The following is a 57,671-nucleotide window of genomic DNA, read 5'->3' on the forward strand; positions in this document are numbered from 1 at the left end:
GGTGCTTTTCCCAGTGGCAGCGCTCGCGCAGGTCAGCACCACCTCGACCACGGCGCCGAATGTTCAGGAAGATGAGGCGGACACCACATCCGATGCCGCGACTCCGGGCAATCGCGCGGGCGCCGATGATGTTGTCGTCACCGGATCGCGCATTCGCCTGACCAACAAGTTCGACGCGGCCATCCCTGTAGAATCGGTCAACGCCGCCGAATTGCTTGGCACGCGCGGCGACGTTTCGCTGGGCGATGCCATCAGTCAGCTGCCGCAGCTCCGGAGCACGTTCAGCCAGGCGAACTCGACTGGATCGATCGGAACGGCCGGTCTGAACCTGCTCGATCTGCGCGGCCTGGGCACGGCGCGGACGCTGACGCTGGTCAACGGCCGTCGCGTGGTTACCGCAGTTCCGGGGTCCTACACGCCGGACATCAATACCATTCCGTTCGACCTTGTCGAATCGATCGACATCGTCACGGGGGGGCAGTCGGCCGTCTATGGTTCGGATGCGATCTCGGGTGTGGTCAACTTCAAGCTGAGGCGGGACTTTGAAGGCACGCGCCTGCGCGCGCAGGGCGGCGCGACCAGCTATGGCGATCGCGGCACTTATCTGGTCAGCGGCATCACCGGCACGAACTTTGCCGATGATCGCTTCAACCTGACCGTCTCTGCGGAATATTCCAAGAGCAATCCCGTCTTTTTTGCCCAGCGTCCTTATCTTGGCGCCTATGGCGGCACGCCTGCTTTCATCAATTCACAGATCACGAACGCGCCAAACCGCAACTTCGACGGCATTCCCAACACGACCTTCGTGCCGCGTGGCAGCGTGTTCGGCAATCGTTCGATCGGCGGCACCGTCGTGACCCAGTGCCCCACCACCTCCACGGCGGCCAATGCGGCACAACGGGCCGCGATCTGCACCGGCCAGACCTCGCCTACCGGCAGCCCGATCGCCTATAATTATCTGTTCCAGCCCGACGGCTCGCTGCTCCGCGATTCGCCGTCCACCACCGGTCTCGTCGACAACCGCGCGATCGGCGGCGGCGTCCTGTTCGGCGGCACCGCATCGGGCCTGGAAGGCGCGATGCTGATGCCGGGCCTGGATCGTTTCCTGGCCAACATCCTCCTCAACGGCGAGATTTCCCCCGCCTTCAAACCGTTCGTCGAGTTCAGCTTCGCCAACATCAAGGCGACGCAGCAATCGACGCAGCCGAGCTTCACCGGCGGTACGCTGACCAGCACGTTCAGCGTCAACAATCCGTTCCTGACGCCCGCTGCCCGTGCGACCCTGGGCACGATTCTGGCACCAGGCGCGACGTCGTTCACGCTCAATCGCTTCAACAACGATCTGGGTACCCGCGCCGAGTTCCACACTCGCCGCACCTATCGCGGCGTCATCGGCGTGCGCGGCGATCTGACGCCATCGGGCGACCTGTACTACGAAGTCGCAGGCAATTACGGCCGGACGGAAAACTTCTATCGCACGGGCGGCAACGTCCTGCTGGCCAATTACCGTAACGCGGTTAACGCGGTGGTGGCCCCTGCCAATTATGCAGGGTCCGACTTTGTACTCAATTCGCAAGGGCAGCGGGTCATCTGCGCGGCCAATGCCGCCGGAACAAACGCCGCGCCGGGTTGCGTGCCGCTGAACCTGTTCGGCCAGAATGCGGCCGATCCCCGTGCCATCAACTACATTCTGCACACCTCCACCCGCAATCAGTGGGCGGAACAGATCAACGCCACCGCGTTCATCTCGGGCAACACCGGGTCATTCTTCAGGCTGCCCGGCGGTCCGGTGTATTTCTCGTTCGGCGGTGAATATCGTCGCGAGGACGCCTTCTCGGGACAGGACGCGATCACCGCATCGGGTGCGACCTTCCTGAATCCCGCGGCGACATTCAACCCGCCCGCCGTCAACATCAAGGAGGCATATGGCGAACTTCGCCTGCCACTGCTCGCCAATATTCCGTTCATTCAGGAACTGACGGTCGAGGGTGCCGGACGAATCTCCGACTATGGCGGCAGCACCGGTTCGGTCTGGGCGTGGAATGCCGGGCTGATCTGGGCGCCCGTTCGCGACCTGCGTGTGCGGGGCAGCTTCTCCCGTTCGGTACGGGCACCCAACCTGAGCAACCTCTACGCCTCGCAGTCGACGACCTTCGTCTCGGTCGCCGATCCTTGCGATCAGCCGGGTGGGACGAACGCCAGCAACAACATTACCTCCAACCCCAACCGCGTTCGCAACTGCGCGGCGGCCGGTATTCCAACGACGATCACCTTCACCGATCCGACGACCGGTGCTCAGCTGATCCGTCCTTGGACCAACCAGTCACCGTCGACCATTCCAGGCGTCAACCAGGGCAATATCGGCCTGACCCCGGAAGTCGGCAACAGCTTCACGCTGGGCCTGGTCTATCAGCCACAGCAGGTTCCCGGGCTGACCTTCAAGGTCGACTATTACAATATCCGGGTGAAGAACGTGATCTCCGGCCTGAGCGGCCAGCAGATCATCAACCGCTGCTATGACGACACCAACGGGATCGACAATCAGTTCTGCGCGGCAGTCTTCCGGCGTCAGTCGTCCGATCCTGTTCAGAACGGCACCTTCCTGGGTCAGACCGGTCGTACCATCGATCAGTCGCAGTTCACCTTCTCCCAGGCGGGCAATGGGATCAGCTTCATCAATCAGCCGTATAATTTCGCGGCGCTGAAGACCAACGGCATCGACTTCGACGTGCAATATGCCAAGCGTTTTTCGGAGAACGCCTCGCTGAACGCCAACCTGACGGTCGCCTATATCTTCAACCGGCTGAACTACACCTACATCGCCGAGCCGGGGCGCTATGATCGTCAGGACAGCATGTTGGGCGATCCGAAGTGGCAGGCTCGTTTCAACCTGAACGGCAAGGTCGGCGTGGTCGATTTCGGCTATACCGCACGCTATGTCGGTCGGCAGATCGTGTCGGGATTAGTCTACGAGACCTTCTTTGCCTCGCAGGGGCGCCCGGCGCTCAACCCGGATGCCCGCCCGTTCGTCTATTACAGCCCGATCGTCTATCACGACGCGCGGATTGGGGTGAACGCGACGGAGAAGTTCCGCCTCTATCTCGGCGTGGACAACATCACCAACCAGCTGCCACCTTATGAATTGACCGGCATCGGAAACACCACCACCGGCAACGACTCGATTTATCCAAACATCGGTCGCTTCCTGTATGCAGGTGTGGAGGCCCGCTTCTAAGCCACGCAGCAATTGGTCACCAACTCGGGGCCGCCTCATGAAGAGGCGGCCCTTTTTTATGCCCGCGCGAAGCGCTGGGCGAGGCCGGTCAGCAATTCATATTGCGACACGCCCGAAAGCTCGGACGCCACGGCCAGATCATAATCCATTGCCAGCCAGTCGCCCTCGGCCAGATCGGGGCGGGCGGACACGTCGATCGCGATCAGGTCCATCGACACGCGGCCCAGCACGGGCAGTCTGACGCCGTCCGCAACCGCCGCGCCCAGCCCCGACAATGCGCGGCGATAGCCATCGGCATAGCCCAGGTTCAGGATCGCGACGTCGGTATCGGCGGGGGCGGTCCAGGTCGCGTTATAGCCGACCGTCTGTCCGGCCGGGACACAGCGGCGCTGGAGGATTTGCGCTTCGGGCCAGGCGACCTGGCGCAGCATGGCCGCCATGCCGGGGCGCGGCGTCCCGCCATAGAGCGCGAGGCCCGGCCGGGTCAGGTCGAAATGATAATCCGGCCCCAGCCCGATTCCGGCGGAATTGGCAAGACTCATCCGCCGCGCGCCGGTCCGGCCCTTCAGCCCCGCAAAAGCGGCCTGTTGACGCCCGTTCATGGCCACGTCCTCATCGGCGCAGGCCAGGTGGCTGAGCAGCGTCTCGATCTGCAACCCGTCGAGCAGGCCCTGCGCCACCGCCTCGACCGACACGCCCAGCCGGTTGATGCCGGTATCGACCATGACGTCGCACGGCCCGCCGCCGCTCTCGCGCCAGCGGGCGATCTGCTCGGGTGAGTTGAGGACGGGGCGTGCCAGCCCCGCCCTCGCCGCCGCGACATCCTCGGCGCGCAGCCCGTGCAGGACCGAAACGGTCAGCCCGAGCGGGGCCAGCGCCGCCGCCTCCGCCCAGTTGGCGACGAAGAAATCGCGGCACCCCGTCTCGGCCAGCGCGCGCGCCACCAGGGTCGCGCCCAGGCCATAGCCATTGGCCTTCACCGCCGCGCCGCATGCCGCCGCCCCGCTCATCCGGTCGAGCGCCTGCCAGTTGGATTGAAGCGCATCGCGGTCGACGCGCAGGCGAAGGGGGGCGGGAATGTCGATCACCCACCGGGCTTTAGGCCGCATTGCCGGGTGGGAAAAGGCGGGCGGGGACTTTTTGCCATCCCCGCCGCCGCACAGAGTTCTGTCTGCCGCTCGGCTCAGCGCAGCGTGCGGATGATGCCGGAGAAGTCCACCGGCGGCTGTCCCTCGCCGACGAACGCGGCATAGAGTTGCGCCGCGCGCTCGCCCATCGGGGTCGTCGCCCCCGCATCGCGCGCGGCCTCCATCGCCAGCTTGAGGTCCTTGAGCATCAGCGCCGCCGCAAAGCCGCCTTGATAGTCATGATCGGCGGGCGTCTCCGGTCCGACGCCGGGGACGGGGCAATATTTGGTCATCGACCAGCTCTGCCCCGACGAGACCGAGGCGATGTCGTAGAAGGTCTGCGCCTCCAGCCCCAGCTTCTCAGCCAGCACGAACGCCTCGCAGGTCGCGATCATCGTCGCGCCGAGCAGCATGTTGTTGCAGATCTTGGCCGCCTGGCCCGCGCCATGGCCGCCGGCATGGATTACCGCCTGGCCCATGGCGGCCAGGAACGGCTCGGCGCGGTCGAAAGCCTCCTGCGTGCCGCCGACCATGAAGGTCAGCGTTCCCGCCTTGGCCGCCGCGATGCCGCCCGAGACGGGGGCGTCGACCGCCATCATGCCCTTTCCTCCCGCGGCCTCCGCCACGCGGCGCGCGGTGGCGACGTCGATGGTCGAGCAGTCGATCAGGATGGCCGATGGAGGCGCTGCGGCGAACACGGCATCAGCATAGACGCGCTCGACATGGGTTCCGGCGGGCAGCATGGTGACGACCGCTTCGACTCCGTCCATCGCCGCGATGGCGCTGTCGACCGGCAGGCACCCGGCCATCTTCGCCGCCGCCAGCGCGTCCGCCGACAGGTCGAAGGCGCGGACGTCATGCCCCGCCTTCGCCAGATTGGCGGCCATGCCGCCGCCCATATTGCCCAGGCCGATAAAGGCGATTCGCGCCATGATGTTCTCTCCTATGTTCTTTTTCTTAAGCCCCTCCCGCAGGCGGGAGGGGTTTGGGGAGGGCATGGGGTCTCACCGAGCGTGTAGCTTGCGGCCTGCCCTCCCCCATCCCCTCCCGCCTGCAGGAGGGGCGTGAGACTCAGTTGCCGGTCCAGTTGGGGCTCCGCTTCTCGACGAACGCGGCCATGCCTTCCTTCTGGTCGGCCGAGCCGAACAGGCCATGGAACAGCCGCCGCTCGAACTGCACGCCCTGCGCCAGCCCCATGTCGAAGGCCGCGTTGACCATTTCCTTGTTTGCGCGCGCCGCGATCGGCGCCATGCCCGCGATGGTCGCGGCGGTCTTCAACGCCTCTTCGACCAGATCGGCGGCGGGGACGATGCGGGCGACGAGGCCCGAACGCTCGGCTTCCTCGGCGTCCATCATCCGGCCGGTCAGGCACATCTCCATCGCCTTGGCCTTGCCGACCGCGTGCGCCAGCCGCTGCGATCCGCCCATGCCTGGCGTCACGCCCAGCTTGATCTCGGGCTGGCCGAATTTGGCGGTGTCGGCGGCCAGGATGAAGTCGCACATCATCGCCAGCTCGCATCCGCCGCCCAGCGCATAGCCCGCCACCGCCGCGATGATCGGCTTGCGGGTGCGAGTGAAGTCGTCCCAGCCGGCGAAATGGTTTCGCCCGTACATGGCGGCGAAGTCCATCTCCTGCATCTCCTTGATGTCGGCTCCGGCCGCGAACGCCTTGGGGCTGCCGGTGATGACGGCGCAGCGCTGTTCGGGATCGGCGTCATAGGCGCGCATCACGTCGAGCAGTTCGGCCAGCAGCTCGGCATTGAGCGCGTTCAGCGCCTGCGGCCGGTTGAGCGTCACCAGGGTCACCGCCTCGCGGCGCTCGACGATCAGGGTGTTGTAGTCGGTCATGCGGGCGTCCTTTTCAGCGATCTTCGGGCGTCCACGCCTGCTCGTCCGGCAGGGGCGCGAAGATATGGTCGATCATCGTGTCGGTGACGCCCTCGGGCGTGGCGGGGTTCCAGCGCGGCGCATTGTCCTTGTCGACGATCAGCGCGCGGACGCCCTCGGCAAAGTCGGGACGCTGCACGACATGCGCGGCGATCCCATATTCGCGGCGCATCTCATCGGCGAAATCGGTGGTCAGCTTGCCCTCGCGGAGCAGGCGGAGCGAGACCTTGCAGGCCTGTGGCGATTTGGTGCGGAGCACCGCCAGTTGCTGTGCCGCCCATTCGCCGTCATCGGCTTCCAGCGCGGCGATGATCTCTTCCAGCGTATCGGCGGCGAAGAGCCGGTCGATATCGGTCGCGTGGGCGATGATCTTCGCTTCGGGCGCGGGGACCGAGAGCCGATCCAGCGTCGCGGCGATCTCCTGCGGCGCGGCGATGATCGCGGCCTTGGCCTCGTCCAGCGCCGACGAGGGCAGATAATGGGTGGCGAGGCCCAGCGCATGCGCCTCCGCCCCGTCGAGCCGGTGGCCGGTCAGCGCGAGGAACGCGCCCATCCGCCCCGGTAGCCGCGACAGATACCAGCCGCCGCCGACATCGGGGAACAGGCCGATCCCCGTCTCGGGCATGGCGAAACGGGTATTCTCGGTCGCGACGCGGAAGCGGGCAGGCGCGGAGATACCGACGCCGCCGCCCATGGTGATACCGTCCATGAATGCGACGATCGGCTTGGCATAGGTGAACAACCGGTGGTTCATCCGGTATTCGGCATGGAAGAAGCGGCGTGCCGCCTCGCCATCGCCCGCACCACTTTCGGCGAGCAACCGGATATCACCGCCCGCGCAGAAGCCGCGCCCTTCGGCATGGTCGATGATGACCGCCTCGACCCCCAGATCGCCGCGCCAGTCCTCCAGCGCGGTCAGCACGCCGCCGCACATGGCCTGGGTCAAAGCGTGGATCGCCTTGGGCCGGTTGAGCCGCAGCCGCCCGACCGGGCCTTCGCGGGTGACGATCAGATCCTGGGTCATGCCAGTCCTTCTATCTTCTTCGACCCCGGCGAAGGCCGGGGCCCAGATGCCGCGCATTACGTGGCGCGCTACCGGCCGATTGGCAACTGGACCCCGGCCTTCGCCGGGGTGGTTGCGTCTGGAGGGAACGTCAGTCCTTCAATAAGTCCCGCCCGACGATCATCCGCATCACCTGGTTCGTGCCCTCCAGGATCGAATGCACGCGCAGGTCACGCCAGAAACGCTCGATCGGATAGTCCATCAGATAACCGTAACCGCCATGCAGTTGAAGCGCGCGGTCGACCACCGACGATCCGGTATCGGTCGCGAGCCGCTTGGCCATGGCGGCGAAGCGAGTCCTGTCCGGCGCACCCGCCGTCACCTTGGCGGCGGCGAGGTAGAGCAGCGCGCGCGCCGCCTCCAGCTCGGTCGCCATGTCGGCCAGGGTGAACTGGGTATTCTGGAACTCGGCGATCGCCTTGCCGAACTGGCGGCGGTCCTTCACATAGGCGACCGCCTCGTCCAGGCAGCGTTGCGCCCCGCCCAGCGAGCAGGCGCCGATGTTCAGCCGCCCGCCGTCCAGCCCCATCATCGCGATGCGGAACCCCTCGCCCTCGGCACCCAGTCGGTTGGCCACCGGCACGCGGACATTGTCGAACATCACCTGCCGCGTCGGCTGCGAATGCCAGCCCAGCTTGCGCTCGTTCGCACCGAAGGAGACGCCGGGGGTGTCCTTGTCGATCACCAGACAGGAAATGCCTTTGGGGCCGTCCTCCCCGGTGCGGACCATGGTGACATAGACCTCATTCTCGCCGCCGCCCGAGATGAACTGCTTCGATCCCGAGACGACATAATGGTCGCCGTCGCGCACCGCGCGGGTCTTGAGCGCCGCGGCGTCGGAGCCCGATCCCGGCTCGGTCAGGCAATAGCTCGCCATGCGCGCCATGGTAACGAGGTCGGGCAGATAACGACCCTTCACGTCCGCGTCCCCGAAGCGGTCGATCATCCACGACGCCATGTTGTGGATCGAGATGAACGCCGAGGTCGAGGGACAGCCATAGGCCATCGCCTCCATGATGAGCGCCGCCTCCAGCCGCCCCAGCGCGATGCCGCCCGATTCCTCCGAGACGTAGATCGCGGCGAAGCCGAGTTCGGCGGCTTCCTTGATCGTGTCGCGCGGGAAGATGTGCTTCTCGTCCCACTCGGCCGCGAAGGGCGTGATGCGGTCGGCGGTGAAGCGGCGCGCCAGTTCCTGGATTTCGCGCTGCTCGTCGGTCAGGTCGAATTGGGTCATCGGGTCTTCCATCTCTTAAGCCCCTCCCGCAGGCGGGAGGGGTTTGGGGAGGGCAAGGAGTCTCACCGAGACCATCGTCTGGGGCCTGCCCTCCCCCATCCCCTCCCGCTTGCGGGAGGGGCGTGCCAAGGTTCAGCCCATGGTCGGGATGACGAAGGCATTGCCGCCATCGGGCGCGCCATCGGGCCAGCGTTGCGTCACCGTCTTCACCTTGGTCCAGAAGCGGACGCCCTCCATGCCGTGCTGGTTCACGTCACCAAAGGCCGAGCGCTTCCAGCCGCCGAAGCTGTGATACGCGACCGGCACCGGGATCGGCACGTTGATGCCGACCATGCCCACCTCGACCCGTGCGGCGAATTCCCGCGCGGCGTGGCCGTTGCGGGTGAAGATCGCGACGCCATTGCCATACTGGTGCTCACTTGGCAGACGCACCGCCGTCTCGAAATCGGGCGCACGGACGATCTGGAGGACGGGGCCGAAAATCTCTTCCTTGTAGCTCTGCATGTTCGGGGTGACCCGGTCGAACAGCGACGGGCCGATGAAAAAGCCTTCCTCATAGCCTTGCAGTTTGAAGCCGCGTCCGTCGACGACCAGCTCGGCGCCTTCGTCCACGCCGGTTTGAATCCAATCCTCCACGCGGCTTTTGTGCGCGGCGTTGACGACCGGGCCGTAATGCGCCTGCGCGTCGGTCGACACGCCGACCCGCAACGCGTCGATCGCCGGGATCAGCTTTTCGCGCAAAGCATCCGCCGTCTTGTCGCCGACCGGCACGACGACGGGCAACGCCATGCACCGCTCGCCCGCCGAGCCGAAGGCCGCGCCCGACAGGTCGGCGACCACCTGGTCGAGGTCGGCGTCGGGCATGACGATACCGTGGTTCTTCGCCCCGCCCATCGCCTGGACGCGCTTGCCCGCCTCGACCCCGCGCCGGTACACATAATGCGCGATGTCGGACGAGCCGACGAAGCTGACCGCGCTGATCGCCGGATGGTCGAGAATCGCGTCGACCATCGCCTTGTCGCCGTGCACGACCTGAAGGATGCCCTCGGGCGCGCCCGCTTCGCGCATCAGCTCGGCCAGGCGGACCGGGACCGAGGGGTCACGCTCGGAGGGCTTCAGGATGAAGGCGTTGCCGCAGGCGATGGCGACGCCGAACATCCACATCGGGATCATCGCGGGGAAGTTGAACGGGGTGATCCCCGCGCCGATGCCCAGCGGCATGCGCATCGAATAAACGTCGATGCCCGGCCCGGCGCCTTGGGTATATTCGCCCTTCAGCGCATGAGGGATGCCGCAGGCGAACTCGATCACCTCCAGCCCGCGCTGGATATCGCCCTTGGCATCGGCGATCACCTTGCCATGTTCGGAGGAGAGCAGATGCGCGAGCGCGTCCATATTCTGCTCGACCAGTTCCTTGAAGCGGAACATCACCCGCGCGCGACGCTGCGGATTGGTCGCGGCCCAGCCGGGTTGCGCGGCCCTGGCAGCGGCGACGGCGTGCTCCAGCAGGGCGGCATCGCCCAACGGCACCCGCGCCTGGACCTGGCCGCTATTGGGGTCGAAGACATCGCCATGCCGGGCGGTTTGGGCGTCGGTCGCGGTCTGTCCGCCAGCGACCAGATGGTCGATCACACGCATAAGCTCTCCTGATCCGGGTCTGATGCCCGACTCCTATGCTTGTAATTATATTGCTCGGGCGTGAAATCCAAGATGGGTCGCCCAAAAAGGCGTCAGGCCGCCGGACAGAGCCGCCAGGCCGCCACCGCCGCGATCAGCGCCGCCGCCACCGCCGCGACCAGCGAGGCCAGCCCCCAGATCGGAAAGGCCAGCGCCCCCAGCCCCGCCCCGACCAGAAATCCGGACCACAGCATCAGATAGGGCAGCCAGGCCCAGCGCTGTCGCCCGGCAATGGCCTGCGCCAGATGCTGGCCGATCTTGACCAGCGTGCCGGTCATATAGGTGACGCCGATGCTGACCTCGCCATCACGCTCGAAGGTGGCGTTGGCCGCGCCCATCGCCAGCACCATCGCCGGGGCGACGCGCACGCCCCAGATGGCGACCGTCCCCAACAGCAGCGCGACCAGCACCAGCACCGCGACCTGCCCCACCCGCGGCAGCGCCAGCCGGATCAGCGTGCCCCCGGCGACCCCGGTCACGAACAGCGCCAGCAGCATTGCCAGCACCTCGACCGCGCCCGAGACATGCACATCCGGCGCGGCCAGCCGCACCGCCAGCATCGTGCCGTTGCCGCTCATGAACGAGACGAAATAGCCGCCCAGCTGAAGAAAGCCGATCGCATCGACATAGCCGGACAACAGAGCCAGCCAGACGGCCAGCGGCCAGGAACGGCGATCGGATCGGATCATGACGCCGGGCTATATCCCGCGACGCGGCGCGCGGCCAAATGATATTCTCGGCCCCACGGATCGGATCGCCGGGGCGCGCGTTGGCGCGGTTCGGAATAGGGGAGACGGCATGGCGGGCGCGCTGGTGGAAATCTGGTTGACCGTCTCGGCGCTGTCCTCGCTCGTCATCATCATGATCGCGATCGGCCATAGCGACATGCGGCGCGAAAAGCGGCTGCGCGTCAGGCCCGCGCCCCGGCGTCGCACGCGTCCCTGACCGCGCGACCCGGGCCTATAATCAGAAGAGGTGGAGCAGCCGGTCGATCAGGCCCGGCTTGCGCGCACGCATCGCCATATAGCGGGCACGATCCTCGGCCGCACGGCGATACAGGGCGTCCAGTCGCTCCTCCCGCGGCATGTCCGAAATCCGTGGCGGTGGCATATGACTGGCCATGATTACCCCTCCTGTGTCGAGCCGTTGGATTCCAACGACGAACCGTGATTTTTGTTCCTCGACAGTGACAACATGGTCATGACCTGACGCTCCGCCTCAAGGTCTTGAAATGTGGTGCGTTATGGATTGCCGCTCGATCGTCAGGCCTCGTCGATGCGCCGGATTATGAACGCCTCGTAAGGAACCCGTAAGGGGTGCGTCAGGGATTTGCCCCTATCGGCCGGGTAATATCCGCCTTCTTGCGCCGAAAGACACCGATGCACGTCAATCCCGCCGACGCAACGCTACCTGAAACCCGCCGCCTCTCCTCCGCACAGCAATGGCGCTGGGTCGGGATCGCCGCCGCCGTGCTGATCGGGGCACTGGTCCTGTTCACGGTCATCGGCAAGCTGACGCACAAGGAGGAAACGCCGCCCCCGCCGCCGCCGCCCGGCACGCTGCGCCTGTCCAAGGAGCAGTTGGACGCGATGCCTACGATGCGCGTCGGCCTGGGCGCTTCGGGTGCACAGACCATGGCGACCGGCGCGATCACCGCCGACGGCACGCGTTCGACCCCGGTGCTGATGCCCTATGCGGGGCAGGTGGTGCGGGTGCTGGCCGATGCGGGTCAGGTGGTGCGCCAGGGCCAGCCGCTGCTGCTCATCAAGACCAGCGATTTCGTCGATGCCCGCTCCGGCCTCTTCTCGGCCCGCGCCGCCTATCAGAACGCGCAGGCGCAGCTGGTCGCGGCGCAGCGCAACGCCGCCCGCCAGCAGCAAATCTATGAGACCGCAGGCGGCGCGCTGAAGGATTATCAGCAGGCCAAGGCCGACCTCGCCGCCGCACAGGCGACCGCGCGCACCGCCGCCGCCGCGCTGGGCGCGGCGCGCGACAAGCTGGCGATCCTCGGCAAGTCGCAGGGTGAGATCAACCGGCTGGAGAATTCCGGCCAGGGCACCGGCATCCATGACATCACCACGCTGGTCGCGCCGATCAGCGGCGTCGTCGCCTCGCGCGATGTCGCGCCGGGGCAATATGTCTCGCAGGGCGGCGACAAGCCGGTGATGACCATCACCGACCCCTCGCGCGTCTGGCTGGTCGCGCAGGTGGCCGAGAGCGATGCCGAGAATGTCCGCGTCGGCGATCCGGTCGAGGTGACGACGCCCGCCGTGCCGGGCCGCATCTTCCACGCCACCATCGACCTGGTCGGCGCTGCGCTCGATCCGGAGACGCACCGCCTGCCGGTTCGCGCCTCGATCCCCAACCCCGACAAGGCGCTGAAGCCGCAGATGTTCGCCAGCTTCGCGATCAAGCATCTGAACGCGGGCGAAGCGATCCGCGTCCCCGCCGCCGCCGTCATCCATGAGGGCGACACCGCGCGCGTCTGGATCGAGCGGCCCGACGGCCTGCTGGTCGCGCGCGACGTGACGACCGGCGATTCCGCCAATGGTCTCGTCACCATCACCTCGGGTCTGAAGCCGGGCGAGCGGATCGTCACCTCGGGCGCGCTGTTCGTCAACGAAGCGGGGCTCGGCGAGTAATGAACCGCATCGTCGACTTCGCGCTGCGTCAGCGATTGCTGATCGTCGGCCTGTTCTTTTCGATGATCGTCGCGGGCGTCATCGGCTTCATCAACCTCAATATCGAAGCCTATCCCGATCCCGTCCCCCCGATGGTCGAGGTCATCACCCAGACCCAAGGCCTGTCGGCCGAGGAGATGGAGCGCAACGTCACCATCCCGATCGAGGTCCAGATGGCGGGTATCCCGCATATGACCGCGATCCGCGCGATCAGCCTGTTCGGCCTGTCCGACATCAAGATCCAGTTCACCTACGATTACACCAACGAACAGGCCAAGCAGCAGGTCATCAACCGCCTGTCGCAGCTGCCGCCGCTGGCCGGTGGCGCCCAGCCGACGCTGTCGCCGACCTCGCCGGTGGGTGAAATCTATCGCTACCGCATCGTCGCGCCCAAGGGCTATTCGGTGATGGACCTGAAGACGCTGCAGGACTGGGTGCTCCAGCGCCGGTTCAAGCGGATTCCGGGCGTGATCGACGTGACCGGCTGGGGCGGCAAGCTGCGCGCCTATGACGTGGTGATCGACCAGAACCGGCTGAACGCGCATGGCGTGACGGTCGCGCAGGTGCTCGCGGCGCTGTCGAAGAGCGACGGCAATGTCGGCGGCCAGACGATCAACTTCGGCGAACAGGCCGCGATCGTGCGCGGCGTCGGCCTGATCCAGTCGCCGAACGCCATCGAGAATGTGCTGGTCGGCCAGGCGGGCGGTGCGCCCGTGCTCATCAAGGACGTGGCGACCGTCAAGATCGGCAACGCCCCGCGCATGGGCATCGCCGGGTATAATAACGACGACGACATCGTGCAGGGCATCGTCCTGATGCAGCGCGGCGCCCAGTCGATGCCGACGATCAAGGCCGTCCAGGCCGAGGTCGCCAACATCAACGACAGCGGCGTCCTGCCCCCCGGCGTCCATCTGGAACGCATCTACGACCGCTCCGACCTCATCAACCTGACCATCCACACCGTCATGGAAAACATGGTGGTGGGCATCCTGCTGATCTTCGCGTTGCAGTGGCTGTTCCTCGGCAATCTGCGCTCGGCGATCATCGTGGCGGCGACCATCCCCTTCGCGCTCGCCTTCGCGATCCTGATCCTGGTGTTGCAGGGGGAGAGTGCGAACCTGCTGTCGGTCGGTGCGCTCGACTTCGGCCTAGTGGTCGATGCCTGCGTCATCATGGTGGAGAATATCTTCCGACACATGGTCGAACGATCGGCGACGGTCGAAAGCGGCAAGGGTCATTACACCATGGCCAGCCGCTTCGGCGCGGTGCTGGGCGCGTCCAGCGAGGTCAGCCGCGGCATCTTCTTCGCTGCCGCGATCATCATCGCCAGCTTCCTGCCGCTGTTCACCCTGACCGGCGTGGAGGGGCATATCTTCGGCCCGATGGCCAAGACCTATGCCTATGCGATCAGTGGCGGCCTGCTCGCGACCTTCACGGTCGCACCGGTGCTGTCGACGCTGCTGCTGCCGGACAAGCTGGCCGAGACCGAGACGTTCATCGTCGGCAAGCTGCGCCGCGTCTACGAACCCGCCGCGTCCTTCGCGCTGCGCAACAAGGTGGTGACGATCGGCGGCGCAGCCCTGATGATGGTGCTGGCCGTGGTCGGCGTGCGCTCGCTGGGTATCGAGTTCCTGCCGCACCTCGAAGAAGGCAATATGTACATCCGCGCCACCCTCCCCTCCTCGATCAGCCTGGAGGCGGGCGAGAAGGTGACGAACGAGGTGCGCAAGATCATCGCGTCCTACCCGGAAACCACGGCGGTCCTGTCCGCGCATGGCCGCCCGGACGACGGCACCGATGCGACCGGCTTCTTCAACGTTGAATTCTTCGTGCCGTTGAAGCCGTTCGACACCTGGCCGCACGGCATGACCAAGGAGAAGCTGATCGACGAATTGTCGAAGCGGCTGGCGGCGAAATATCCCGGCGTCGACTTCTCCTTCTCTCAGATCATCGAGGACAATGTCGAGGAAGCCGCCTCGGGCGTGAAGGGCGCCAATTCGATCAAGCTGTTCGGCCCCGATCTGGTCACGCTGGAAAAGCTGGCCAACCAGATCAAGGCGCAGATGGCGAAGGTGAAGGGCATCGAGGATCTCGGCGTGTTCGAGATTCTGGGCCAGCCGACCGTGCGCATCGACGTCGATCGTGCCAAGGCCGCCCGCTATGGCCTGACCCCCGACGACATCAACCAGACCGTCGCCGCCGCCATCGGTGGCCAGTCGCCCGCCGACCTCTACGAGCCCGGCACCGACCGCCACTTCCCGATCATCGTGCGGTTGCAGCCCAAGCAGCGCGACTCACTGGAATCGGTGCGCAACATCACGATCGGCGCACCCGCGCCCGACGGCAACGGCACGATCCAGGTGCCGCTGTCCGAGGTGGCGAACGTCAAGCTGACCACCGGCGCCTCGTTCATCTATCGCGAGCATCAGGAACGCTACATCCCGATCAAATTCTCGGTGCGCGGCCGCGATCTGGGCGGCGCGGTCGAGGAGGCACGCGCGCGGATCAACCAGAATGTCCATTTGCCGCCGGGCTATCACCTGGAATGGGCGGGCGAGCTGGACAATCTGAAGAACGCGATCTCGCGGCTGGAGATCGTGGTGCCGATCAGCCTCGTGCTCATCCTGCTGCTGCTCTATGCGAATTTCGGCTCGATGCGCGACAGCCTGCTCGCCTTCTCCGCGATCCCGATGGCGATCGTGGGTGGCGTGCTGGCCTTGGCGCTGACCGGCACGGCGTTCAGCATCTCGGCGGCGATCGGCTTCGTGGCCTTGTTCGGCATCGCGGTGATGGACGGCATCCTGGTCGTCACCACCTTCAACAACGCGATCGACGAAGGGGCCCCGCGTGAGAATGCGCTGGCCACCACCGTCAGGAACAGCCTGCGCCCCGTCGTCATGACCTGTCTGGTCGCCGCGATCGGCCTGCTGCCCGCCGCCCTCTCGCACGGCATCGGCAGCCAGGTGCAGAAGCCCCTCGCGCTGGTCGTGGTGGGCGGCATGACGCTCGCGCCCGTGCTGATCCTGCTAGTCCTGCCGGTGCTCATCAGTCGCTATTCGACCCGCCTGCCGCTGGCGCTGCGCAAGAAGAAGCATGACCCGATGGTCGACGACCAGGGCGATACCACCTCCGACAAACCGTCCGACTCTGGGGTTCCGGCATGAAGCGTTTCCTGACCCTGCCGCTGCTCGCCTGCGTGTCCGCCTGCGCGGTCGGCCCGCATGATTTGGACGCGCATGCCAGCCTGCCGCCGCTTGCCCCCGCCCCGGTGATCGCGCCGGCCAGCGGCCCGGCGCAGACGGTATCCGCCAATGTCGCGCCCGAATGGTGGCACGCCTTCGGCAACGCCCAGCTCGATGCGCTGGTCGCCGAGGCGCTGGCCCACAATAATGACGTGGCGGTGGCGGAAGCCTCGCTGCGCCAGGCGCAGGAACAGGCGCGGGCGACGCGCGGCACGCTGCTGTTTCCGCAGGGCGGGCTGAACTATCAGGCGCAACGGACCCGCGTGTCCAACGCGCTGTCTCCGGCGGTCGCCAACCAGAACCAGCAGCTCTATACGCTGCACACCGCGCAGGTCAGCGTCTCCTATGACGTCGATGCGTTCGGCGGCAACCGGGCGCAGGTCCGCTCCGCCGTCGCGCGGGCCGAGGTCGAGCGGCATCAGCTCGACGCGGCGCGAATGACGGTGGCGGCGAACCTCGTCACCGCGCTGATCGAGCGGGCGAGTCTCGCCGAACAGGTCGCCGCCGCGCAGACCGCGATCCAGGTCAACCGCGACATCTTGGGTGCGCTGCAACAGCGCCAGCGGCTGGGCGCGGTGGGGGCGTCCGACGTGGCAACGCAGCAGGCCGCGCTCGCCACGGCCGAGGGTGCCCTGCCCCCGCTGGTCCGCGCCGAAGCCGCCCAGCGCACCATCATCGCCACGCTGATCGGCCGCCCGGCAGGCTCGGCCTTGCCGCCGCTGCCCGAACTGTCGCAGCTGACCCTGCCCACCGAACTGCCCGCGATCGTCCCGTCCGAGCTGGTCCATCGCCGCCCCGACGTGCTGGCGGCGGCCGCACAGTTGCAGGGGGCAGGCGCGGATGTCGGCGCGGCCATCGCCGCGCGGCTGCCCAGCATCCAGCTATCGGCCAATGCCGGTGGCTCGGCGCAGAATTTCGGCGACATGTTCAAGAGCGGCAATCCCTTCTGGGCATTGCTCGGCGGGATCACCCAGCCACTGTTCCACGCGAACGCGCTGCGCCACCAGCAAAAGGCGGCCGAAGCGGCGCTGGAGGGGGCAAAGGCGCAGTATCGCGCGGCGGTGCTCCAGGCGTTCGGCAATGTCGCGGACTCGCTGACCGGCCTGTCGACCGACGCCCAGGCGCTCGACGCGGCGCAGCGGGCGAGCAACGCGGCGGGCCAGGCGCTGACCTTTGCGCGGCGGCAGCTGGCGCTGGGTGACGTGGGCACTCTACAACTGCTCAACGCCACCGCGACGGACGCGCAGGCGCGGTCGCAGCTGATCCAGGCCAAGGCGGCGCGGATGACCGATACGGTCGCGCTGTTCCAGGCCGCCGGGGGGCCGGTTACGGGGTCGTGATGTGAAGGGGGTGGGGCACAACCCATCCTCATCCTCCATTCAATCGACCGCACCCAATTCCTCCCCTGCAAGGGGAGGGGGACCAGCGAAGCTGGTGGAGGGGTGTCGCCGGTGGTGAGTATCGGCTGCCCTCGCAAAGCGGGACACCCCTCCGTCAGGCCTGCGGCCTGCCACCTCCCCTTGCAGGGGAGGAATACGGCTTGGCCTTCGACGTCGCCTAGGCTGAACGGAGGTGGCACGCGCCACAAAAAAAGGGGAGGACGCGTCGCCCTCCCCCCAGATCAGAACAACCGGGTCAGCAGGTAGAACCCCGCCCCCATCGCGGCGGAGGCGGGGATGGTGATGATCCAGGCGATCACCACATTGCCCGCCACGCCCCAGCGCACCGCGGACTCGCGCCGCGCCACGCCCGCGCCGATGATCGAGCCGGTGATGGTATGCGTCGTCGACACCGGAATCCCCAGCGCCGAGGCACAGAAGATCACGATCGAGCCCGCCGTCGAGGCGCTGAACCCCTGGTGCTGCGACAGCTTGGTGATGCGGCTGCCCATCGTCTCGATGATCTTCCAGCCGCCGGTCATCGTGCCCAGCGCCATCGCGACATAGCAGGAGATGGCGACCCAGTGCGGCACCTCGAACGGGCCGGTCAGACGGCCGGTCGAATAGAGGAGGACGGTGATGATCCCCATCGTCTTCTGCGCATCGTTCAGACCGTGGCTGAGCGAATAGGCGGCCGAGGAGACGAGGTGCATCGCACGGAAGCTGCGCTCCGCCTGCCCCGCCGTCGACCGGCGCAAGGCCCAGCTGCTCAGCAGCATGACCAGCATCGCCAGCATCATGCCCAGCATCGGCGACAGGACGATGGCGATCAGCGTCTTGTTCAGGCCCGCCCACTGGACCGCGCCCATGCCCGCATGGGCGATCCCGGCCCCGACCAACCCGCCGACCAGCGCATGGCTGGACGACGAGGGGATACCGCGCAGCCAGGTGATGACGTTCCACGCCATCGCACCGCCCAGCGCGCCGAAGATGACGGCGGGCGTCACCACGTCCTGCGCGATCAGGCCCTTGCCGACGGTTTCCGCCACCTTGTGCAGGCTGGGGAAGGCGACCGTCAGGAAATAGGCGGCGAAGTTGAAGAAGGCCGCGAAGCCGACCGCCGCGACCGGCGACAACAGTCGGGTCGCCACCACGGTCGCGATCGAATTGGCCGCGTCATGCAGGCCGTTGAGATAATCGAACGCCAGCGCGACCAGGATCAGGCCGGCCAGCAGCGGAAAGGCGAGTTCGTGCATTGCCGCCGCCTCAGGCGTGATCGATGACGATGCCGTCGATCTCGTCGGCGACGTCCTCGAACGCGTCGAGGATGCGCTCCAGATGCTTGTACACTTCCTTCTCGATCACGAAGCGCAGCGTGTCGCGCTCGCCACATTCGTCCAGCGTGCGCTTCAGGCCTGCCGCATGGATTTCGTCGGCGCGACCCTCCAGCCGGACCAGTTCCTCGGTCAGCGCGTGCAGGCGGTCGCCGTTGCGGGCCACGTCGCGCATCAGCGGCATCGCCTCGACGGTCAGGCGCGCGGCCTCGACCGCGACCGCCGCCATTTCGCGCATTTCCGGCGCGAAATTGGTCAGCCGATACAGGCCGATCGCGGTGGCGGCGGCATGCATCTCGTCGATCGTGTCGTCCAGCGAGCCGATCAGCGAGGTGATCGCGGCGCGGTCGAACGGCGTCAGGAAGGTCGAGCGGACCGAGGTCAGCACATTGCGCGTGATCTCGTCGGCGTCATGCTCGCGCGCGGCGACCACGGCGATCTCGTCGGCGGTATTGCCCTGCGTGTCGAACAGCCGGACAGTGGCTTCGGCCCCCGCCAGGATGGTGGCGGCTTGCGCCTCGAACAGCTCGAAGAAATTTCCCGTCTTCGGCAGGAGGCGTTGGAACCAGGCGAACATCAGTCGGTAAACCCCGATAGTGATCCGATATCGTACACGTCTTCAGGCCATGGCCGATCGGGCCACGGCGAAACGCCGGACCGTGAAAAGGTCATGAACCGAGGATGGCACGAACGCCGCCCCCCTGACCAGACGTTGGCATCACGTCAAGCAAAACCGGGTTACAACTATGTGACACCAGCCCTCCCGGCGGCGCTGTCGACCGACGATCCGGGGCCCGACCAATGGCTTGCACGACGATGACCCGAATTTAGCGGCGATTTCATACCCCACTGTGGTTTTGGCGCATCACCTCTGTCACGCAAGCGCCATAATGCGGCTCTAACCGCCCGCCCTACCGGGAAAATTCAATCAGTCGGGCGGCATGAACCGCCCGCCGGAGCGTGGGGACTATATGAAATCGGTTATCAAGACCGCAGCGCTGCTGGGCGCTGCGTGGGGAACGCTGGCAGCCGCGCCGGCCATCGCACAGACCGCCGCCGATCAGAGCGCCGTCACCCCGGCGGACAACGGCCCCGAACAGGGTCTGGGCGAAGTGGTGGTCACCGCCGAGCGCCGTTCCGAAAATCTGAACCGCGTGCCGGTGTCGGTCGGCGTGGTCAGCGGGTCGAACCTGCGCACCTTCCAGCAGGGTGGCGAGGATATCCTGGCGCTGTCGGGCCGCGTCCCCAGCCTCTATATCGAAACGACGACCGGCCGCATCTTCCCGCGCTTCTACATTCGTGGCCTGGGCAATATCGACTTCTATCTCGGTGCGTCGCAGCCCGTTTCGATCATCCAGGACGATGTCGTGCTGGAGCATGTCGTCCTGAAGTCGAACCCGGTGTTCGACGTCGATCAGGTCGAAGTGCTGCGCGGGCCGCAAGGGTCGCTGTTCGGCCGCAACACGACCGCGGGCATCATCAAGTTCGACACGATCAAGCCCAGCCAGGACTTCAAGAGCCGCGCGACCGCCTCGATCGGCAGCTATAACACGATCAGCATGGACGCCGGTGTCGGCGGTCCGCTGATCCGCGATATACTGTCCTTCCGCCTGTCGGCGCTGGTGCAGCACCGCGACAACTGGGTCGACAACACCTATTCGGGCCCGAGCGCCGACGGCACGCTGACCCCGAAGAAGGACGCCATGGGCGGCTTCACCGAGCGCGACGTGCGCCTCCAGCTGCTCCTGACGCCCACCGATACGCTGTCGTTCAACCTGTCGGGCCATGCCCGCTGGTATGACGGCACCTCGACGCTGTTCCATCGCGGGGCGCTGAAGAAGGGTTCGAACGACGTCTCGGCCGAACCGCGCGACCGGATCGCCCTGGACGAAGGGCGCGACAATCCGCAGTCCTACAACACGCAAGGCACCTCGCTGCGCGCCGCCTGGGACCTGGGGCCTGCCGAGCTGACCTCGATCACCGCCTATGAGACGACCGCCGGGTACAGCAAGGGCGATACCGATGGTGGGGCCGCGACCAACTTCCCGGTCCGGGGCCAGCCCAATGGCTATGGCCTCAGCATGGGGCAGATCCAGGGCCTCGACCAGTGGACGCAGGAAGTCCGCCTCGCCTCGACCGGCAGCGGCCCGTTCAAGTGGCAGTTCGGCGGCATCTATTTCGACAGCCGCGACATCACCGACTTCTATCAGCGCGCCTTCCTGATCGGAGCGAACCCGAACAACTGGGTGCGCCTGCACGACGTCAACACCAGCTGGGGCGTGTTCGGGCAGGTCAGCTATCAGCTGACCGATCGCCTGACCCTGACCGGCGGCGGCCGGATCAGCGAGGATACCAAGCGGACCCAGCTGCTGCGCACCGCCGACAGCGCCGCCGGTGTCTCGACCTATCGTGGTCGCCGCGACGTGCGCCTGTCGGATACCCAGCCGAGCTGGGACCTGTCGGCGCTGTATACAGTCAATCCGAACGTCAACGTCTATGTCCGGGCGGCGCAGGGTTTCCGCGGGCCGACCATCCAGGGTCGCTCGGCCGTGTTCAACGCCGACTTCTCGACGGCGGGCTCGGAAACCAACCTGTCGTTCGAGACCGGCGTGAAGTCGAAGCTGTTCGACAACACGCTGCGCCTGAACGCCGCCGCCTTCGCCTATCGGGTGAAGAATATCCAGCTGAACGGCAACGACTCGTTCGGCAACGGCGTGCTGCTCAACGCGGCCAAGGCGGTCGCTTACGGCCTGGAAGCCGATGCGCAGTGGCTGCCGGTGCGCAACCTGGCCCTGTCGGCGGGCGTCAGCCTGCTGCATTCGGAAATCCGTGATCGCAACGTCAGCGTCCAGACCTGCGGCCTGAACGGGGTGATGGTCTGCACCGTGCTGAACGGCCCGGTGACGACGCGCACGATCTTTGGCAGCAATGCCTTTTTCGTGCCGATCAACGGCAATCCGCTGCCCAACGCGCCGGAATATAACGTCAACCTGGCGGCCAAGTACGACATCCCGCTGGCCAATCAGGGCAAGGCGTTCATTTCGACCGACTGGAATCTCCAGGGCTATACGAACTTCGTCCTGTACCGGACCAAGGAGTTCACCTCGAACGGCAATTTCGAGGGCGGCCTGAGCGTCGGCTATGCCGCGCCGAACGACGAATGGAGCCTGTCGGTCTTCGCCCGCAACATCACGAACCAGAAGAATCTGAAGGGCGTGATCGAAAACTATATGGCGGCCGTGTTCAACGAGCCGCGCATCATCGGCATCTCGTTCAGCGGCAAATATCGCTGATCGGCATGACCGGCTGAAGCGAAAGGCCCGTCCCTTGCCAAAGGGGCGGGCCTTTTTGCTGGCCGTTATCCGCGCCGGGGAAAGCGGAAGCGCCGGGTCGGCACCGCACGGGCGCGCGCATGGCGCTCGGCATGGGCGAGCAGCATGTCCAGATCCTCGCGCGCGATGTCGAAGCTTTCATGCATGTCCTCCAGCGCCGCGTCGATATCGGCGGCCCGGATGCGCGACAGGTCAGTGCTGGGCGGCACCACCGCCGGTTCGTGCGGATAGCTGCGTCCCGTCGCGCGGTGGAAGAACATGCCCAGCGCCACCAAAGCGATCGAGTTGATCGCCACCGGCGCGAAGGCGAAGGAGAAGCCCGCCGCGTGAATCCCCTGGCTGCCGATCACGGCGGTCAGCGCCGCCGCCCCGCCCGGCGGATGCAGGCAGCGCGCCAGCGACATGACGAGGATCGCGCCCCCGACCGCACAGCCCGCCGCCAGCGGCAGCGAGGGGATCGCCTGGAACATCGCCACCCCGACCAAGGTCGACAGGACATTGCCGCCCACCACCGACCAGGGCTGCGCCAGCGGACTGGCGGGAACCGCGAAGACCAGTACCGCCGAGGCGCCCAGCGGCGCGACGATGATCGGCAGATCGGGACCGAGCGGGGGCAACCCGCCACACACGATGATGGTCAGCGCGATCCCGATCACTGCGCCGACACAGGCAAGAACACGGCCGGACAGCGTGGCTCCGGCAAGCAGGGGCTGGAAGAAGGACATGGGCGTTCAGACCAGGAAAAGGGAAGAGCGCCTCTAACCTAATCCGGCCCAAATCCGCCATGGGCAAAGCCTTGGCACCTCATAACCTGCGCTTCACGGATGGGCGGTCAGGCCTCTGCCAGGAACACCACGCCGGGAATGGCAATGCTCTGCCCGGCCGCAGCCAGGCCGCCATCCTTGCCGATACGGAACGTCGTGATCGTCCCCGATCGCTCATTGGCGACGAGCATCTCGCCCCTCGCCTCACGCAGCAGGAAGAAGCGCGGCCAATCCCTGCCGCTCGGCACCACGGCGCGCAGGCTGGGCTCGCCGCGCGCATCGAGCGCGAAGACCGAGATTCTGTTCGCCCCGCGATTGGAGACATAGAGCGTCCGCCCCGCCCGATCGATCGCGATATGCGCGGCATAGGACGGGCCCTTCGTCCCCTCCGGCAACAGCGCCCGCTCGCCCGCCGTGCGGAAGCGTCCGTCGGGCAGTGCATCGAGCACGAACAGACGCGGCTCCAACTCGCAGGCAAGATAGGCGCGCGCGAGCCTGGGATGATGCACCATGTGACGCGGACCCACACCCGCCGGGGCCTGCCACGCGATCCGCTGGTCGGAGAGCGTCCGCGCCACCGGATCGAAGCGATAGGCAAAGATCGCGTCCGCCCCCAGATCGACCGAATGCAGCCAGCGCCGGTCGGGGCTGAACCCCACCCAATGCGCGTGCGGCCCGGCCTGACGCTCGGCATTGGGGCCGGTCCCGCGATGCTGGAAGAGCTGCGGTTCGCCCGGCGCACCCGTCCGCCGATCCAGCCGGTAGAAGGCGACCGAACCGCTGGAATAATTGGCCACCGCCAGACAGGCCGAGGCGCGGTCGATCGCGACATGGCACGGGTCCGCGCCGCCGGTCGAGGCCCCGCCCCGCGCCCTCCAGTCGGGACCATAGCCGGTAACCCGCCCCTCGGCCTGTTCGCGCAACAGATAGAAGGTGCCGTTCGGCCCGCCGCCGACACCATAGGAGGCGTTGACGATCCCCGTCACCGGCGGCTCCACGCGCCCGTCGACGATCGGGTACAGCCCCTTGCCGCCCTCATTGGCATAGGTGCCCGCGATCAGCCGGTCCCCCGGCCCCCGCGCGAAGAGCGGCTCGCCCATGACGGCCAGCCCCGTGGTCGCGATCGCGCCCACCATCACTTCGCGCCGTGTCGTCGTCATGCCGCCCCTCCTTGTCGGCGGCCCTTGAACGCCAAAGGGGGCGGGAAGGCAATCACTTCCCGCCCCCTCCGGGCTCATGATGCGACCAGTGGATCAGATCGCGACGACACCGCCGTCATTCTTGGTGATGACGATGGTGGCCGAGCGCGGACGTACCGTCGCCGCCGCACTGCCGCTCTGGCTGTCGGGCCAGTTGCTGGTCGGGGCCGATGGGTTGGAAGCCCCCTCGCCCGGATGCTGGATGTTGACGAAGACCGAGGTGCCGTCCGGCGTCGAGTGGATGCCGGTGATCTCGCACTGTTTCGGCCCGACCAGGAAGCGCTTCAGCGTGACGCCCGGCGCCTTGCCGATGCGGGTGGTGACGGTGGCCGACGCGCTCCCTGCGCTGCTCGTCACCGACCGCGTGCCGCCATCGCCGACCCGGCCGGGGATCGCGGCCAGCATCATGCAGTTGGTGACGTCGGTGAACGCGCCGTCATCGGTCTGAATCCACATCACGGGCGTCGCTTGCCCGGCGACATTGCTCGGCAGGCTGAACCACAGGCCGTCAGGCGACGAGAAGTCGTTGGTCGCGTCCAGCCCCGACAGGTTGATATTGGTCGGATCGAGGTCCGCGCCCGCACCGAAGGCATACACGTCCCAGGTGAAGCTGGTCGCCTCGGTCGTGTCACCCGTCTCGCGGATACGGATGATATGGCCGTTGCGGTTGCCGACCGAGGTCGAGGGCGGATCGACATAGGCGCGCGGATTGGCGGCATCGACCCCGGTCTGGCTGCCCGACGCGACCGGCTTGCGCGAGCTGTTGTTGGTCAGCGTGCAATACATCTCGCCGGTCGCCGGATTGACTGCGGTCCATTCCGGCCGATCCATCTTGGTCGCGCCCAGCGCATCGCCCGCCAGACGGGTGTTGATGAGCACATCGGCCTGGTCGGCAAAGGGATAGAGGCTGTTCGACGCGGTCAGCCCGTTCTGACCGAACACCAAAGGCAGCCACTGGCCGGTGCCGTCCGCATTGAACCTGGCGACATAGAGCGTGCCGGTGTCGAGATATTTGTCGCCCACCGCCAGACGGTCGGAGGCGCTGGCGTCCGACGCGTTCCACGGCGTCGCCGATACGAATTTGTAGATATATTCGTTCTGCGCATCGTCGCCCATATAGAAGGCGGGGCGGACCCCGGCGATCATCCGGCCGCTTTGGCAGCCTTCATGGTTCATGCGGCCCAGCGCGGTGCGCTTGCGCGGGGTCGACGACGGGTTGAACGGATCGATCTCGACCACCCAGCCGAACTGGAACGGTTCGTTGCGAAAGTCCGCCGTGCCGTCGGCCGCCAGCGCGGCGGTGGCGGTCGCGTTCCAGCGGCGGAAGACGGTGCTCGACGCGTCGGACGGTGTCACCGTGGTCCAGCCATAATTGCCCGAACGCCCCTCACCGATGCCATAGCGCGACAGCGAGGCATTCTGCTTGGGCGTCGTCGCGGTCCGCACCGCCGCGTCGCCCGAGCTGCGACGGAAATAGCCCGCCCAATTCTCTTCGTTGGTCAGATAGGTGTTCCACGCCATCGTGCCGTTGGCGCAGTTGTTGATCGTGCCGCGCCCGCCCGTGCCATCGGTCGAATAGGCGGTCTTCAGCCAGGCGCTGCCCTTGACCGGGCCGCTGAACGCCATCGGCGTGTTCGGCGTGATGCGACGGTTCAGTGCCGAGGACTGGACATAGCTCCAGGTGCCATTGGTGCGGTTCACCTCGACCACCGAGACGCCGTGGCATTCGATCTCTTTGATCGCCTCGCTTTCGGGGCGCGGGGCGGGCGTCTGGCCGTTCACATGCAGATATTGCTCGCTGATATTCTCGTGATTGAGGACCAGCAGGCCGCGCGTGCTGTTCGTTGGGTCCGGGCTGGTGCCCGACGCGGCGAGGCCGAAATAGCTCATGCCGTCATGATGGTCGCCCGCACGCTGGGCGAAATTGGTGTCGGTGCCGTTATTCGCATAGGCCGCGACGCCCGAGGCGATCGGATCGCCCAGCCGATAGAGCACGCTGACGCTATAGCCCGCAGGCACCGTCACCACGTCCGCCAGGCTATGCGGCACGGCAGTAAAGTCGAGCGTGATCGGCGTGACGATGACGGTCACGCTGTTGTTGGTGACCAGGCCGTCGCGGCTGGTGATCTCCAGGTTGAAGCCGAGCTGGGTCGCGGTGGCGACCGCAGGCGCGCGGAACGAGGCGACCAGCTGGTTGGCGCCCGTCAGCGTGACCGACGGCCCCGCCGTCTGGCTCCAGTTCACATTGGCGACCTGGCCGCTGGCAACCGTGCCGGTCAAGGTGACGGGGCGGCCCGCCGCGACGCTGGCGGTGCTGCCCGCCGCCGTGGCGGTGACGGCCTGCGGATTCTCGTCATCACACCCCGCCAGCAGGGCGCCACCGAACAGCGCGGTGGTCATCGCCGACACACCGTGGCGCAGCGTCTGGCGGCGCGACAGGCGGGTGGCGATCAACGCGCTCATATGCGTATTGGCGGAGCGGTTGGTATCGATGTCGCCATCGTCATAGGCGACCAGGTCATTGATATCCGACATGGAAATTCCCCCGGCACCGCGCGGGCAAGGGGCGCGGTCACGGCCTCGCCCTTTGCCGCCCCACCAAGACATACAGGCTTCATTTCGGCGTCATCCCGATGACAGGGAAATAACCTTTGGATGACAATCACGTCATTCTTGCAGCGCACTTGACTCCTTTTGCCATTCCGCCTAACCGCACCCCCGCATCCGGATGGGCTTGCCCGTTCGGATTCCGTCCAAGACAGCAGGTGCCGGGGAATATGCCCTGGCTTAATCTCCTGCCGAGACGGGGAAAAGGATTTTGCCGGTCGTGCCACTTGCTGGTCCCGCCCGGTCTGCCCCGCGTTTCTTACGCGTCGGTTGCCCATTCCCCATCGCTGGACACCCCGAGGGGTGGTCACACCCCCCGGTCAAGCAACCGGGATGACCGTTCGCGGTCGTTCCAACCATGGAGAATGGCATGGATCGCGATCAAAAGACCCAGGCCGTCGCCGAACTGAACCGCAACTTCAACGAGGTTGGCGTGGTGGTCATCACCCGCAACCACGGCATGACCGTCGCCCAGTCGACGGCCCTGCGCACGAAGATGCGGGAAGCCGGCGCGACCTACAAGGTCTCGAAGAACCGGCTTGCCAAGATCGCAGCCCAGGGCACCGACTATGCCGGTGTCGCTGACATGCTGACGGGTCCCGTCGGCATTGCCAGCTCGATCGATCCCGTGGCCGCCGCCAAGGTGGCCGTGGACTTCGCCAAGACGACCGACAAGTTCGAGATCGTCGGCGGATCGATGGGTGCGAACGTCCTTGATGTCGCAGGCGTGCAGGCGCTGGCGACTCTGCCCTCGCTGGACGAGCTCCGGGCGAAGCTGGTTGGTCTTATCGTCGCTCCGGCGACGAAGCTGGCCACCATCACCCAGGCTCCCGCGGCGCAGATCGCTCGCGTCCTCGCGGCTTATGCCGACAAGGACAAGGAAGCCGCCTGATCTTCGGGCGTACACGATTTGAACTGACACACTCGGGCCACTTCATCCGGCCCGTATTGGAGATAAGAACATGGCAGACCTGAACGCGCTGGTTGACCAGCTGAGCGAGCTGACCGTCCTCGAGGCCGCTGAGCTCTCGAAGATGCTCGAAGAGAAGTGGGGCGTCTCGGCCGCCGCTGCTGTTGCTGCGGCGCCTGCCGCTGGCGGCGCTGCTGCTCCGGCCGCTGAAGAGAAGACCGAATTCGACGTGATCCTCACCGGCGACGGTGGCAAGAAGATCAACGTCATCAAGGAAGTCCGTGCGATCACCGGCCTGGGCCTGACCGAAGCCAAGGCGCTGGTCGAAGGCGCTCCGAAGCCCGTCAAGGAAGGCATTGCCAAGGACGAGGCCGAGAAGATCAAGAAGCAGCTCGAAGAAGCCGGCGCGACCGTCGAGCTCAAGTAATCGGACTGCGGGGGGCAACCTCCGCACCCGTTCGCTTGGCGAGCTAAAGTTTAGGGCGGCCCCTTCGGGGGTCGCCCTTTTCTTTTGGGGCGGGGTCATCAGGGATCATTGGCCCAATGCCGTCATTGACGGCCTTCTGACATACTATATTATACCACCAATACAGCTTTGGCGTATGAGGGGGTAGACGGGGTGAAGCGGTTCGCATTCAAAGTGATAGCAGTAGCGGCCGGTCTGGCAGGCATTGCGGATGCCCAAAGCTATCGTCCGTCCTTTCGGCCCGATGCCTTGACCGACCGTCCGGTCGGACGTCCCAACGAACTATTGGTGGTCGGCTCTCCCCATCTATCGACCCTGCCGTCCAGCTTCCGACCCGACATGGTCGAACCGCTCCTCCAACGCCTGGTCCGATGGAAACCGACGGCGGTCGCCAGCGAGAACATCGCCGGGCTGCAATGCGATGCCATGCGGCACCAGCGCGAGCGGCAGGCCGAAGCGGTCCAGAGCTATTGCTATGACCCCAGCGCTGCGGGCTTGGCCGCCGGACTCGACGTTCCTGCCGCCAATGCCGAAGCCGAAAAGCTGCTCGCCGCCTGGCCGACAGCCCCCTCGCCTGCGCAGCGGCGGCATCTTGCACTTATCTTCCTCGCGGCGGGGGAACCGGCATCCGCCATGGTCCAATGGTTCCGACTGTCCCCAGACGAACGACGGGCGGGGGACGGACTGACCCCGGCCCTGGTGAGCGACCTGCAAAAGCGATTGAACGGCAAGAACGAGTCAAACCTGGTCGCCGCGCAACTGGCGGCCCGATCGGGGCTGGAGCGGGTCTGGAGTGTCGACGACCAGTCATTCGTGGGCGCGACCATCGATGACAAAGCCTATGGCGAAGCGTTGGTGCGGGCATGGGACAATCCCGCGACCAAGGCGCGCCAGGCCGAGGCCAAACAGCTTTACGCGGGGATCGGGAAACCCGACGGTCTCCTCGATCTATATCGCGCCCTCAACGCACCAGCCGCTGCCAACCTGGCATACCGATCGGATTGGGGGGCGGCGCTGACCGAACCATCGCAACAGGCTTATGGACGGCGCTATGTCGCCTATTGGGAAACCCGCAACCTGCGGATGGTGGCGAACATTCGCGAGGTCCTGGGCCGCGCGCCCGGCACGCGGATGATCGCCATCGTCGGTGCGTCGCACAAACCCTATTACGAAGCCTATCTGCACCAGATGCGCGACGTAACGCTCGTCGATCCGGCCCCTTTGCTGCGATAGGCCGATGCTGGGCGCGCCTTAAAGCCGCGCCCAGGGTTGCGGCTGCCGCATGTCGAGCCGACAGACACGCTGAAGCCCATGCCGCCGGGCATAGGCCCGCACCCGCGCGTCATAGTCGACGGCCAGCGGATCGCCGAAATTCCAGTCGGGCGGGTTGAAGGTCGAAAAGCCGTTGATCGTCGGCACCCGCCACCGCTCGGCCAGGAACATGGCGTCGACATTGTGCGGATAGAGTTTGTGCAGTTCCGCGCTGATATAGAGCGGCTCCGTCACCCGCGCCGCCGTGACGTAGAAGACCCGGCATCCGGCAGGCGGCGGGGGAATAGCCGACAGCGCGGCACGCTGCTCCGCGCCGCTGAGTTGCGCAGGGGTCTCGGCGCTCAGATTCTCGACGACCAGCAGCGCGACGATCGCCGCGAGCCAGGCGGGGCGCTTGTCGATCAGCCGCGCCGCCTGCGCCCGCCAGCCTGCGACGATGACCAGCAGAAACGGCAGGGTCAGCCAGAGCTGATAGCGTGACACCGTCCGCAACCCCTTGGCCCCCGGCACCAGTTCGAACACCAGCAGCCAGGGCGAGGCCCGCCAGAATTGCAGCGTCAGTACCCAGGCGATCATCATCGCGAGCGTGAAGGCACGGAGTGTCACGGGCGCGCGGCCTCCGCCCACCACCCGCCGCCGCACGACGATCTGCCAGGCCGCGACCAGCAACAGCCCGACCATCAACAGCGGAAACCCCGCCTCATGCTCGCCGCCCAGCACGCGGTGCGGCAGCGCCGGATCGTCGGGCAGCATGGCATGGACCAGCGCATAGAGCGGCATGAACAGCCAACCCCAAAGGTAATTGCCCGGCCCGACATTGACCATGTCGATGACCGGCGTGACGAGATAGCCCAGCATGTCGTCCACCGCCTCGCCCCCCGTCTCCCCCATCTTGGGCAGATAGACGATGAGGAAGGGGAGGATCAGCAGGGCAAAAGCGCCCCCGCCGATCGCCAGCGTTCCCGCATGCCGCCGCATCAGGCCTAGCGCGGCAACCGGCCTGGCCTGCCCCGTCATCACGCCCCAGCACAACAGGAACAGGCAGGCCGAGAAGATGGTGAACCAGGCCATGTAATAGGAGGTCATCAGCCACGCCGCCATCAGGGCGGCGAGCGCCACCGCATATAGCCGGGCCGTGCCATGCCGCCCCGCTTGCTCGGCCCGGACGCATCCGATCGCCAGGATCATTGCAAGCGGCAGCAGCGCGACGCTCTGCAACTGGGCGTGGACGGCCTGCAGATGGATGTTGCTGGCGATCATCCAGAGCAGCGCCACCAGCAGCGCCCCGCCCCGCCCCCAGCGGAGGCTCCACGCGACCAGCGCATAGGCGGCGACGAAACCGATCGTCTTGAACGTCAGGATGTTGAGCGTGTCGGCATGAAACGGATCGGCGACCAGCCGCCACAGGCTATAGACGATGCCATAGAGGACATAGCCGTCATTATAACCCAGCGTGCCGCCATAAGGATGGAAGTAGAAGCCGCTATTCCACGGCGACACCCCCGACCAGACGTTGCGCCAATGTTCGAGGATCGTCATCTCGATCAACGCATCGCCGCGCTCGCCAAAGCCCAGGTCGAACCCGCTGGCAATCGGCACGCGGAAAAAGATCAGCATCGCCAGCATATAGGTAACACCGAACAGCGCCATGCTGGTGATGCGCGCCGAAGACGGGCGAGATTGAGGCGCGAGCGGTCGATCCATCGCCGCCGCCTATGGGCCCGGCTCGGCCCTGTCGACCCCTGCTAACCGTCGAACGGTGGGCACGGCGCACGGCGATTCGCCCAGCTCGGCCAGTATTACGCCCCGGCCCAAGGAGTTGCGGGAAAGCCGTGTCGTTCCGGACGCGCCGCCAAAAATGCCTTCGCATCTTTTGTACGAACCCCATGCCCTTATCGCCGCTGCGCTGCGCCGTCGCAGACCTAAATCGATTGCGAACCGGCGGCGTCCGAACGGCCAAATGCCGCACAAGCGGCGGCGCTCAAGGGCTGCGATAGCGAGGCCCTGCTCTACGGCATCGGGCGACCGGCCGATCCGGCGGCCGCGCGGCACTGCGCCATGCTGGAGCGGGACCGCGAAACGGACATACCCGATGCCTATGTCACGGGGTCTTTTACTCCGCCGCCGCCTCGACCGTCATGACGCCTTCCGGCTGGCTGTAGACACGATCAAGATAATGGTTGGCGATGATGTAATGCGCTCGAACCGCGGCAGGGTGGGTCGCCTTCTGGGCCAGTTCGAGTTCGGTTTCGGCACGCTGGTAGAAATAGTCTTCGTCAATCTCGGGGGACGTCATTTCAGGTCTCCGGGGTCCCATCGATGCGCCAATAACCCGCGCATGTCCGGGATCTTCTCCAATATTCGTATATGGTTGGGAGGGCGGTTCGGTTCCCGTCAAAAGGGCCTTCACCCCCTCCATTCGGCGCAAATCCGTTGTTTTCGTCGCAACACTTTCCTGCCCGCAGGCAGGGCGCCACGTCTACCTCAAAGGACAAGGCGCCACTCGTAAAAAGCCGCCGCCCGGTTGCCCGGACGGCGGCCCTTTGATTCCAATCCGTCAGCCGGATCAGTCGTTCAGATACTCACCGGCATCGGCGTCCGTGCCGTGGCCCGAGGGTGCGACCTCGGCCAGCGGATCGCTGCCCGTGCCCGCATCCTCACGCGGCGAACGCGCGTTTTCCGCCGCCCGCTGCTCGGCCGCGCTGACCGGCGCGACGATCGCCTCGGCCAGCTTGCGCTGCTGGGCGCGGAGCGCCGCATCGCGGCTGGAGGCCGCCACGCGCAGACGGTTCATGCCCGCACCGGTACCCGCCGGGATCAGGCGGCCGACGATGACATTCTCCTTCAGGCCCATCAGCGTGTCCTGCTTGCCCTGGACCGCCGCCTCGGTGAGGACGCGGGTGGTTTCCTGGAACGACGCCGCCGAGATGAAGCTGCGGGTCTGCAGCGACGCCTTGGTGATGCCGAGCAGGACGGGCTTGCCCTGTGCACGGACCTGGTTCGCGTCGAGCTTGTCGTTGATCGCGTCCATTTCCTCGCGATCGACCTGCTCGCCCTTCAGCAACGTGGTGTCGCCGCCGTCGGTGATCTCGACCTTCTGCAGCATCTGACGAACGATCGTCTCGATGTGCTTGTCGTTGATCTTCACGCCCTGGAGTCGATAGACTTCCTGGATTTCGCTGACCAGATATTCGGCCAGCGGCTCCACGCCCATCGTTTCCAGAATGTCGTGCGGATCGGGCGAGCCGCCGATCAGGTTGTCGCCACGCTTGACGTAGTCGCCTTCCTGAACGTCGATCACCTTCGACTTCGGCACCAGATACTCGACGACCTCGCCGCCATCCTCGGGCTGGATGCCGATCTTGCGCTTCGCCTTGTAATCCTTGCCGAACACGACACGGCCCGAGACCTTGGCGATGATCGCCGAGTCCTTGGGAACACGCGCCTCGAACAGCTCGGCGACGCGCGGCAAACCGCCGGTGATGTCGCGGGTCTTGGCCGACTCGCGCGCGACACGGGCCAGAACGTCACCGCCCTGCACCTGCGCACCATCCTCGACCGAGAGCGTCGCACCCGGTGCCAGCATGTAGCGACCGGCCTCGCCCGAATTGTCGTCGAGCAGGGTCATGCGCGGACGCAGATCCTCCTTCGACTTGGTCGAGGCGCGGTACTCGGTGACGACGCGCTGGGCGATACCCGTGGCTTCGTCGACCTGCTCGGTCAGGGTCTTGCCCTCGATGAGGTCCTGGAACTTCACCGTACCGGGGTTTTCCGTGATCACCGGCATGGTGAACGGGTCCCACTCGGCCATGCGGTCGCCCTTCGACACGATGTGGCCATCGTCGAACAGCACGTACGCACCGTAAGGGATACGATCCACCGAGAGCTCGCGGCCGTCCATGTCGACGATCGCGATCTCACCCGAACGGCTCAGCACCACGCGGCGACCACGCTGGTCGACGATCAGGCGCAGGTCGCGGAACTGGACGGTGCCGTCCACGGCCGCTTCCAGGTTCGACTGCTCGTTCAGCTGCGCCGCGCCACCGATGTGGAAGGTACGCATGGTCAGCTGCGTACCCGGCTCACCGATCGACTGCGCCGCGATGACGCCGACCGCTTCGCCGATGTTCACCGGCGTACCGCGGGCGAGGTCACGGCCATAGCACTTGCCGCAGACACCGACCTTCGATTCGCAGACCAGCGGGCTGCGGATCTTGACCGACTGGGTGTTCGCCGCCTCGATTCGGGCGACCATCGGCTCGTCGAGCAGGACGCCCGATGCGATGATGACTTCGCCGGTCTTGGCGTTGACGATGTCCTCGGCCGTGGTGCGGCCCAGGATACGCTCGCCAAGCGAGGCGATGGTCGAACCGCCCTGCACGATCGCCTTCATCTCGAGGGCGCGGGTCGTGCCGCAATCCTCTTCGATGATGACGCAGTCCTGACTGACGTCCACCAGACGGCGGGTCAGGTAACCCGAGTTCGCCGTCTTCAGTGCCGTGTCGGCCAGGCCCTTACGTGCGCCGTGGGTCGAGTTGAAGTATTCAAGAACGGTCAGACCTTCCTTGAAGTTCGAGATGATCGGCGTCTCGATGATCTCGCCCGACGGCTTGGCCATCAGGCCGCGCATACCCGCCAGCTGCTTGATCTGGGCGGGGCTACCACGGGCGCCCGAGTGGGCCATCATGTAGATCGAGTTGATCGGCTTCTCACGGCCTTCCATCGGGCCGTCCTCATAATGACGGACCGCCTTGATCTCGTTCATCATCGAGTTCGCGACCTGGTCGCCGCAACGGCTCCAGGCGTCGATCACCTTGTTGTACTTCTCCTGCTGCGTGATCAGGCCGTCCTGATACTGCTGCTCGAAGTCCTTCACCTGCTCGCGCGTCTCGTCGACCAGACGATCCTTGTCCGGTGCGATGATCATGTCGTCCTTGCCGAACGAGATGCCCGCACGGAACGCGTGACGGAAGCCCAGCGCCATGATCGCGTCGGCGAACAGCACGGTCTCCTTCTGGCCGGTGTGACGATACACCTCGTCGATCACCTCGCCGACGTCCTTCTTGGTCAGGACGCGGTTGACGATGTCGAAGGGCACCTTGTGGCTCTTCGGCAGGCACTCGCCCAGCAGCATGCGACCAGGGGTGGTCTCATAGCGCTTGAGATACTGGTTGCCCTGCTCATCGGTCTGCGGAACGCGGCTGATGATCTTAGTGTGCAGCGTGACGGCACCGGCGAAGAGGGCCTGATGGACCTCCTCCATGTCCGCCAGCATCATGCCCTCGCCCGGTTCCTTCTGCTTTTCGAGCGAGAGGTAATACAGGCCCAGCACCATGTCCTGCGACGGCACGATGATCGGCTTGCCGTTGGCGGGCGACAGGATGTTGTTGGTCGACATCATCAGGACGCGCGCTTCCAGCTGCGCTTCGAGCGACAGCGGGACGTGCACGGCCATCTGGTCGCCGTCGAAGTCGGCGTTGAACGCCGAGCAGACCAGCGGGTGAAGCTGGATCGCCTTGCCCTCGATCAGCACCGGCTCGAACGCCTGGATGCCCAGACGGTGAAGCGTCGGCGCACGGTTCAGCATGACCGGGTGCTCGCGGATCACCTCGTCCAGGATGTCCCAGACTTCCTTGCGCTCCTTCTCGACCCACTTCTTGGCCTGCTTCAAGGTCATCGACAGACCCTTGGCGTCCAGACGGGCATAGATGAACGGCTTGAACAGCTCGAGCGCCATCTTCTTGGGCAGGCCGCACTGGTGCAGCTTGAGTTCGGGGCCGGTCACAATGACCGAACGGCCCGAATAGTCGACGCGCTTACCCAGAAGGTTCTGACGGAAGCGGCCCTGCTTGCCCTTCAGCATGTCGGACAGCGACTTCAGCGGACGCTTGTTGGCGCCCGTGATCGTGCGGCCACGACGGCCATTGTCGAACAGCGCGTCGACCGCTTCCTGCAACATGCGCTTTTCGTTGCGGACGATGATGTCCGGCGCACGCAGCTCCATCAGACGCTTCAGGCGGTTGTTGCGGTTGATGACGCGGCGATACAGGTCGTTGAGGTCCGAGGTCGCGAAACGACCGCCGTCCAGCGGCACCAGCGGGCGCAGCTCGGGCGGGATGACCGGGATCACTTCCAGGATCATCCACTCGGGACGGTTGCCCGATTCGATGAAGCTCTCGACGACCTTCAGGCGCTTGATGATCTTCTTGGGCTTCAGCTCCGACTTGGTCGTCGCCAGCTCTTCCAGAAGCTGCACGCGCTCGCCCTCGAGGTCGAGGCTTTCGAGCATGATGCGGACCGCTTCGGCACCGATACCGGCCGAGAAGGCGTCCTCGCCATATTCATCCTGCGCGTCGAGCAGCTCGTCCTCGGTGAGAAGCTGATACTTCTCCAGCGGGGTCAGGCCCGGCTCGATGACGATATAGGCTTCGAAGTACAGCACGCGCTCGAGCTGCTTGAGCTGCATGTCGAGCAGCAGGCCGATGCGGCTCGGCAGCGACTTCAGGAACCAGATGTGCGCAACGGGTGCGGCCAGTTCGATATGGCCCATCCGCTCGCGGCGGACCTTCGACACCGTGACTTCGACACCGCACTTTTCGCAGACGATGCCCTTGTACTTCATGCGCTTGTACTTGCCGCACAAGCATTCGTAATCCTTGATCGGACCGAAGATGCGCGCGCAGAACAGGCCGTCACGCTCGGGCTTGAACGTCCGATAGTTGATCGTCTCGGGCTTCTTGATCTCGCCGAACGACCAGGAACGGATCTTGTCGGGCGACGCGATACCGATCTGAATCTGGTCGAAGGTTTCCGGCTTGGCCACCGGATTGGCGAAGTTGGTCAGTTCGTTCATCTTGCTTTCCTCACAGGGAGGGAAAATTCATCGGGCGAGTGAGAAAGGCGCCGGTGAGGCGGGTGGCCCCACCGGCTCCGTATCTTACTCCGCCGCCTCGGCCAGACCGTCGTCCTGGGCGTCTTCCATCGACTTGAGATCGACGTTGAGACCCAGCGAGCGCATTTCCTTGACCAGCACGTTGAAGCTCTCCGGGATGCCCGCCTCGAAAGTGTCGTCGCCCTTGACGATCGCTTCGTAGACCTTGGTGCGGCCGACCACGTCGTCCGACTTCACCGTCAGCATTTCCTGGAGCGTGTACGCCGCGCCATAAGCCTGCAGCGCCCACACTTCCATTTCCCCGAAGCGCTGGCCACCGAACTGCGCCTTACCGCCCAGCGGCTGCTGGGTGACGAGGCTGTACGGCCCGATCGAACGCGCGTGGATCTTGTCGTCGACCAGGTGGTGCAGCTTCAGCATATAGATGATGCCGACCGTGACCTTGCGGTCGAACTGATCGCCGGTGCGCCCGTCGAACAGGTCCGACTGGCCCGAGGTGTGGAGGCCTGCCAGTTCCAGCATCTCCGACACGTCGCTCTCACGCGCGCCATCGAACACCGGGGTCCCCATCGGCACGCCGGTGCGGATGTTCTGGACCAGCTCGGCCACTTCCTCGTCGTCACGGTTCTGGATGTCTTCGGCATAGTGATCGCCGTAGATTTCCACGAGCCGCGCCTTGACCGCTTCCGGCACCGCGCCCGGCTTGGCGTCGGGATTGGCTTCGCGCCAATCCTCCAGCTGCGCCGCGACCTGCATACCCAGGTTGCGCGCCGCCCAGCCCAGATGGGTCTCGAAGATCTGACCGACGTTCATGCGCGACGGCACGCCCAGCGGGTTCAGCACGAGATCGACCGGCGTACCGTCCGCGAGGAAGGGCATATCCTCCTGCGGCAGGATACGGCTGATAACGCCCTTGTTGCCGTGACGGCCGGCCATCTTGTCGCCCGGCTGCAGCTTGCGCTTCACCGCGACGAAGACCTTGACCATCTTCAGCACGCCCGGCGGCAGCTCGTCGCCACGCTCCAGCTTGTCGCGGCGGTCATGGAACTTGTCCGTGATCCGCTTGGCGGCTTCGTCATACTGCGCCTTGACCGCTTCCAGATCGCTCTGGCGCGCGTCGTCGGCGACGGCGAACTTCCACCATTCGTGACGATCGACCGATTCCAGCACCTCGGCATCGATGACGATGCCCTTCTTCACGCCCTTGGGCGCGGCGGTGGCGGTCTGGTCGAGCAGCATCTCGCGCAGGCGGCTCCAGGTCGCCCGGTTGAGGATGGTGCGCTCGTCGTCGGCGTCCTTCTTCAGACGCTCGATCTCCTCGCGCTCGATCGCCATCGCGCGCTCGTCCTTGTCGATGCCGTGACGATTGAAGACGCGGACGTCGACGATGGTCCCTGCCACACCCGGCGGCAGACGCAGCGAGGTGTCGCGCACGTCGCTGGCCTTTTCACCGAAGATCGCGCGGAGGAGCTTCTCTTCCGGCGTCATCGGCGATTCACCCTTCGGCGTGATCTTGCCGACCAGGATATCGCCCGGCTCCACCTCGGCCCCGACATAGACGATGCCCGCCTCGTCGAGGTTGCGCAGCGCCTCTTCACCCACGTTCGGGATGTCGCGGGTGATGTCTTCCGGCCCGAGCTTGGTGTCGCGCGCCATGACTTCGAACTCGTCGATATGGATCGACGTGAACACGTCGTCCTTCACGATCCGCTCGGAGATGAGGATCGAGTCCTCATAATTGTAGCCGTTCCAGGGCATGAACGCGACGAGCGCGTTGCGGCCCAGGGCCAGCTCGCCGAACTCGGTCGAGGGGCCATCGGCGATCACGTCGCCCGCCTTCACAACGTCGCCCACCTTCACCAGCGGACGCTGGTTGATGCAGGTCGACTGGTTCGAGCGCTGGAACTTCATCAGCGTGTAGATGTCGACGCCCGACTTGCCCGCATCGACCTCTCCGGTCGCGCGAACCACGATACGCGCCGCATCGACCTGGTCGACGATACCGGCGCGCTTCGCCGCGATCGCCGCGCCCGAGTCGCGCGCAACCGTCTCTTCCATGCCGGTGCCGACGAAGGGCGCTTCCGCCTTCACCAGCGGCACGGCCTGACGCTGCATGTTCGAGCCCATGAGCGCGCGGTTGGCGTCGTCGTTTTCCAGGAACGGAATGAGCGAGGCGGCGACCGAGACGAGCTGCTTCGGCGACACGTCCATCAGGGTGATCTGATCGGGCAGCGCCATCAGGAATTCGCCCGCCTGACGCGCCGAGACCAGATCCTCGACGAAGCGGCCTTCCTCATCCGTCGCGGCCGAGGCCTGGGCGACGGTGTGCTTCTGCTCTTCCATCGCCGACAGGTACACGACCTCGTCGGTCACCTTGCCGTCGATCACCTTGCGGTACGGCGTCTCGATGAAGCCATACTTGTTGACGCGAGCGAAGGTCGACAGCGAGTTGATCAGACCGATGTTCGGGCCTTCCGGCGTTTCGATCGGGCAGATGCGGCCATAGTGGGTCGGGTGAACGTCGCGGACTTCGAAGCCCGCACGCTCACGCGTCAGACCGCCCGGCCCGAGCGCCGAGACGCGACGCTTGTGCGTCACTTCGGAGAGCGGGTTGGTCTGGTCCATGAACTGCGACAGCTGCGACGAACCGAAGAACTCGCGCACAGCCGCCACGGCGGGCTTGGCGTTGATCAGGTCGTTCGGCATCACCGTCGAGACGTCGACCGACGACATGCGCTCCTTGACCGCACGCTCCATGCGCAGCAGGCCGACGCGATACTGGTTCTCCAGCAGCTCGCCCACCGAACGCACACGACGATTGCCGAGATTGTCGATGTCGTCGATGTCGCCCTTGCCGTCCTTCAGGTCGACCAGCGTCTTGACGACCGCCAAGATATCCTCGGTGCGCAGCGTCGTCACCGTATCCGGGCAGTCGAGGTCGAGACGCATGTTCAGCTTGACGCGACCCACGGCCGACAGGTCGTAGCGATCGGGATCGAAGAAGAGCCCTGCGAACAGCGCTTCAGCGGTTTCCAGCGTCGGCGGCTCGCCGGGGCGCATCACGCGGTAGATGTCGGACAGCGCCTGCTCGCGCTCTTCGGCCTTGTCGGCCTTCAGCGTGTTGCGAATCCACGGACCGGTCGCGACATGGTCGATGTCGAGCAGTTCGATCGTGTCGACGCCCGCCTTGTCCAGCGCTTCCAGATTCTCGGCGCTGATCTCGTCACCGGCCTCGACATAGATTTCGCCGGTCTGCTCGTTGATGAGGTCATAGGCCGAGTAGCGACCAAAGATTTCCTCGGTCGGGATCAGCAACTGGCTGAGGCCGTCCTTGGCCGCCTTGTTGGCGGCGCGAGGGCTGATCTTCTGACCGGCGGGGAACACGACCTCGCCCGAGTCCGCATCGACGATGTCGAACATCGGCTTGGCGCCGCGCCAGTTCTCGGCCTGGAACGGGATCTTCCAGCCGCCGTCGCCGCGAACGAAGGTCAGGCGGTTGTAGAAATAGTTGAGGATCTCTTCCGAGTTCATGCCCAGCGCATAGAGCAGCGCCGTCACCGGCAGCTTGCGCTTGCGGTCGATACGGACGTTGACGATGTCCTTGGCGTCGAACTCGAAGTCCAGCCACGAGCCGCGATACGGAATCACGCGCGCGGCGAACAGATACTTGCCCGAGGCGTGAGTCTTGCCGCGGTCATGGTCGAACAGCACGCCCGGCGAACGGTGCATCTGGCTGACGATGACGCGCTCGGTGCCGTTGATGAAGAAGGTGCCGTTCTCCGTCATCAGGGGCATGTCGCCCATGTAGACGTCCTGCTCCTTGATATCGATGACCGACTTGGCTTCGGTGTCGGGATCGACCTCGAACGCGGTCAGGCGCAGCGTGACGCGCATCGGCGCGGCATAGGTGATGCCCCGCTGGCGACATTCCTCGACGTCGAACTTCGGGTCTTCCAGGACGTAATCGTCGAAGTCGAGATAGGCGGTGCCGGCAAAATCCTGGATCGGGAAGACGCTGCGCAGCGTCTTTTCCAGCCCCGAGACATGGCCCGTGGACTTGTCCGAGCGCAGGAACTGTTCGTAGCTTTCGCGCTGAACCTCGATCAGGTTCGGCATCTGCACCACTTCGTGGATGTCGCCGAACACCTTGCGGATACGCCGCTTGGCGGTGCCGCCATCGCCCTTGCGCGGGGCGGAGCCGCTGTCGATCGCCTTGGTTGCCATGGGTCTGTCTGCCTCGTCAGCCGTAAATCACTGCCCGGATGCCTCCGGGCCAGACGCAACGACAGACGCCGAAAGGCCGCGCGCAAGTCTCTGCGGCGGCATCCGGCGTCCGTTGAACCAACGATCCTCCATTCGACCGACACGCTGCGCGAAGGCGCGTCATTTCCCGAAGATCGTGGTGAGTGATCGCGATATAGGGGCGCGACCCCTTTGTGTCAAACCGCGCCACGCGCCGGACAGGCGAAAGTTCCCGCGATCGCGCGGCCTGCCACATATTGGCCGCATATCCCGTTACACTATGGGGTTGCATCCGCAGGGCCTACCGGGCACGGCTGGTGCGGCCGGGTCTGGGACCCGGACGGCGGTTGAAGATTGTAGTTACCACGAGGAATGCATTTCATGACATCGTCCGGGCCGCGCCGCGCCGCGCGCCTTCTTGCCCTGACGCTGGTGCCGGTGCTTGCCCCGCTGCCCGCCGCTGCCGTCCCCTTTCAGACCACGTCGCAGGACAATGACGCCGCGCGTCCATCGACCGGCGGACTGGACGGGTTCAGCCTGAGCCCGCGATCCTCGACGCCGCAGACCACCGCGACCCCGGTGCCGACCCCGCCGACGCCGCGCCTGGTCCTGCCCAGCCAGGCCGCGCCCCAGGCGACCCCGACGGCCACGCCGACGCCCCGCGCCGCCCCGACGCCCCGGCCGACCCCGCGCGCCACCCCGACGCCGACGCCCAGCCCGACCCCGGTCGAGACCCCGGCACCGGCACCCTCGCCCGAGCCGCCCGCGACCCGCCTGCCCGACCGCGACGCCGCACCGGTCAGCAGCGACGTGTCCGGGGTCGACGGCGTGACCATCACCAACGACCAGACCCCGGCCATCGCCGCGCCAGGCACCGCCGCCCCCGAGCAACAGGCCGAGGCGGATCGTGGCCTGCCTTTCTGGCCGATGCTGATCGGCACCGGGCTGGCCGCCCTGGCGATCGGTATCTGGCTGGGTCGCCGCACCCGCAAGGCCCCCGCGCTCCCCGCGCCTGCACCCCGCACGGCGGCCGACGATGCGGAGCCCCCGCGTCCCGCCGCGCCGGTCCCCGACTTGGCGGCCCGTATCCCGGCCCCGCCGCCGCAGCCTGCCGCCCCAACCCTGCCGCCCGAACCCAGCTTCCTGCGCGTCGAGGCGCGGCCGGTGCGGGTCGGGCTCAACATGCTCTCGGCGACGATCGAGGCCGAAGTGACGGTGCATAATAGCGGTGCGACGCCGATCGGCCGGGTCGCGGTCGATCTGCGGCTGCTGAGCGCCCATGCCGGACTCGACGGGCAGCTGATCGAGCTGGCGCATCAGCCCCAGGGCCGCCCGATCGTCCCGCCCTTCGCGCTGGCGCCCGGCGAGAGCCGTACCGTGCGCGGCGTCACCGCGCTGCCGCGTGAGGCGATCCATGTGATCGACGCGGCGGGCCGCCCGATGTTCGTGCCGATCCTGGCCGCCGCCGCGCATACCGACTGGGGCATGGCCCGCTGCGCCTATGCGGTCGGGCTGGAGCGCGTCGATTCGACCAAGCTGTCGCCGATCTGGCTCGATCAGCCGGGCCGGATGTACGACCAGGTCGCCGCGCGTCCGCATGTGATGCGGGGTTGAGACGGGGCCCGAGCCACGCCCGACCCGATCGGATCACCCCGTCCGCATATCCTCGGTAATCACATGCGGCGCGGTTTCGCCGAAGCGGCGGACCAGCGTTTCGAAGCCCTGCCCCTCGATGCGGATTTCGTTGAAGGCGGGCGGCGTCTTGCGGGTGCGCTTGGATAGCGTGCCCGCACCGATCATCCGGATGATCCAGCCATTGCGGTCGACCGGCACGTCGAACGGGTCATGGACATGGCCGCTGAGCACCGCATGCGCGCCCGCCGCCGCCAATTGGGTCAGCGCAGCGTCGCCGTTGCGGGTCTTGGCGGTCCCCTTGGTCCCCCCTTCGATCAGCGGGTGATGCGCCGCGACCAGGATCAGATGATCCTTGGGCGCCGCCTCGATCAGCGCCAGTGCGCGGCGCAGCGAGCCCGAACTGACCCGCCCCTTCGACCAGTTCCAGCGCCACTGGGCGCGCGCCGTGGTCTTTAGCGGCACCACCGTCACGCCGGGCAGGTCGAGCGGCTTTTCGATCATCCGCTCGACCGCGGCATAGCGCTGATAGGGAGCGAACAGCCGCCGGAACGGGTCCCAATAATAGGGGATGTCGTGATTACCGACCTCGACCGTCACCGGCACGCCGAGCGATCGCAGCCATTCGCCGCCCGCCTGAAACTCGCGCTTGGTGGCACGCATGGTCAGATCGCCGGTCATGATGACCGCATGCGGTTTCTCCGCCGCCACCCGCTCGGCGAACCAGGCGAGCGCGGCGGGGTCCTCGGCACCGAAATGCACGTCGCTGACATGAAACAGGCGGATCATGCCGCCTGTCCTAGCCTGTGCCTCACCGTCACGGCAACTCGGCCATTGCGCGCGGCTCGTGCATCGGACAGCCATTCACCCGGCCGCGATAGTCGGCCGAGAAACGATAGGTGTCCTTGCGCGCCCGGTTGACATTGCCCAGCGGCTGGTGCGCGGCAAGGCCGTGCCAGATGCTGTAGGACAATGCGTCGTCGATCGCATTGGTCTCGCCATCCCGCCAGCTGATCTGTGGCGGGGCGGTGAAGGTCGCGACGGTGACATAGGGGCTGTCCGCCTCGCTCCATTCGGCGCTGGCATCCTCGATCGGCATGGATTCCAGATCGCGGTTGAGCTGGACGCGGAGTTCCCACTGACCGCCCTGCTCGATCATCACCTCGCGCACCACGTCGCGCAGCGCATCGGGGCGATCATGGGTGTCGACCGTGTCGCCGGTCAGTTGGGTCAATGCCGGGCTGACCGGGGCGAGCGCGAACTTCGCGATATGGTCGCCGTAACGAAACGGCGTCTGGCTGTAATAGGTCTCGCCCAGCGGATGCACCTGCTTCGCCCCGCCCAGCGACTGGAGCGTCGCGCTCTCGATCCCGACCGTCTCCAGCGTCGCCTCGATTCCGCGCAGGATGCCGGACAACAGCTTCTTGCCGCCCTCCAGCCTGTCGGTGGTGGCGGCGAGCATCTTGAGGTTCTTGGCAAAGGCCTCCGCCGTCGGCGCGGTGAAGGCGGGCGCATTGGCCATCACGAAATCCTGCGTCGCATCGCCCTCGGAGCCGGGCAGCCGCTCGCCTTCGACCCCGATCACCTTCAAGGCAAAGCCGCGCGGCAGACCGATCGCATCGTCCAATATGTCGCCCGGATTGGTCGAGATGCGCCCCACCGCGTCATAGTCGCCGCCATGCGCGAACAGCCCCTGCGCCAGTTCGGGCGGCAGATTGTCATGGACCTTCAGCGTACCCCGGACGATGCCATGCGCCTTGGCATGGACGGCGCGGACGCCGTGGCCATAGTCCTTCGACGTGGTGTCGAGGATATGTTCGAACGCGTGGTTCATCTGGTCGACGGTGTCGCCTTCCTTGGGGCTAACATCTTCGACCTGGGGGGTGAATGCGACGGGCGTCTTCATCGGGGCTCTCCCTGTGGGTCCCCACCAACCCATGTTGGGTGATAGCGTTCCTTCGGGAGATAGCGGCCACCCGCTGATCTTGCCGCTCCCCTCCCGCAGGCGGGAGAAGATAGAGCCCCGCTTCCCCCTCCCCCGGCAATCCGCTAACCGGGCCGACATGGCCTTGTATCACCCGTTCCTCTTCGCCCTCGATGCCGAGCGCGCCCATGGTCTGACGGTCGCGATGCTGTCGCGCTGGGGTTCGCTGGGCGCGCCGCTGGGGGTCGATCCGGCACGTTATCCGCGTCTGGCGACCACAGTGGCGGGGATCGATTTCGCCAATCCGCTGGGACTGGCGGCAGGAGTCGACAAGAATGGCGAGGCGATCGACGGCTTTTTCTGGCTGGGCTTCGGCATGGTCGAGATCGGCACGCTGACCCCTAAGCCGCAACCCGGCAACCCCAAACCGCGCCTGTTCCGGCTGGTCGAGGACAAGGCGGTGGTCAACCGCTATGGCTTCAACAATGGCGGGCTGGAGGCCGGGCTGGCGCGGGCGAAAGCGGCGAAGCGCAAGGGCGTGCTGGGCATCAATGTCGGCGCGAACAAGGACGCCGCCGACCGGATCGCCGACTATCGCCACGGCGTGACCCATGCCGCGCCGATCGCCGATTATGTGACGATCAACATCTCCAGCCCGAACACGCCGGGCCTCCGCGATCTTCAACATGGCGCCGCGCTGGCGGAGCTGCTGGCGGCCTCACGCGCGGCGGCGGGCAATGTGCCGCTGTTCCTCAAGGTCGCCCCCGATCTGGACCCCGCCCAGATCGACGAGATCGCCCGCGCCGCGATCGACAACCGGCTGGACGCGATCATCATCGGCAACACCACCATCACCCGCCCCGATGTGAAAAGCGCCAACGCCGCCGAAACCGGCGGCCTGTCGGGCCGACCGCTGGCTCCGCTCGCCCGCGCGCGGCTGGCGGACTTCCGCACGGCGACCGGCGGAGCGCTGCCCCTGATCGCGGCGGGCGGCATCGACAGCGGCGCGGAGGCCTATGCCCGCATCCGGGCAGGCGCCAGCCTGGTGCAGCTCTATTCGGCCTTGGTCTATGAGGGGCCGGGGCTGGCGGGGCGCATCCTGACCGATCTCGATGCATTGCTGGCCCGCGACGGGTTCGCGAGCGTCGGGCAAGCGGTCGGCGCCTGACGTTACGGCTTGGCGGAGGGCCTCGCCTGCCGCTAGGGTCGCGGACATGAAGCACTGGCTCCTATCCGTGGCGGCGCTCGCGCTCGCCCCCATTGCGCCCGCAGCGGCGCGCCCGCCCATGCCCAAAGCCCCGACCGAGGGCATGGTCAGCGCCGCCGACCCCCGCGCCGCCGCCGCCGGGGTGGAAATCCTGCGTGCCGGGGGCAGTGCCACCGATGCCGCCATCGCGACCATGTTGGCACTGAACGTCGTCGAGCCGCAAAGCTCGGGCATCGGCGGCGGCAGCTATTGGGTCCGCCACGACGCGCGGGGCACCAGCAGCATCGACGCCCGCGAAACCGCGCCGATGGCGGCCACCCCCGACTGGTTCTATGGCCCCGATGGTCGCCCGCTGACCCATGCCGAGGCGGTCCCCGGCGGACGCAGCGTCGGCGTGCCTGGCGCCCTGCGCGGCATGGCGCTGGCCCATGCCAAAGGCGGCAAGCTGCCCTGGGCGCGACTGTTCCAGCCCGCGATCCGGCTGGCCCGCGACGGCTTTGCGCTGACCCCGCGGCTCCAGACCGCGCTGACCCGCTATGGCGGCCATGTCGATGCCGCCACCCGTGCGCGACTGACCGGCCCCGATGGGCAGGTGCTTCCCCTGGGCAGCATCATCCGCAACCCCGAACAGGCCGCGCTGCTGGAGCGGATCGCCAGGCTCGGCCCCGATTATTTCTATGTCGGGCCGCAGGCGCAGAAGCTGGTCACGACGGTCGACACCGCCCGGCGCAATCCGTCGAAGATGACGATGGGCGATCTGGCCAGCTATACCGCCAAGCCGCGCCCGCCGCTCTGCGCCACCTATCGCGGCTATCGGATCTGCAGCATGTGGCCGTCCTCGGGCGGCGGTTCGACGATGCTGTCGATCCTGAAGCTGCTCGAACGGTTCGACATGGGCAAGCTGGGCAAGGATTCGCCCGTCGCCTGGCACCTGTTCGCCGAGGCCTCACGCCTCGCCTATGCCGATCGCGACATGTATCTGGGTGATCCCGATTATATCCGGGTGCCGCTGAAAGGGTTGTTCGACCCGGCCTATATCGCCGACCGCTCGGCGCTGATCTCGCCCGACCGCACCATGGCGTCGGTGTCGCCCGGCACGCCCGCGGGCGCGCCGCCACGCGTTCGCGCGCCGGTCAGCGAAGTGCCCGGCACCACCGATCTCGTGACGGTGGACGCCGCCGGTAACGTCGTCGAGGTGACGACCACCGTCGAGGGCTCGTTCGGATCGGGCCTGTCGGTCGACGGGACGATGCTGAACAACGAGCTGACCGATTTCGACATCGTGCCGGTCAAGGACGGCGATCTGGTCGCCAACCGGGTTCAGGGCGGCAAGCGCCCGCGCAGTTCCATGTCCCCGACCATCGTCTATGGCCCTGACGGCAAGGTCCGTCTCGCGATCGGCGCGGCGGGGGGCTCCACCATCATCGCACAGGTCGCCAAGGCGATCATCGGCGTGATCGACTGGAAGCTGAGCGCGCAGGACGCCATCGCGCAGGGCCTGCTCTTTGCCCCCTATAAGGTCGCGACGGTCGAACAGGGCACCGCGCTGGAGGCGCTCGCCCCCGGCCTGCGGGCGCTCGGCGAGACCGTGGTCGTCGCGCCGATGGGGCTGAAGGCCAACGCCATCGAGCGGGTCGGCGGCCGCTGGGTCGGTGCCGCCGATCCGCGCAGCGAGGGCGTGGCGATCGACATCTCCGGCCGCACAACCCGGATTCAACGGGTCGGCGACAAACCCGGACGTCCGGCGGAATAAGCAAACAAAGAGCCCGGTCGCGCGTTACCGCGTGCCATACGGGCCGGTGGGAGAGGCACATGCGCACGCTCGAATATTTCCCCAATCTCGTCACCATGTTCTTCACCCGCGCCGCCGAAAAGGGCGACGCACCGTTCCTCTGGCGCAAGGCCGAGGGCGCGTGGCACGCGACCAGTTGGGCAGAGGCGGCACGGCAGGTCGCCAGCTTGTCGGCCGGCCTACGCGCGACCGGCCTGCAACGCGGCGACCGGGTGATGCTGGTGTCGGAAAACCGCCCCGAATGGTGCATCGCCGACCTCGCCATCATGGCGGCGGGCTGCGTCACCGTGCCGACCTACACGACGAATACCGAGCGCGATCACGCGCACATCATCGAGAATTCGGGCGCGCGGGCGATCATCGTCTCGACCCAGAAGCTTGCCGCCACGCTGATGCCCGCCGCGCTGCGGTCGAACCATGTCCAGACGGTGATCGGGATCGAGGCCCTGCGCCTGGGCCCCAGCCAGATCGAATGCCGTCAATATGACGCGATGATCGCCGCGCATCCCACCGATCCGGCGGCGGTCGCCGTACAGGCCGATTTCGGCCGCGAGGACCTGGCCTGCATCATCTATACCTCGGGCACCGGCGGCGCGCCGCGCGGGGTGATGCAGCATCACGGCGCGATCCTGCACAATTGCGCCGGTTGCAGCGCTGTGATCGCCGAGGATTTCGGCTGGGACGACGAGGTGTTCCTGTCCTTCCTCCCCCTCTCCCACGCCTATGAGCATACCGGGGGCCAGCATTTCCCGATCGCCCTCGGCGGGCAGATCTATTACGCCGAGGGCCTCGACAAGCTGGCCGCCAATATCGAGGAGGTGCGCCCGACGATCATGTTCGTCGTGCCCCGCCTGTTCGAGGTGCTGCACACCCGCATCGCCAAGGCGATCGAGAAGAAGGGCGGGCTGGGCGCACGGCTGCTCGACCAGGCGCTGACGCTGGGCGCGAAAAGCTATGACGGCAAGCTGCGGCTGATCGACCGGCCCACACAACTGGCGGTCAACACGCTGTTCAAGCCCAAGATCGCCAAGCGTTTCGGCGGGCGTCTGAAGGCGATGGTCTCGGGCGGCGCGCCGCTCAATCCCGAGATCGGTCTGTTCTTCCACGCGATCGGCCTCACCCTGCTGCAAGGCTATGGCCAGACCGAGGCCGCGCCCGTCATCGCCTGCAACCGGCCGCGCGCGGGCGTGCGGATGGATACGGTCGGCCCGCCGCTCGACAATACCGAGGTCCGCATCGCCGAGGACGGCGAAATCCTGGTGCGCGGCGAGCTGGTCATGCACGGTTACTGGCGCAACCCGGTGGAAACCGAGCGGGTGCTGAAGGACGGCTGGCTCCACACCGGCGATATCGGCGAGTTCGATGCGGCGGGCCGCCTGCGTATCACCGACCGCAAGAAGGACCTCATCATCAACGACAAGGGCGAGAATGTCGCCCCCCAGAAGGTCGAGGGGATGCTGACCCTGCAACCCGAGATCGGCCAGGCGATGATCGCAGGCGACCGGCGCCCCTATATGGTCGCGCTGATCGTGCCCGATGCGGAGTGGACCGCCGAATGGTGCGCCAAGTCGGGCACCGGCTGCAACCGCGCCGCGCTGGAGGATGATCTCGATTTCCGTGGGGCGATCTCGGCCGCGATCGACCGGGTAAACCGCGACCTGTCGGTGACCGAGCGCATCCGCCGCTTCATCATCGCCGACGAACCCTTCGCGATCGAGAACCAGCAACTGACCCCGTCGCTGAAAATCCGCCGCCACGTCCTGCGCGAGGTCTATGGCGAGCGCCTGGACGCGCTCTACAAGAATTGATCCCCATTCCTCCCCAAGCTCAGCTTGGGCAGGGGGACCGCCGGGCGTCAGCCCGGTGGTGGAGGGGCATGTCCCGCCGTTGACGTTGCTGGCCCCTCCACCATGCTTCGCATGGTCCCCCTCCCCATCGAAGATGGGGAGGATTGGGCGCATCACGCCGGGGTCAGCAGGCCTTCCTTGGCGATCTTATCCTTCCACACCAGCGGGGCGAGGGTGTGGACGTTCTGGCCTTCGGAATCGACCGCGACGGTGACGGGGAAATTCTCCACGTCGAATTCGTAGATCGCCTCCATGCCCAGATCCTCGAAGCCGACGACCTTCGATCCCTTGATCGCGCGGGCGACGAGGTAGGCCGCGCCGCCGACCGCCATCAGATAGGCGGACTGGTATTCGCGGATCGCGTCGGTCGCTGCGGGCCCGCGCTCGGCCTTGCCGACCATCGCCAGCAGGCCCTGGTCGAGCATCATGCGGGTGAACTTGTCCATGCGGGTCGCGGTCGTCGGGCCAGCGGGGCCGACCACTTCCTCGCCGACCGGATCGACCGGGCCGACATAATAGATCACGCGGCCCTTGAACTCGACCGGCAGTTCCTCGCCGCGATCGAGCATGTCCTTGATCCGCTTGTGCGCGGCGTCGCGCCCCGTCAGCATCTTGCCGTTCAGCAGCAGCCGGTCGCCATTCTTCCAGCTCTTCACCTCGTCCGCCGTCAGCGTGTTCAGGTCGACGCGGCGAGCGGCCTGAAGGTCCGGCTTCCAGTCGACCTTGGGCCATTCCTCCAGCTTGGGGGCTTCGAGATAGACCGGGCCGGAGCCGTCCAGCGTGAAATGCGCATGGCGGGTGGCGGCGCAGTTGGGGATCATCGCCACCGGCTTGGACGCGGCATGCGTCGGCCAGTCCATGATCTTGACGTCGAGGATGGTGGAGAGGCCGCCCAGCCCCTGCGCGCCGATGCCCAGCGCATTGACCTTGTCGAACAGCTCGATGCGCAGCGCCTCGATATCGTTGCGGGGCCCCCGCTCCTTGAGCTGCCCCATGTCGATCGCGCCCATCAGCGATTCCTTGGCGAGCAGCACCGCCTTTTCCGCCGTGCCGCCGATGCCGATGCCCAGCATGCCGGGCGGGCACCAGCCCGCACCCATTTGCGGCACCATTTCCAGCACCCAGTCGACGATCGAGTCGGACGGATTCATCATCTTGAACTTGGACTTGTTCTCCGACCCGCCACCCTTGGCCGCGACGTCGACGGTCACCTTGTTGCCCGGCACCATTTCCACATGGAGGACCGAGGGCGTGTTGTCCTTGGTATTACGACGGGTGAAGGCAGGGTCGGCGAGGATCGAGGCGCGCAGCTTGTTCTCGGGGTGGAGATAGGCGCGGCGCACGCCCTCATCGACGACCTCTTGCAGCGAGCGGTCGCCCGACAGGCGGCAGTCCTGGCCCCATTTGACGAAGACCGTGACGATGCCGGTGTCCTGGCAGATCGGGCGATGCCCCTCCGCGCACATCCGGCTGTTGGTCAGGATCTGCGCGATGGCGTCCTTGGCCGCCGGGCTCTTTTCGGCCTCATAGGCCTTACCCAGGGCGCGGATATAATCCATCGGGTGATAATAGCTGATGAATTGGAGCGCGTCGGCCACGCTCTCGATCAGGTCGGTGTCGCGGATCAGGGTCGTCATGCCCCGTCCTTAGCGAAAGCGGTGCGGCCCGCGCAATGTGCCGCGCCAACTTCAAGCAATCTTAACGTCGGTTACGTTAGGGGCGATCCAAACCATTGGACGACCGAACGCCGCATGCCGCCCACGCCCACCGAACGTCTGTCCGCACTGGCCCTGATGGGGCTGGTGGAGGATAATGACGAACTGTTGGTGACGCTGCATCTCGGCCGGTTGAAGACGCTGTGCCGTACCTGGCCACTGGCGATCGCGCAGAACATGGCCGCCGCCGCGACTATCGCGGGGATCGGCGCGGCCACCGATCCGCATACCCTGTTGGTCCGAAAGGCGGTGGCGGGCGGCATCATGGCGCTGGCCACCCTGATCTTCGGGATCGTGCTGTGGCGCGGCACGTCGCGTCACTGGCCCTTTTATCGACTGAAACAATGGCTGAGCGTGATGGGCCTGATCGTCGCGCTGGCGACGGGGCCGATGCTGCTGATCGTGGCGGAGGCCCATCATGGGGCCGGCGGATGGGCCTCGGCATTGACGCTGGCCTGCACCATGTGGGCCACGGCGGCGATGCTGGCCCCGGTGCGCGGGGCGCAGCTGGGCTATTCCTTCGGTTTTGCCTTCCTCGCCCCGGTCACGGCGGCGGCCTGGGGCGTGCCGATACTGCCGATCCTGGCGGCGGTTGCGCCGCCCCTGGTCTTCATGGTGCTGAAGGCCCGGCAGGTCGGCCGGATCGACTATGACGACGCGCGCCTGCAGGCCCACGACATCATGCAGGGACAGCGGGCGGTCAAGATGATCGCCGAGTTCGAGGAGCATGGCACCGGCTGGTTCTGGGAAACCGACCGGCGCGGGCGGCTCACCTATCTGTCGGAGAAGGTCGCGCGTGATCTGGCCGCGTCAGGGATCGACAGCCTGGGCCGCACACTGACCGAGCTGTTCCAGATGGACCCCGCCGCCCCCGGCACCCAGCGGACCCTGTCCTTCCACATGGCGTCGCGCACCAGCTTTTCCGACTATACCGTCTGTGCGGTGGCAGAGGCCGATTCGATGACCGAGCGCTGGTGGTCGATCTCGGGCCATCCGAGCATGGACAGTATCGGCCGGTTCCGCGGCTTTGTCGGATCGGGGTCCGACCTGACCGAGAAGCGCCGGTCGGAGGCGGAGATCACCCGGCTGGCGCTGTTCGACAGCCTGACCGGGCTGGCCAACCGCCAGCGCATGACGCTGTCGCTCGACACCACGCTGAAGCAATCGGTCAATCCCTGGCGTCCGACCGCGCTGTTCCTGATGGACCTGGACCGATTCAAGGCGGTCAACGACACGCTGGGCCATCAGGCGGGCGACCTTCTGTTGCAACAGGTCGCCCGGCGGCTGGAGCGGGCGGTCGGCGATGCCGGGCTGGTCGGGCGACTGGGCGGCGACGAATTCCAGGTCCTGCTGCCCGGCATCGATGCGCGCGACCGGCTGGCCGCGCTGGCGGGCGAGATCATCATGGCCCTGTCGCGCCCCTATGACATTCAGGGCAATGAGGTGACGATCGGCTGTTCGATCGGCATCGCCATCGCCCCCCATGACGGCGAGGATTCGCAGACGCTGATCCGCAACGCCGATCTGGGGCTGTATGCCGCCAAGGGCGACGGACGCGGCGTCGCACGCTTCTATGCCGAGGCGATGCTGGAGGGCGCACGCAATCGCAAGCAGATGGAGCAGGACCTGCGCATCGCCATTGCGCAGGGGCAGTTCCGCCTCGTCTATCAAGCGGTCGTGTCGACCCGCGACACGATGATCGTCGGCTATGAGGCGCTGCTGCGCTGGCACCACCCGACCCAGGGCGACATCTCCCCCGCGCGGTTCGTGCCGGTCGCCGAGGATTGCGGCCTGATCGAGCAGATCGGCGAGTGGGTGCTGCGAACCGCCTGTGCCGAGGCGGTGACCTGGCCCCAGGCCGCCCGTGTCGCGGTCAACGTCTCGTCGATCCAGTTCGCCAAGCCGCACCTGCCCGCGCTGGTCGCCAATGCGCTGGCGCAATCGGGCCTTGCCCCGTCGCGGCTGGAGCTGGAGATCACCGAAAGCGTCTTCCTGAACGACGACCAGGCATCGATGCACCAGTTCACCGCCTTGAAGGCGCTGGGCATTCGGCTGGCACTCGACGATTTCGGAACGGGCTATTCCTCGCTCGGCTATCTGCGTCATGCGCCGTTCGACAAGATCAAGATCGACCAGTCCTTCGTGCGCGGCGCGGTCCGCACCGGCAGCCGCAACGCCGCGATCATCCGGGCGATCGTGACGCTGGCCGACACGCTGGGCATGGAGACGACCGCCGAAGGGGTCGAGATGCAGGACGAGATCGATCTGATCCGCGGCCTGGGATGCAGCCATATCCAGGGCTTCGTCTATGGCAGGCCGATGGAAGCCCCCGAGGTCCACCGGACGATGGACGAACATGGCGGCCGCGCCCAGCTGGTCGGAGCGAAGACCAGCCGCCCCCCGCGCGTCAAGGTTCTGCGGACCGCGCAGATCCTGTCGGGGAACGCGACCATCGACGTGCGCATCCGCGACCTGTCGAGCACGGGCACGATGATCGAAGGCCTGCCCCCCGCCTATATCGTGGGCGGCGCGGCGGTCGCGCTATGCATCGGCGGCGACGCGCCCATACGAGGCTATATCCGCTGGGAGCGCGACGGACGGGTCGGCATCGCCTTCGCCACGCCGCTGCCCGAGGATCATCCCTGGCTGGAGCGCGGCCAGGACGGCCGGGAAGGCCACCGCCAGTCGGCCTGATATCCGCTTTTAGTGTCGGTTCGGGAACGCGCTGACGGCGCGTTCCGGGTCGGGTAGTGGACTGGCGCCGCATGGGATAGGAATGTCGTTCCGTACGTTCGCGCCGACATGACACGCACCGCACCCACGCCTGCCCCCACCCCGGAAGGCGCCTCGCCGGACATTCCCCCGCTCAGCCTGATCTTCGGCTATGGCCCCGTGCTCGTCCTGCCGCTGGCCGCGCTGGCCGTCTGGGCGGGGGCACCGCTGGCGCTTCTGATCGGGCAGATCTGGGGCGCGGCCATCCTGATCTTCCTGGCGGGGGTGGCCAGGGGGTTGAGCTTCTTCACGCCGGGCGGAACCCATGTGTCGCAGATGCTGACCATGATGCTGCGCTTCTCGCTCGGGCTGATCGCATTGATCGCCGGGCCGTCGACCGGCTTTGCGCTGTTGATCCTGGGCTATGCCTCGATCGCCTTGACCGATCCCTGGCTGGCGCGGTGGGGCGGTGCGCCGGGTCATTTCGCACGGTTGCGTCCGCCCCAGATGGGGGTGGCGATTCTGGGCCTGATCGCGCTGTTCCTGCTGGCGCCGCGTTGATCGCGGGGACGCCAAAAAAAATCTTTTGGGGCTTGCGCTTCCCGAACCCCGCAGACATCCATGCGTCGCGGCTTTTGACGGCGCCGACACGCGCGCCATTCGTCGCAACCAACCCCCCGCCCACGCTTTAACCTCTTGCGGTGCTCGCCGGGATTTTCCACTATGGATTGTGGAAGAGGTCGGGGGTGGCCCCAAGCACTGGTAGGATGGGGTCATGCCGAGAGGCATGATCGGAAGCGGCCGAATCCCCGAAAACGGGGATCATCGCCTCCCCCCTCGTCCCGATCGCGACGCATGGCGCGCGCGGTGCCAAGGGCCGGATGCCGACTCGAACGGAACAAGAACAAAGGAGCGGCATCGATGATGGATTTCAGGGATAGCCGGGATAGCGACATGACGACTGATATGCTTGAGAAAATGGCCGCCGATGTGGCGTCTGCAGCCCCCGCCCCCACCCCGGCGGACACCAAGTCGGTGCGCCCGCAACCCTATCCGGTCGAGGTCGACCATGCCCGCGATGCGCGGCTGACCGACTTCGGCAAGGAAACGCTGAACGACCGCTACCTCCTGCCCGGCGAAAGCTATCAGGACCTGTTCGTGCGCGTGGCGTCGGCCTATGCCGACAATGCCGAGCATGCCCAGCGGCTGTACGACTATATCTCGAAGCTGTGGTTCATGCCCGCGACGCCCGTCCTGTCGAACGGCGGCACCGGACGCGGCCTGCCGATCAGCTGCTACCTCAATTCGGTGCCCGACAGCCTGGACGGCATCGTCACCACCTGGAACGAGAATGTCTGGCTGGCCTCGCGCGGCGGCGGCATCGGCACCTATTGGGGCCAGGTGCGCGGCATCGGCGAGCCCGTCGGCCTGAACGGCAAGACCAGCGGCATCATCCCCTTCGTCCGCGTGATGGACTCGCTGACGCTGGCGATCAGCCAGGGTTCGCTGCGTCGCGGCTCGGCTGCCTGCTATCTCGACATCTCGCATCCCGAGATCGAGGAGTTCCTGGAAATCCGCAAGCCCAGCGGCGACTTCAACCGCAAGGCGCTGAACCTCCACCACGGCGTGCTGATCCCCGACGCCTTCATGGAAGCGGTGCGCGACGGCGCCGAATGGCATCTCAAGAGCCCCAAGACCGGCGAGGTCCGCGCCACGGTCGACGCGCGCGCGCTGTTCCAGAAGCTGGTCGAGACCCGCCTGGCGACCGGCGAGCCGTACATCGTCTTCGCCGACCATGTGAACAAGAACATGCCCAAGCATCACCGCGAGCTGGGGCTGAAGGTGTCGACCTCGAACCTGTGTTCGGAAATCACCCTGCCGACCGGCATCGACCATAAGGGCAATGACCGTACCGCCGTCTGCTGCCTGTCGTCGCTCAACCTGGAAACCTGGGACGAGTGGAAGGACGACAAGCAGTTCATCGAGGACGTGATGCGTTTCCTCGACAATGTCCTGCAGGACTATATCGACCGCCACGAGCCCGGCATGGAGCGCGCCGCCTATTCCGCGGCCCGCGAGCGTTCGGTCGGTCTGGGCGTGATGGGCTTCCACAGCTTCCTCCAGGCGCGCAATATCCCCTTCGAGGGCGCGATGGCCAAGTCGTGGAACCTGCGCATGTTCAAGCACATCAATGCGCAGGTGAACCAGGCGTCGATGACCCTGGCGGTCGAGCGCGGCCCCTGCCCCGACGCGGCCGATGTCGGCGTGATGGAGCGTTTCAGCTGCAAGATGGCGATCGCGCCGACCGCGTCGATCAGCATCATCTGCGGCGGCACCAGCGCCTGTATCGAACCGATCCCGGCGAACATCTATACCCACAAGACGCTGTCGGGATCTTTCTCGGTCAAGAACCCCTATCTCGAAAAGATCCTGATCGCGAAGTCGAAGAATTCGGACGCGGTCTGGAACTCGATCCTGGAGCATGGCGGCTCGGTCCAGCATCTCGACTTCCTGTCTCAGGAAGAGAAGGATACGTTCAAGACCTCGTTCGAGATCGACCAGCGCTGGCTGCTCGAACTGGCGGGCGACCGGACGCCCTATATCGACCAGGCGCAGTCGCTGAACCTGTTCATCCCGGCCGATGTGGAAAAGTGGGACCTGCTGATGCTCCACTTCCGCGCCTGGGAGCTGGGTATCAAGTCGCTTTATTATCTGCGCTCCAAGTCGGTGCAGCGCGCCGGTTTCGCCGGATCGGGCGGCGTCGAGGCGGACAACACGATCAGCGCGCCGAAGTTCGAGATCGGGGAAACGACCGATTATGACGAGTGCCTGGCGTGTCAGTGATCGGGCTTTGACGACATAGGCTGCCCTCACCCTCCAACCCGGCTTATGCCGGGCGGGCCCCTCCCTCTCCCGGAGGGAGAGGGTTGAGGAGGCCTAATCCCTCTCCCTCCGGGAGAGGGAGGGAGCCGCGTAGCGGCGGAAGGGTGAGGGTGTTGCGTGCGTAGCTACGACAACCATCGCTCCGGTACGGTACAACGCGCCCGTCAACTCCGCCGCGACGCATCCGAACCCGAACGCCGCCTGCTCCGTGCACTGCGTGAAACCTATCCGCATCTGAAATGGCGTCGCCAGACGCCACTGGGACCTTTCTTCGCCGACATGCTGTGCTTTTCCGAAAAGCTGGTCATCGAGGTCGACGGCGACACGCACGCCGTCGCGGGAGGCTATGACGTGTCGCGCGAAGATTTCATGGCGCGTGAAGGATACCGCACGGTTCGCGTGAGCAACGCGGACGTGATGTCCAATCTCGAAGGCGTACTAACCCAAATCTCCTTCTCCCTAGGGGAGAAGGAAGGGGCCCGCGCGGCGCAGCCGCGTGGGAAGGATGAGGGCGGATCGCCCACGAAAAAGGGCGGGACCGCGTGAACGGCACCGCCCTCACCCTTCCGCGCCCTGACGGGCGCTCCCTCCCTCTCCCAATGGGAGAGGGAGAGTATGGCTCACTCGGCCTCTTCGAACTGGTCGACGGCGTTCTGGGCGGTGGCCGACAGGCGGACCTGGTCGCCTTCGACCTCAGCGACGAGGCCGATCGGCAGGTAATGATGCTTGGCGCCCTGCCCGTCTTCGGTCTGGGGGCTGTCGTTCTTGGTCAGCTTGATGCGGTCGCCATCGACATGATCGACGGTGCCGACATGGACGCCGTCGGCACCGATGACTTCCGCATGTTCCTTGATCTGGCTGACATCGACCATCTTACGTCTCCTGTGTTGGGTTCGGTTTCGGAACGCGCAACACTGGAAATGGTCGCATGACGGGCGCGGCGATCATGTACGCCGTTGCGGCGATCTTAACCGGCATCGGCGCAACGCTGCTGCTGCAACTCCGCTCACCCCGGTCGGAGCAGGGCCGTTACGCCCGACTGATCGCGGGCACCATGTTCGCCATGGGCGGGATCATTCTCGCCGGTTTCGCCACCGCTCTGCGCTCCTGGGCGAGCAGCGGCTGAACCGGCCTTCACCCTCTTCACCTCATTCGTATCCGGAGTAACCCCGATGCCTCTTCTCCAAGCCTCCAAGCAGTATAAGCCCTTCGAATACCCCTGGGCGTTCGAGTTCTGGAAGCGCCAGCAACAGCTCCACTGGCTGCCTGAAGAGGTGCCGCTGGGCGAGGACTGCCGTGACTGGGCGCAGAAGCTGACCGATCACGAGCGCAACCTGCTGACCCAGATCTTCCGCTTCTTCACCCAGGCGGACGTCGAGGTGCAGGACTGCTATCACGAGAAATACGGCCGGGTGT

General features: G+C 66.2%; 40 protein-coding genes (2 of these 40 only partly in view). 19 read left to right on the plus strand and 21 right to left on the minus strand.

The window, feature by feature from the left end; all coding sequences use genetic code 11:
- A protein-coding gene (locus U1H82_RS07130) for a TonB-dependent receptor domain-containing protein (RefSeq protein ID WP_322964226.1) crosses the window boundary here: on the plus strand, positions 1 to 3,235 show its 3' portion. 47 nt of this gene lie to the left of the window's left edge; only the last 3,235 of its 3,282 coding nucleotides appear in the window; the start codon falls outside the window, past its left edge; it ends in the stop codon at positions 3,233 to 3,235.
- 56 nt (positions 3,236 to 3,291) lie between these two features.
- Here the strand turns inward: U1H82_RS07130 and alr are convergent, their stop codons facing one another.
- The 7 genes from alr to U1H82_RS07165 all read right to left on the minus strand — a co-directional run bounded on the left by alr (position 3,292) and on the right by U1H82_RS07165 (position 10,912).
- The gene (gene alr, locus U1H82_RS07135; RefSeq protein ID WP_322964429.1) at positions 3,292 to 4,314 is read right to left on the minus strand and encodes an alanine racemase; all 1,023 of its coding nucleotides are present in this window, start codon (positions 4,312 to 4,314) and stop codon (positions 3,292 to 3,294) included.
- Between the two features lie 104 nt (positions 4,315 to 4,418).
- On the minus strand, positions 4,419 to 5,294 hold the full coding sequence (gene mmsB, locus U1H82_RS07140; protein ID WP_322964227.1) for a 3-hydroxyisobutyrate dehydrogenase: 876 nt from the start codon (positions 5,292 to 5,294) through the stop codon (positions 4,419 to 4,421).
- 139 nt (positions 5,295 to 5,433) lie between these two features.
- Positions 5,434 to 6,210, minus strand: a complete 777-nt coding sequence (locus U1H82_RS07145; RefSeq protein ID WP_322964228.1) for an enoyl-CoA hydratase — start codon at positions 6,208 to 6,210, stop codon at positions 5,434 to 5,436.
- 13 nt (positions 6,211 to 6,223) lie between these two features.
- Positions 6,224 to 7,273 carry an enoyl-CoA hydratase/isomerase family protein gene (locus tag U1H82_RS07150; RefSeq protein ID WP_322964229.1) on the minus strand — a complete coding sequence of 350 codons (1,050 nt, stop codon included), beginning with the start codon at positions 7,271 to 7,273 and terminating at the stop codon, positions 6,224 to 6,226.
- 130 nt (positions 7,274 to 7,403) lie between these two features.
- Positions 7,404 to 8,546: an acyl-CoA dehydrogenase family protein gene (locus U1H82_RS07155; RefSeq protein ID WP_322964230.1), complete on the minus strand. Its 1,143-nt coding sequence runs from the start codon at positions 8,544 to 8,546 to the stop codon at positions 7,404 to 7,406.
- Between the two features lie 132 nt (positions 8,547 to 8,678).
- Entirely contained in the window at positions 8,679 to 10,184 is a 1,506-nt protein-coding gene (locus U1H82_RS07160; RefSeq protein WP_322964231.1) for a CoA-acylating methylmalonate-semialdehyde dehydrogenase, read from the minus strand.
- A gap of 92 nt (positions 10,185 to 10,276) precedes the next feature.
- A complete protein-coding gene (locus U1H82_RS07165; RefSeq protein WP_322964232.1) occupies positions 10,277 to 10,912 on the minus strand; it encodes a YoaK family protein in 636 nt (211 codons plus the stop codon).
- A 109-nt stretch (positions 10,913 to 11,021) separates the two neighbouring features.
- Between U1H82_RS07165 and U1H82_RS07170 the strand changes: the two genes are divergently transcribed.
- A complete protein-coding gene (locus U1H82_RS07170) occupies positions 11,022 to 11,168 on the plus strand; it encodes a hypothetical protein (protein ID WP_322964233.1) in 147 nt (48 codons plus the stop codon).
- Between the two features lie 21 nt (positions 11,169 to 11,189).
- Here the strand turns inward: U1H82_RS07170 and U1H82_RS07175 are convergent, their stop codons facing one another.
- A complete protein-coding gene (locus U1H82_RS07175) occupies positions 11,190 to 11,345 on the minus strand; it encodes a hypothetical protein (RefSeq protein WP_322964234.1) in 156 nt (51 codons plus the stop codon).
- Positions 11,346 to 11,602: 257 nt separating this feature from the next.
- Between U1H82_RS07175 and U1H82_RS07180 the strand changes: the two genes are divergently transcribed.
- From U1H82_RS07180 to U1H82_RS07190, 3 genes are read left to right on the plus strand one after another with little or no spacing between them, the layout of a single operon-like run.
- A complete protein-coding gene (locus tag U1H82_RS07180; RefSeq protein ID WP_322964235.1) occupies positions 11,603 to 12,865 on the plus strand; it encodes an efflux RND transporter periplasmic adaptor subunit in 1,263 nt (420 codons plus the stop codon).
- Positions 12,865 to 16,068: an efflux RND transporter permease subunit gene (locus U1H82_RS07185; protein ID WP_322964236.1), complete on the plus strand. Its 3,204-nt coding sequence runs from the start codon at positions 12,865 to 12,867 to the stop codon at positions 16,066 to 16,068. The genes U1H82_RS07180 and U1H82_RS07185 overlap by 1 nt, the downstream gene beginning before the upstream one ends.
- On the plus strand, positions 16,065 to 17,486 hold the full coding sequence (locus U1H82_RS07190; protein WP_322964237.1) for an efflux transporter outer membrane subunit: 1,422 nt from the start codon (positions 16,065 to 16,067) through the stop codon (positions 17,484 to 17,486). The genes U1H82_RS07185 and U1H82_RS07190 overlap by 4 nt, the downstream gene beginning before the upstream one ends.
- A 281-nt stretch (positions 17,487 to 17,767) precedes the next feature.
- Here U1H82_RS07190 and U1H82_RS07195 read toward each other — a convergent pair whose 3' ends face one another.
- Both U1H82_RS07195 and U1H82_RS07200 read right to left on the minus strand, forming a co-directional pair.
- Entirely contained in the window at positions 17,768 to 18,781 is a 1,014-nt protein-coding gene (locus U1H82_RS07195; RefSeq protein WP_322964238.1) for an inorganic phosphate transporter, read from the minus strand.
- A 10-nt stretch (positions 18,782 to 18,791) separates the two neighbouring features.
- Positions 18,792 to 19,436 carry a DUF47 domain-containing protein gene (locus tag U1H82_RS07200; protein ID WP_322964239.1) on the minus strand — a complete coding sequence of 215 codons (645 nt, stop codon included), beginning with the start codon at positions 19,434 to 19,436 and terminating at the stop codon, positions 18,792 to 18,794.
- A gap of 394 nt (positions 19,437 to 19,830) precedes the next feature.
- Here U1H82_RS07200 and U1H82_RS07205 point away from each other — a divergent pair, with 394 nt between their 5' ends.
- Positions 19,831 to 22,152 carry a TonB-dependent receptor gene (locus U1H82_RS07205; RefSeq protein ID WP_322964240.1) on the plus strand — a complete coding sequence of 774 codons (2,322 nt, stop codon included), beginning with the start codon at positions 19,831 to 19,833 and terminating at the stop codon, positions 22,150 to 22,152.
- 65 nt (positions 22,153 to 22,217) lie between these two features.
- Here U1H82_RS07205 and U1H82_RS07210 read toward each other — a convergent pair whose 3' ends face one another.
- From U1H82_RS07210 to U1H82_RS07220, 3 genes are all read right to left on the minus strand, one after another.
- On the minus strand, positions 22,218 to 22,916 hold the full coding sequence (locus U1H82_RS07210) for an HPP family protein (protein ID WP_322964241.1): 699 nt from the start codon (positions 22,914 to 22,916) through the stop codon (positions 22,218 to 22,220).
- Positions 22,917 to 23,023: 107 nt separating this feature from the next.
- Positions 23,024 to 24,115, minus strand: coding sequence for a lactonase family protein (locus U1H82_RS07215; protein ID WP_322964242.1), 1,092 nt, complete (start codon positions 24,113 to 24,115; stop codon positions 23,024 to 23,026).
- A gap of 93 nt (positions 24,116 to 24,208) precedes the next feature.
- A complete protein-coding gene (locus tag U1H82_RS07220) occupies positions 24,209 to 26,689 on the minus strand; it encodes a PhoX family protein (RefSeq protein ID WP_322964243.1) in 2,481 nt (826 codons plus the stop codon).
- Between the two features lie 442 nt (positions 26,690 to 27,131).
- Between U1H82_RS07220 and rplJ the strand changes: the two genes are divergently transcribed.
- The 3 genes from rplJ (at position 27,132) to U1H82_RS07235 (ending at position 29,370) form a co-directional block, all read left to right on the plus strand.
- The gene (rplJ, locus tag U1H82_RS07225) at positions 27,132 to 27,653 is read left to right on the plus strand and encodes a 50S ribosomal protein L10 (protein ID WP_322964244.1); all 522 of its coding nucleotides are present in this window, start codon (positions 27,132 to 27,134) and stop codon (positions 27,651 to 27,653) included.
- Positions 27,654 to 27,723: 70 nt separating this feature from the next.
- The gene (gene rplL / locus U1H82_RS07230; RefSeq protein WP_007403895.1) at positions 27,724 to 28,098 is read left to right on the plus strand and encodes a 50S ribosomal protein L7/L12; all 375 of its coding nucleotides are present in this window, start codon (positions 27,724 to 27,726) and stop codon (positions 28,096 to 28,098) included.
- Positions 28,099 to 28,290: 192 nt separating this feature from the next.
- Positions 28,291 to 29,370 carry a DUF5694 domain-containing protein gene (locus U1H82_RS07235; RefSeq protein ID WP_322964245.1) on the plus strand — a complete coding sequence of 360 codons (1,080 nt, stop codon included), beginning with the start codon at positions 28,291 to 28,293 and terminating at the stop codon, positions 29,368 to 29,370.
- 18 nt (positions 29,371 to 29,388) lie between these two features.
- Here U1H82_RS07235 and U1H82_RS07240 read toward each other — a convergent pair whose 3' ends face one another.
- The 4 genes from U1H82_RS07240 to rpoB all read right to left on the minus strand — a co-directional run bounded on the left by U1H82_RS07240 (position 29,389) and on the right by rpoB (position 40,525).
- A complete protein-coding gene (locus U1H82_RS07240) occupies positions 29,389 to 31,113 on the minus strand; it encodes a hypothetical protein (protein WP_322964246.1) in 1,725 nt (574 codons plus the stop codon).
- A 409-nt stretch (positions 31,114 to 31,522) separates the two neighbouring features.
- Complete coding sequence (locus tag U1H82_RS07245) at positions 31,523 to 31,705, minus strand: hypothetical protein (RefSeq protein WP_322964247.1); 183 nt, start codon at positions 31,703 to 31,705, stop codon at positions 31,523 to 31,525.
- Between the two features lie 270 nt (positions 31,706 to 31,975).
- A complete protein-coding gene (rpoC, locus tag U1H82_RS07250; protein WP_322964249.1) occupies positions 31,976 to 36,262 on the minus strand; it encodes a DNA-directed RNA polymerase subunit beta' in 4,287 nt (1,428 codons plus the stop codon).
- 84 nt (positions 36,263 to 36,346) lie between these two features.
- Positions 36,347 to 40,525: a DNA-directed RNA polymerase subunit beta gene (gene rpoB / locus U1H82_RS07255; protein WP_322964250.1), complete on the minus strand. Its 4,179-nt coding sequence runs from the start codon at positions 40,523 to 40,525 to the stop codon at positions 36,347 to 36,349.
- 399 nt (positions 40,526 to 40,924) lie between these two features.
- On the opposite strand from rpoB, the gene U1H82_RS07260 reads away from it, so the two are divergent.
- Positions 40,925 to 42,157 carry a hypothetical protein gene (locus tag U1H82_RS07260; RefSeq protein WP_322964251.1) on the plus strand — a complete coding sequence of 411 codons (1,233 nt, stop codon included), beginning with the start codon at positions 40,925 to 40,927 and terminating at the stop codon, positions 42,155 to 42,157.
- Positions 42,158 to 42,190: 33 nt separating this feature from the next.
- Here U1H82_RS07260 and U1H82_RS07265 read toward each other — a convergent pair whose 3' ends face one another.
- On the minus strand, positions 42,191 to 42,964 hold the full coding sequence (locus U1H82_RS07265) for a metallophosphoesterase family protein (RefSeq protein ID WP_322964252.1): 774 nt from the start codon (positions 42,962 to 42,964) through the stop codon (positions 42,191 to 42,193).
- A 28-nt stretch (positions 42,965 to 42,992) separates the two neighbouring features.
- Positions 42,993 to 44,081: a catalase family protein gene (locus U1H82_RS07270; protein ID WP_322964253.1), complete on the minus strand. Its 1,089-nt coding sequence runs from the start codon at positions 44,079 to 44,081 to the stop codon at positions 42,993 to 42,995.
- A 157-nt stretch (positions 44,082 to 44,238) separates the two neighbouring features.
- Here U1H82_RS07270 and U1H82_RS07275 point away from each other — a divergent pair, with 157 nt between their 5' ends.
- Genes U1H82_RS07275 through U1H82_RS07285 form a run of 3 tightly spaced genes read left to right on the plus strand, consistent with a single transcriptional unit; the run spans position 44,239 to position 48,906 of the window.
- Complete coding sequence (locus tag U1H82_RS07275) at positions 44,239 to 45,267, plus strand: quinone-dependent dihydroorotate dehydrogenase (RefSeq protein ID WP_322964254.1); 1,029 nt, start codon at positions 44,239 to 44,241, stop codon at positions 45,265 to 45,267.
- 46 nt (positions 45,268 to 45,313) lie between these two features.
- Entirely contained in the window at positions 45,314 to 47,059 is a 1,746-nt protein-coding gene (gene ggt / locus U1H82_RS07280) for a gamma-glutamyltransferase (protein WP_322964255.1), read from the plus strand.
- Between the two features lie 59 nt (positions 47,060 to 47,118).
- The gene (locus U1H82_RS07285) at positions 47,119 to 48,906 is read left to right on the plus strand and encodes an AMP-dependent synthetase/ligase (protein ID WP_322964257.1); all 1,788 of its coding nucleotides are present in this window, start codon (positions 47,119 to 47,121) and stop codon (positions 48,904 to 48,906) included.
- 152 nt (positions 48,907 to 49,058) lie between these two features.
- Here U1H82_RS07285 and U1H82_RS07290 read toward each other — a convergent pair whose 3' ends face one another.
- Positions 49,059 to 50,582 carry a fumarate hydratase gene (locus U1H82_RS07290; RefSeq protein WP_322964259.1) on the minus strand — a complete coding sequence of 508 codons (1,524 nt, stop codon included), beginning with the start codon at positions 50,580 to 50,582 and terminating at the stop codon, positions 49,059 to 49,061.
- Between the two features lie 114 nt (positions 50,583 to 50,696).
- Here U1H82_RS07290 and U1H82_RS07295 point away from each other — a divergent pair, with 114 nt between their 5' ends.
- The 4 genes from U1H82_RS07295 (at position 50,697) to U1H82_RS07310 (ending at position 56,801) form a co-directional block, all read left to right on the plus strand.
- Entirely contained in the window at positions 50,697 to 53,354 is a 2,658-nt protein-coding gene (locus U1H82_RS07295) for a putative bifunctional diguanylate cyclase/phosphodiesterase (RefSeq protein WP_322964260.1), read from the plus strand.
- A 108-nt stretch (positions 53,355 to 53,462) separates the two neighbouring features.
- Positions 53,463 to 53,933, plus strand: coding sequence for a DUF3429 domain-containing protein (locus tag U1H82_RS07300; protein ID WP_322964261.1), 471 nt, complete (start codon positions 53,463 to 53,465; stop codon positions 53,931 to 53,933).
- 393 nt (positions 53,934 to 54,326) lie between these two features.
- Entirely contained in the window at positions 54,327 to 56,216 is a 1,890-nt protein-coding gene (locus U1H82_RS07305) for a ribonucleoside-diphosphate reductase subunit alpha (protein ID WP_375339503.1), read from the plus strand.
- 156 nt (positions 56,217 to 56,372) lie between these two features.
- Positions 56,373 to 56,801: an endonuclease domain-containing protein gene (locus U1H82_RS07310; RefSeq protein ID WP_322964262.1), complete on the plus strand. Its 429-nt coding sequence runs from the start codon at positions 56,373 to 56,375 to the stop codon at positions 56,799 to 56,801.
- A 74-nt stretch (positions 56,802 to 56,875) separates the two neighbouring features.
- Here the strand turns inward: U1H82_RS07310 and U1H82_RS07315 are convergent, their stop codons facing one another.
- Positions 56,876 to 57,127, minus strand: a complete 252-nt coding sequence (locus U1H82_RS07315) for a DUF2171 domain-containing protein (protein ID WP_322964263.1) — start codon at positions 57,125 to 57,127, stop codon at positions 56,876 to 56,878.
- Between the two features lie 56 nt (positions 57,128 to 57,183).
- Here U1H82_RS07315 and U1H82_RS07320 point away from each other — a divergent pair, with 56 nt between their 5' ends.
- Both U1H82_RS07320 and U1H82_RS07325 read left to right on the plus strand, forming a co-directional pair.
- A complete protein-coding gene (locus U1H82_RS07320) occupies positions 57,184 to 57,381 on the plus strand; it encodes a hypothetical protein (RefSeq protein WP_322964264.1) in 198 nt (65 codons plus the stop codon).
- A gap of 46 nt (positions 57,382 to 57,427) precedes the next feature.
- On the plus strand, positions 57,428 to 57,671 hold the 5' portion of the coding sequence (locus U1H82_RS07325) for a ribonucleotide-diphosphate reductase subunit beta (RefSeq protein ID WP_183950266.1). It continues 812 nt past the right edge of the window; 244 of the gene's 1,056 nt are visible here — the first part of the coding sequence; the start codon lies at positions 57,428 to 57,430; the stop codon falls past the right edge of the window.

Origin of the sequence: Sphingomonas fuzhouensis, assembly GCF_034659795.1 — a bacterium.
Taxonomy (GTDB): domain Bacteria; phylum Pseudomonadota; class Alphaproteobacteria; order Sphingomonadales; family Sphingomonadaceae; genus Sphingomonas; species Sphingomonas fuzhouensis.

Bases quoted from the DNA above. Each gene is read 5' to 3' on its own strand.
- U1H82_RS07245 (WP_322964247.1), bottom strand. From the start codon at position 31,705: ATGACGTCCCCCGAGATTGACGAAGACTATTTCTACCAGCGTGCCGAA.
- U1H82_RS07205 (WP_322964240.1), top strand. From the start codon at position 19,831: ATGAAATCGGTTATCAAGACCGCAGCGCTGCTGGGCGCTGCGTGGGGA.
- U1H82_RS07200 (WP_322964239.1), bottom strand. From the start codon at position 19,436: ATGTTCGCCTGGTTCCAACGCCTCCTGCCGAAGACGGGAAATTTCTTC.
- U1H82_RS07175 (WP_322964234.1), bottom strand. From the start codon at position 11,345: ATGGCCAGTCATATGCCACCGCCACGGATTTCGGACATGCCGCGGGAG.
- U1H82_RS07265 (WP_322964252.1), bottom strand. From the start codon at position 42,964: ATGATCCGCCTGTTTCATGTCAGCGACGTGCATTTCGGTGCCGAGGAC.
- U1H82_RS07260 (WP_322964251.1), top strand. From the start codon at position 40,925: ATGACATCGTCCGGGCCGCGCCGCGCCGCGCGCCTTCTTGCCCTGACG.
- rpoB (WP_322964250.1), bottom strand. From the start codon at position 40,525: ATGGCAACCAAGGCGATCGACAGCGGCTCCGCCCCGCGCAAGGGCGAT.
- U1H82_RS07155 (WP_322964230.1), bottom strand. From the start codon at position 8,546: ATGACCCAATTCGACCTGACCGACGAGCAGCGCGAAATCCAGGAACTG.
- ggt (WP_322964255.1), top strand. From the start codon at position 45,314: ATGAAGCACTGGCTCCTATCCGTGGCGGCGCTCGCGCTCGCCCCCATT.
- rplL (WP_007403895.1), top strand. From the start codon at position 27,724: ATGGCAGACCTGAACGCGCTGGTTGACCAGCTGAGCGAGCTGACCGTC.
- U1H82_RS07275 (WP_322964254.1), top strand. From the start codon at position 44,239: ATGGCCTTGTATCACCCGTTCCTCTTCGCCCTCGATGCCGAGCGCGCC.
- U1H82_RS07315 (WP_322964263.1), bottom strand. From the start codon at position 57,127: ATGGTCGATGTCAGCCAGATCAAGGAACATGCGGAAGTCATCGGTGCC.
- rplJ (WP_322964244.1), top strand. From the start codon at position 27,132: ATGGATCGCGATCAAAAGACCCAGGCCGTCGCCGAACTGAACCGCAAC.
- U1H82_RS07165 (WP_322964232.1), bottom strand. From the start codon at position 10,912: ATGATCCGATCCGATCGCCGTTCCTGGCCGCTGGCCGTCTGGCTGGCT.
- rpoC (WP_322964249.1), bottom strand. From the start codon at position 36,262: ATGAACGAACTGACCAACTTCGCCAATCCGGTGGCCAAGCCGGAAACC.
- U1H82_RS07145 (WP_322964228.1), bottom strand. From the start codon at position 6,210: ATGACCGACTACAACACCCTGATCGTCGAGCGCCGCGAGGCGGTGACC.
- mmsB (WP_322964227.1), bottom strand. From the start codon at position 5,294: ATGGCGCGAATCGCCTTTATCGGCCTGGGCAATATGGGCGGCGGCATG.
- U1H82_RS07300 (WP_322964261.1), top strand. From the start codon at position 53,463: ATGACACGCACCGCACCCACGCCTGCCCCCACCCCGGAAGGCGCCTCG.
- U1H82_RS07170 (WP_322964233.1), top strand. From the start codon at position 11,022: ATGGCGGGCGCGCTGGTGGAAATCTGGTTGACCGTCTCGGCGCTGTCC.
- U1H82_RS07180 (WP_322964235.1), top strand. From the start codon at position 11,603: ATGCACGTCAATCCCGCCGACGCAACGCTACCTGAAACCCGCCGCCTC.
- U1H82_RS07295 (WP_322964260.1), top strand. From the start codon at position 50,697: ATGCCGCCCACGCCCACCGAACGTCTGTCCGCACTGGCCCTGATGGGG.
- U1H82_RS07185 (WP_322964236.1), top strand. From the start codon at position 12,865: ATGAACCGCATCGTCGACTTCGCGCTGCGTCAGCGATTGCTGATCGTC.
- U1H82_RS07285 (WP_322964257.1), top strand. From the start codon at position 47,119: ATGCGCACGCTCGAATATTTCCCCAATCTCGTCACCATGTTCTTCACC.
- U1H82_RS07195 (WP_322964238.1), bottom strand. From the start codon at position 18,781: ATGCACGAACTCGCCTTTCCGCTGCTGGCCGGCCTGATCCTGGTCGCG.
- U1H82_RS07290 (WP_322964259.1), bottom strand. From the start codon at position 50,582: ATGACGACCCTGATCCGCGACACCGACCTGATCGAGAGCGTGGCCGAC.
- U1H82_RS07210 (WP_322964241.1), bottom strand. From the start codon at position 22,916: ATGTCCTTCTTCCAGCCCCTGCTTGCCGGAGCCACGCTGTCCGGCCGT.
- U1H82_RS07190 (WP_322964237.1), top strand. From the start codon at position 16,065: ATGAAGCGTTTCCTGACCCTGCCGCTGCTCGCCTGCGTGTCCGCCTGC.
- U1H82_RS07160 (WP_322964231.1), bottom strand. From the start codon at position 10,184: ATGCGTGTGATCGACCATCTGGTCGCTGGCGGACAGACCGCGACCGAC.
- U1H82_RS07150 (WP_322964229.1), bottom strand. From the start codon at position 7,273: ATGACCCAGGATCTGATCGTCACCCGCGAAGGCCCGGTCGGGCGGCTG.
- U1H82_RS07320 (WP_322964264.1), top strand. From the start codon at position 57,184: ATGACGGGCGCGGCGATCATGTACGCCGTTGCGGCGATCTTAACCGGC.
- U1H82_RS07215 (WP_322964242.1), bottom strand. From the start codon at position 24,115: ATGACGACGACACGGCGCGAAGTGATGGTGGGCGCGATCGCGACCACG.
- U1H82_RS07240 (WP_322964246.1), bottom strand. From the start codon at position 31,113: ATGGATCGACCGCTCGCGCCTCAATCTCGCCCGTCTTCGGCGCGCATC.
- U1H82_RS07270 (WP_322964253.1), bottom strand. From the start codon at position 44,081: ATGAAGACGCCCGTCGCATTCACCCCCCAGGTCGAAGATGTTAGCCCC.
- U1H82_RS07305 (WP_375339503.1), top strand. From the start codon at position 54,327: ATGACGACTGATATGCTTGAGAAAATGGCCGCCGATGTGGCGTCTGCA.
- U1H82_RS07220 (WP_322964243.1), bottom strand. From the start codon at position 26,689: ATGTCGGATATCAATGACCTGGTCGCCTATGACGATGGCGACATCGAT.